Genomic DNA, 52,990 nt, shown 5'->3' on the forward strand with positions numbered 1-52,990 from the left:
TGCTCCATCGAAATGCCGTCCTGCGGCAGCGACAGGTAATCGCGGTCGGTGAGCGCGACCGGGATCACCACCAGGATCGGAACGAACAGGAAGCCGAGCAGGCACCAGGCGAGCAGGCGCGGCAGGCCGACTTCTATGATGCGCCGAAGCCTCATTGCTGCGGCCTCGCGACGAAGGCGGCGCGCAGCGCCGGGCTGCGCATGGCAGCGAAGACAATAATGCCGACCACCAGAAGCAGCATCGTCGACAGCGATGTTGCCAGATCCCAGCGCGAGGTGCTCGATATCTGAACCGAGATGTATTCGGCGATCATCAGGGTTTTGCCGGCGCCGAGCAGAGCAGGCGTGACCAGGAAGCCGAGTGAGAAGACGAAGACGAACAGAGTCGCAAGCGCGATGCCGGGCAGGCTGAGCGGCAGCCAGACGCGCCAGAAGATCGTGGCCGGGCGTGCGCCTAGCGAGCGCGCCGCCTGCATGATACGGCGGTCGATGTCCGACAAATTGGCATAGAGCAGCAGGATGGCGAACGGCATCATGTAGTGCACCATGCCGATGGTGACGCCGAAGAGATTATAGACGAGGTCGAGCGGGCTCGAGATGACGCCCATCTCCATCAAAGCGCTGTTGAGAACGCCGCGCCGGCGCAAGATGGTGATCCAGGAAAATGCCCTGACCAGCACCGATATCCAGAACGGCACCAGCACCAGGAACAGCGAGATGCGGCGCCAGCCTGCCGACATATGGATGATGGCGAAGGCGACGACGTAACTCGCCAGCACGGTCAGCACCGTCGTCATCAGAGACACTTTGAGCGTCGTCATGACGACGCGGCCCACGGCTGCGTTGGCGAACAGGCTCTGGTAGTTGGCAAGGCCGAACTTCGGCTCGGTCAGGCTCAATGCCAGAACCTGCAGGATCGGCGCTGCATAGAGGCCGATCGCCACCAGGCTGGCGGGAACGGTCAGCAGCAGAGCTGTTGTCTTGAAATTGCGCATCGGATCAAATTCGCATCGGATGAGAGGCCGCCGCCTTGCCGGCGGCAGCCCTTCCCTGTTGGCTCGTCAATCAGCTCGAGATGAAATCCAGATACTTGTTCTGGAGCTCGGTCTCGTGTTCCGCGTAATAGGCGGGGTTGAGCATGATCTGCGAGGCCGCGTTCTCCTTCGTCGTCGGGTTCACGGCGGCGTCCGCCGGCGTCATCAAGGCCAGGGTCTTGGGATTGGAAGGCCCGTTGCCCATGATCTGCAGCAGCACGAGCTGGCCTGCCGGATCGAGTGTCGAATTGATGAAATCGAACACTTTCTTGCCGGCGGGATTGCCCTTGGGAACCGACCATGCGCTGGCCGAAAGGATGTTCTGTTCCCAGATCCATTTGAACTTGTCGGGCGTCTCCTTGTTGAGCAGGTTGGCGCGGGTGTGCCAGATGTTGCCCATCACGACTTCGCCCTCGCGGAACAATTGCTGTGTCTGCGCGCCGCCTTCCCAGAAGATGATGTCGGCAAGCATCGGCTTCAGCTTCTTGAACGCCCGGTCGACATCGAGCGGATAAAGGTCGGCGGGCGCGACGCCGTCCGCCATGAGGACGAATTCGAGCTGGCCCTGGATCCATTTGCACATGGTGCGTTTGCCGGGGAATTTCGCCGTGTCGAAGAAGTCGGCCCAGCCGGTGGGTGCTGTGCCCTTGGTCGCCTCGGCGTCATAGGCGAGCACGTTCGAATAGACATAGTTCGAGACGCCGAACTCGCCGGCGAAATTCTCGGGCACCTGCGATTTGTCGACGATCGTGTAGTCGATCGGCTCGACCAGATTGCCCTTGCCCAGTGTCAGCGAGTCGATCATGCCGCCGTCGGTGGCGTCCCAGATGACCTTGCCGGACTCGACCATGGCCCTGATTGTTCCGACCGCTGGCCCGGCCCCGTCGATCACCACTTTCATGCCGCTCTTCTTGGTGAAGGGGTCGCCATAGGCCTTGGCGAAGGCGTCCGCCGCGGCACCGCCCCAGTTGCAGACGACGATTTCGGAGGCGTCGGCCTGGGCAACACCCGGCTTGAAGGCGGCCGCAAGTCCGAGGCCGCCGAGGGCAAAGAGGAAAGATCGGCGATCGATCTCACCGCGGTTGAATTTTTCCAGCGCGATCTGCGCCGCGTCTTGTGCGAAATGCGAGATTGTCATTTTTCATTCTCCCATTGTTGATGGTGACTGCATGTCTTCGCGGATTTAATCCGTCTCTGTTGTCTTTCTTGGCCATGATCTTTTCGGGATCATGGCCTAGATTCCCACTCTTGCCGGCGGTCGATTTTCCGCTGAGGCGTTTCCTGCCAGTTTCCAATGCGCCTTGCGCGGCGCGGCCACGGAGTGGCGCACGACAAGCTTCACCGCGACCGGCGCCACGTCCGGAATCTCGGCGCCGTTGATGTGGTCGATCAGCAGGCCAACCGCCCGGCGCCCGAATTCCTCGGCGGATTGGTGGATGGCCGTCAGCGGCGGATCGAGAAGATCGACATTGCGGATGTCGTCGAACCCGACCAGCGACAGCTCGGCCGGCACGGTGATGCCGAGCTTGCGGCAGCCTTGCAAAATCCCCAGCGCCAGCATGTCGGCGGAGGCGAAGATGGCGGTCGGCGGATTGTCGAGTGCGGCGAACTGCAGTATGGCACGCAGGCCTGATTGTTCGTCGTAGTCGCCGAAGAAGACGTGATCGGGATTCACCCTCAGGCCGCTATTCTTGAGACTGTCCTTGAAGGCGCCGAACCGTTCCCTGCTGCTGAGCAGCGCCGGCGGGCCGCCGACGAAGGCGATCGTCTCGTGCCCATGCGCCAGAAGATGATCGGTGGCAAGCTGGGCGCCGAGACGGTTATCGGCAAACAGTCGCGGCGCCATGGCGCCCGGAACATCCTCGTCGACCAGGACGACGTTGCTGCAGGCATTGATCTTCTCGACGAGCGCGCCATCGTCCGGATGGTTGGTCATCAGCAGGATGCCGTCCACCTGTGCGTCGTCGATGCGCGACAGGAAGGCCAGTTCCTTGGCGGCGATGTTGCGGCTGTTGAACATCACCAGGCTATAGCCGAGACGGCTCGCTTCCTCTTCCGCCGAACTCGCGATGGCGGCGAAAAATGGGTAGGAGATGTCGGAAACGATCAGGCCGATGGTTTCGCTGCGGCCTTTGCTGAGGCGTCGCGCGATGGCGTTGGGGCGATACTCCAGCTTCGCCACGGCGGCTCTGATGCGCTCGCTGGTTTCCGCGGGCAGCTTGATACGGCCGTTCAGGTGACGTGACACGGTGGTGACCGAGACGCCGGCCGCGTGCGCCACATTCCTGATCGTCGATGCAGCGGGCTTTTTCATCGGAGGCTCGGCCACATTCCTTCAACAGTGCAAACGTCTGCGGCCCTCATATCGACTTCTCCCAACAGCCGAGAGTTCAGCATAGGCAACAGGGTTTGTAAACCGCTTTACTAAACCGGTTTCGTGAATTTGCGATCTGTCTTCGGAAACATAGGGTGGTGCCGCCACTAAAATTCGCGGCAGGGCGTGGTCGTGTGCTGATCCCTAACGGAGCCGGCTAACAGTGGGATCTTCCGACGCTATCTGGCCGCCAGCCGGTAGCGCTTGACGGTGCGAAGGCCAGCGCTCATTGCCGGCCTTTCCACATCAGCACCATGAAATAAGGCCCTCCGACCAGGGCAGCCAGCAGGCCCGCCGGAATCTGCCATGGGAAAATGAGCGTCCGGCCGGCCCAGTCGGCCAAAACAAGGATCATCCCGCCAACGATCGCGGATGCGAAAAGCGGCGGCAAGGCGCGTTGGAAGCCGAGCATGCGGGCCAGGTGCGGCGCCATCAATCCGACGAAGCTCAGCGGTCCGATGACAAGCGTGGCTACTGTCGTCGGCACCGCAATAAGCACCAGGAGGATGACCCGAACGCGAAAAAGGCTAAGCCCGAGCCCGCGCGAGGCGGCTTCTCCAAGCGGCAGGATTTCCAGCCAGCGGATTGTGAGGGGCACGACGGCCAGCAGAGCAATTGCCGTCACAGCTGCGATTGTGGCATCGGCGGCGGTGGCCCGGTAGGTGGAGCCGGATAGCCAGCCGATGAGCGTATCGAGCCGAGGATCGCCGCTGGCGAGCAGCACCGCCGAGAATGCCGATGCCATCGTCGCCACGGCGACACCGGAAAGCAGCAGCCGATCATTCGCGATGGGTTGCCGGCGGCCGGTCTGCGAAATCATCGCCAGGCTGGCCAGAGCCCCGACGAGACCGGCCGCGATCATTGCCGGGCGGCTGACATCAGAAGTCGCGACGAAGAGCAGCAGGATGCCTAGCGAGGCGCCGCCGGAAACACCCAGCACCTCGGGCGCCGCCATCGGATTGCCGGTCATCCTCTGCATCAGCGTGCCGGCCACGCCCAGCATCATGCCAGCGGAAACTGCGACGGCGATGCGAGGCGCCCTGAGCGGCAGGAGGTCGGCAAGTTCGGCGGCCGAGGCCACGTGCCAGCCGGCCGCGCCTCGCCCGACAACAAGCGCGGCGCAGAGAAGAAGCGCCATCGCGAGGAGGCCGGCCAGCAGATAGACCCACCCGCTTCGCCTGCGCACGGAAGACAGCATGGCGCCGTCCCGATCCGGGCTGGTGCGCAATTTCGGCAGGAGAAGAAACAGCAGCGGCGCACCGAGGAAAGCAGTCGCCACGCCTGCCGGGATTTCGGAGGTGAACGGCACGACCTGCACCAGCCGGTCGGTCAGCCACAACAGCGCGGCGCCCGCTAGGGGCGCCCAGATCATGCGCTGGCGCAAGGTCCGTGCGCCGGCGAGCCTGACCAGCGCCGGCGCCGCAAGCGCCACGAAGCTGATGACGCCGACGGCTGCGACCACCATGCTGCTCAGCGCGACGGCGACAGTCATCCCGGCCAGCCGTGTCACCACGGGTTTCGTGCCGAGGCTTTCCGCACCCTCGTCGCTCAGGTCCAGAAGCCGTAGCGGCCGGAGCAGAACGAAGGCAGCAATGCCGGCCACCGCGAGCCATGGCGCGAAGCCGAGCACCACGGCGTCGCCGTTCTGGATCAGCGAACCGCTCTGCCAGATGAAAAGCTCCTCGGAATATTCGCGATTGGCTGCCATCAGCAGAGCGCTCGCCGAACTGCATGTCAGGCTGACCACCAGGCCGGAAATGATGATCGCGACCGGCGAGAAACTCCGGCCCTGAGCCAGCGCCAAAACCGCCAGCGTCGACAGGGCGCCGCCGGCGAGCGCCACCCATTCGCGACCTTGCTCCAGCATCCACGGCGCGTAGAGCGTGGCGATCGTCAGGGCGACGGTCGCGCCTGCATTGGTACCGATGGTCGTCGGCTCGGCGAGCGGATTGCGCAGCACCTGCTGGAGCAGCGTGCCGGTCAGGCCGAGCGCCGCGCCGGCCAGCAGGCTGATCGCCAGACGCGGCAGAAAGGCATCGCGGTAAAGCAGCTGCCGCGGATCGGCAAAGTCCGTCGCCCCGAGCGACTGCCACCACATGTCGGCGGGCAACAGGCGCAAAAGCCCGGCTGCGGTGAGATATGCCGCGAGCACCGCCGGCACGCCGACGAGGGCGACGAGCATCCAGCCGCCTGCCACGAAACGAGCACGAGGGCCGGCCGTGGACTGCATGACGGTCATGCCCGGACCAGCAAATTTGCAAAACGGGCAGCGGCGGCAAGTCCGCCAAACGGCCATACCGGCGGGATTGTCCTTACGTTGCCGGCTTTGACGCAGGGAAGATTCGCCCAGAGGCTGCTTTGGTCGATCCTGATCTTCACATGCGGCGGGATCGGATCGAGGGAAATCACGCGAGCCTCGCCGATCGCAACCAGCTCTTCGATGCCCAGCATGGAAAACCCCCAACCATCGGTCGGCGCCGTCCAGGCATTGGTGAGGCTCAGCCTGTCGAGCACGTCCTGGAACAGACCGCCCTTGCCGTAAACACGGACGTGGCGGTCGTCGAACATGCTGACCACAGCGAGCGGCTGCTTTGCCCGTCCTGCCAATTGTGCCCTGATCTGGGCGATTGCCGCCGCCGTCTCCTGGATAAGCCGCTGCGCCTCAGCCTCGCGGCCGAGCTGCGAGCCAAGCTTCAGCGTTTCAATTTCGGCCTGGCGATAAGGCGCTTCGGCACCGTCGTAGAAGGGCACGGTGTGCACTGGCGCGATCCGCTTGAACGGAGCTTCGTCGAGCCCGAAGCCATAGGCGCCGGTGATCAGGTCGGGCTTGAGTTCCAGGAGCAGCTCGAGATTGGGCTCGCCGCGCGAGCCGAGATCGATGCAGCCGGCGGGAAGAGCCGGACCCACGACCCAGTCGCGGTAACCCTTGACGTCGGCGACCGCGACTGGCCCGATGCCGAGCGAGATGACCATCTCGGCCGAGGTCCATTCGAGGCAGGCGATCCGCGGCGGCGGTGCCGCACGCGCCAGATCGCCGCGCAGACCGAGGCTCGTCGCGGCCAGGCCGGCAAGGCATCGGCGCCGCGTCAGGGGTGCCAATTGGGTCCGGGCCTGCACGCGAGGGTCACCATGTGTACTTCACCGAGCCCTTGATCCGGCGCCCCTCGCCATAAAAGCAGCCGAAGCTTTCTGCGAAGCAGGAGGCGACATAGCGCTTGTCGAACAGATTGCTGACATTGAGGTTCAGCTCGGCGCTCTGCCATTTGTAGTGGAGCGCGGCATCGACGAGCGTGACGGCCGGCACCTTGAACGTATTGGCGTCGTCGCCGTAGGTCGAGCCGACATAGCGGATGCCGGCGCCGAGCCCGAGGCCCTCCAGCCTGCCGCTGCCGACAGTGTAGTTCGCCCACAGCGAGGCCGCGTGTGTCGGCACGCCGAAAGGCGTGTTGCCCTGGTTGCTCGTTCCATCCCCGTTGATGCTGGTCGGACTGGTGATCTCGGTGTCGAGATAGGTGTAGGCCGCCCTGAGGTCGAAGCCGGAATCAAGGCTCGCAACGCCTTCCAGCTCGATGCCGCGCGAGCGGATCTCGCCGGTCTGGAAGATGTCGTCGGGTCGGCCAACGCCGTCATAGCGCACGACATTCTGCCGGGTCAGGTCGAAGGCCGAAACGGTGACGAAGGAGTTCCAGCCGACCGGCTGATATTTCAGGCCGATTTCGTACTGCTTGCCGGTTTCGGGGACGAGGGGATTGCCGTTGCTGTCGGGGCCGGACACCGGCTGGAACGATTCGGAATAGCTGACATAAGGGGCAAGGCCGTTGTCGGCGAGATAAAGCAGGCCGGCGCGGCTGGTGAAGGCGTTGTCCTTCTGGCGGGGATCGAAAGCGCCGGCCAGATTGTCGTAGACTTTCGAGTCCGCCCAGTCCTGGCGTCCGCCGAGCGTCAGCCGCCAGTTGCCCAGTTTGATCTGGTCCTGCGCATAGAGGCCGACCTGCGATTGAGTCGTGTCGGTGTCTGTATAGGGCGTCATTTCGCCGACCGGGTAGCCATAGACCGGGTCGAAAATATTGAAATCGTCGCCGATCATATCGTTGCTGGAGGCATCGTCGCGATAGGTGTAGCGCTTGTAGTCGAGGCCAATGAGCAGCGTGTGGGCGAGCGGCCCGGTATCGAAATCGGCTTGCGCTTGGTTGTCGATGGTCACGCCGCTGAGCCTGGTGCCGCCGGCATCGGCATAGCGGGAATAGTCGCCCTCATCATTCAGAAGCCCGCCTCCGAAGACGCCTTCCTCATAGTGCTTCAGATAAACATAGCGGGCATGCTGGCGAACCTGCCATGTCTCGTTGAAGCGGTGATCGAACTCGTAACCGATCGACGCCTGGTCATTGTTGTAGGTGTCGAAGTCCGGTTCGCCGACGAACATGCTGTTCGGCAGATATTTCCCGTCCTTACCCGGCCTGATCGTGCCGTATGCCGGTAGGTACTGCATCGCCCAGCCGGAGCGATCGCGCTGATAATTAGCGAGTATCGTCAGGCTGGTATCGGCATCCGGCTGCCAGGTCAGCGCCGGGGCGATGAAGATGCGGTCGTCCTTGACGAAATCTGTCTGGGTGTCGCCCATATGGGCGGCGCCGGTGAGGCGGAACAGCAGCGACTTGTCGGCGTTGACTGCGCCGCTGAAATCGAACTTTCCTTCATAGCGGTTGAAGCTCCCGGCGCCGAGCTCGACCTCGCGGAGGTTCTCCTCGGTCGGGCGTTTGCTGACGTAATTGATGATGCCGCCAGGACTTGCCTGGCCGTAAAGAACCGACGCCGGCCCGCGCAGGATTTCGTAGCGTTCGGCGCCGTAGGAATCGAGCGCGGTGAACAGCGTGAAATTGCTTTCTTTGAGCTGCAGCCCGTCCTTGTAGAAGACGCCGCTGGAGTTCGAAATGCCGCGCATCTGCAAGCCGTGGCCACGATTGTCGGTGCCGTAGAGATTGCCGCTGGCGCCTGGAGTATAACGCAGCGCGCTGTTCAGGCTGTCCACCGCCTGCGCTTCCATCTGGTCTCTGGTGACGACCGATATCGACTGCGGCGTCTCGATCAGCGGGGTGTCGGTCTTGGTGGCGGTGGAGCCCTGGGTGGCGACATAGCCGTCGACCGTTCCAAAGGCGCTTTCGACGCGTTCCTGGACATTGATCGGGTCGAGAGTGGTGGTCGCCTCCTGCGCGACGGCATGGCCGCCGCCAAGCAGCACAGGCAGCGACATCGCCGCGATCAGCAGGTTTCGGCGCGCAGGCATTTCATACCGGATTCTTCCGCGACCAGAACCACTCACCATCTCGGCCAGCCCTACTTTTTCGAATTTCGACGCAGATCCGGCGCGTCACGACATTTTGTTGACTCAAAAAGTCATCTTCATTGTTGACTAGTAAAGTCATGTTTCATAGTCAACCGGGCATCGGCGCCGAAAACCGGATTGCCGAAACCGATTTCGGAAATGCGCGCGCGAAGCCGAAGAGAGGCCAACACCGTGGCTGGAACACATGCCCAGACTGCCTTCCATGTCGATGCGGTGCGCTTTGCTGTCGGCGAGCGGACGCTGCTCGGTCCTGTCACACTCGAGCTGCAACGCTCGCGCGTCTATGGGCTGATCGGGCACAACGGCTCGGGCAAGTCGACGCTGATCAAGCTCTTGGCGCGCCAGCAGCCGGCAAGCTCGGGCGGCATCACCTTCGCGCAGCGGCCGCTGGTGCAGTGGGGCGCGCGCGAGCTCGCCCGCGCGCTCGCCTATCTGCCGCAGACGACGCCGGCGGCGACCGGTCTCACCGTGCGCGAATTGGCGACGCTCGGGCGCTATCCCTGGCATGGCGCGCTCGGCCGCTTCGGGCATGAGGACAGGCGCCATGTCGACGAGGCGCTTGTCCTGACCGACATGGCTGACTTCACCGACCGGCTGGTGGACGAATTGTCCGGCGGCGAGCGCCAGCGCGCATGGCTGGCCATGCTGGTGGCGCAAAATGCCGGCGTCATGCTGCTCGACGAGCCGATCTCGGCGCTCGACATCGCCCATCAGGTCGAGGTGCTGGGGCTGGTCAGGGCTCTTAGCCGCAAACGCGATCTGTGCGTCGTCGTGGTGCTGCACGATCCCAATATGGCGGCGCGCTACTGCGACGAACTGATCGCGCTGAAGGATGGCAGGCTGCTGACGCGCGGCACGCCGGACCAGATCATGCAGGGCGACGTGCTCAAAGGAATTTTCGGTGTCGAAATGGGTGTGTTCGCGCACCCCGTCACCGGCCAGCCCATCGGCTATGTGCAATGAGGCCACTGTGAGAATGAGGAAGAAGCCCTTGTCCAGACATGGTTTGTTCGCCGCGTTGGTCGCATCCGTCATCCTGTCGGCCGGCGGCACTGCCGCCCAGGAGCAACCGGGCACGGCCGCCCAGGAGCAACCGGGCGCGGCTCCGGCGATCGAGGCGCCCGCTCCCGCGCCGCCGGCGGAGGCCGCGCCAAACGCCGTCGTGCCGCAGGTGACGCAGCCCGGCGTGACCACGCCCACCCAGACCACACCCATCGAGACTGGTCCTTCGGCGGCGACGTCCCTGACCCTGCCGCATGATCTGTCGCCATGGGGCATGTTCATGGCAGCCGACATCGTCGTGAAAGCGGTGATGATCGGGCTGGCATTCGCGTCCTTCGTCACCTGGACGATATGGCTGGCCAAGTCGCTGGAGATCCTTGGCGGCAAGCTGCGCGCACGCCGCGCGGCACAAGCCATCGGCAATGCCGCCACGCTGAACCAGGCCGGGCGCGCGCTTGGCCACAATGGTGGTCCTGGCGCCCTGCTGGTGCGGGCGGCGGAGGAAGAGGCAGCGCTTTCGGCCGGCTCGCTCGACCATGTGTCCGGCGACGGGCTGAAGGAACGGGTCACCTCGCGACTGTCGCGCATCGAGGCGGCGGCGGCGCGGCGCATGTCGCGCGGCACCGGCGTGCTGGCGACGATCGGCTCGACCGCGCCGTTTGTCGGCCTTTTCGGCACCGTCTGGGGCATCATGAACGCCTTCATCGGCATCTCGCAGGCGCAGACCACCAATCTCGCGGTCGTTGCCCCGGGCATTGCAGAGGCCTTGCTGGCCACCGCGATGGGCCTTGTCGCGGCGATCCCGGCGGTGGTCATCTACAACGTCTTTGCGCGATCGATAGCCGGCTACAGGCAGATCCTTGCCGATGCGTCGGCGGGGGTCGAACGGCTGGTCAGCCGGGATCTCGATTTCCGCACGGTCGCGCCGGCAAAGTCGATGGCCGCGGAATGAACACGGAGCGACGCCATGGCGGCTAGAATTCGAGAGAACATCGACGGCGATCTCGAGGAAAACCACGAGATCAACGTCACGCCGTTCATCGACGTGATCCTGGTCCTGCTGATCATCTTCATGGTCGCGGCACCGCTGGCGACGGTGGACGTCAATGTCGACCTGCCCGGCTCGACCGCGACGCCGGCTCCCCGGCCGGAGACGCCGCTGTTCCTGACGCTAAAAGATGATCTCAGCCTGGCAATCGGCAACGATACCGTGCCGCGCGAAACTTTCGCCGCCACGCTCGTCGGCAGGACAAAAGGCGACAGGCAGACGCGCATCTTCCTGCGTGCCGACAAGGCGGTCGGCTATGGCGATCTGATGGAGGTGATGAACCTTTTGCGCGGCGCCGGCTATCTGAAGATCGCGCTGGTCGGCCTCGAGACGCTGCCCGGCGATGCCGCGGCGCCGCAAGACGGAACGGGCCAATAATGTCGCCGGCGGCCGCCCTGCCTATGGCCGATCAGCGCCGCTTCGGCATGCGTGAGATGGCATGGTGGGCGGGCGCGGCTGCGCTGGTTCTGGTGGCGCATGCCGCTATCGGCTATGCGATGCAGGGCTGGCGGCCGGCCGCGCCCGATGGCGGGCCGCCGCAGGCGCAGCTGATCGAATTGTCGCCGATGGCGTTCACGCCGGCCATGCCGGCCCCGATACCGGACGAGGTGACGCCCGATCAGCCGGATCCGGCCGAGGAGCCCGAGATAGCCGAAACGGAGCCTCCGCCCGAACCGCCCGTCGAGCAGGCAGAGCCGGTCGTCGAGCCGTCGGAAACCGCTCCGGCCGATGCAATCGAGCCCACCCCGCCGACCGTGGCGGAACGGGTCGACCAGCCGCCGCTCGAGGAGGTCGTGCCTGATATTGCCGAGGCCGTCACGCCGGACGTGGTCATTCCGCTGCCTCAGCCGAAACCGGTCGACAAACCCGTCGAGGCCAAGCCAAAGAAGCAGGCGAAGGTGAAGGAGCCGGCTGAGGTCAAGGCGAAGAAACCAGTCAAAGAGGCCAGACAGCGCCCGAAAAAGGAGAAAGCCGCACCGCCCCGGACAACGGCCAGTGTCGCTGCGAAGCCCGCAACCAGGGCGGCCGCACCGAAATCGGCCAAAGCGGCGGCCTCGAGACGCGGCGACTCATCCAAGTGGGACTCGCGCCTGGGTGCATGGATCAGGCGGCACACGGATTATCCGAGGGCGGCGAAAGCCCGGCGCGCGGAGGGTAGTCCGCAAGTCACCTTTACGGTCGACGGATCCGGCCGAGTCCTATCCGCCCGGCTGGCTCGTTCCTCCGGCGATGCCGACCTCGATCGTGCGGCGCTCAGCGCGCTGCAAGGTGCCAAAGTGCCGACGCCGCCGCCAGAACTCGGCTCGCGGATAAGTCGCACGGCGCCCTTCGTGTTCAACCTGCGCAACTAGGCAGCACGACCGAGGACCGGTTCTTCCGGATCCAGGTCGTCTTTGCCGGATGCGGACCATTGCAGTCCGCAAAGACGATTTTTGACTATCAATCGTCATCTCACTGTCATATGCCGGCCATATACATCCATAATTCCGGATTCTAGGATACATGGACAAGAACACCGCTCTTCTCGCATTGGCAGCGCTTGGCCAGGACACCAGGCTCGAAGTGTTTCGCCTGCTGGTCCGGGCGGGCGCAGATGGTGTTCCCGCTGGCGAGATCGCCTCGCGCCTCGGTACGGTGCAAAACACAATGTCGGCGCATCTGAAGGTTCTCGACCATGCCGGCCTCGTGCGCGCAGAGCGCGACGGCCGGACAATCCGCTACGTCGCCGACATGACCGGCTTTCGCGATCTGCTTGCCTATCTCATGGAGGATTGCTGCAACGGTGCGCCGGAGCTCTGCCAGCCGGTCATCCAGGCGGTGACCTGCAACTGTTAGAAGGACGCCATGAGTGAGCCATACAACGTTCTTTTCCTGTGCACCGGCAATTCGGCAAGGTCGATCCTCGCCGAGGCGATTCTGAACCGTGTCGGCGCCGGCAAGTTCAGGGCCTATTCGGCCGGATCGCGCCCGAAGGGAGAGGTCCATCCCTACGCGCTCCAGCTTTTGAAAACCCTCAACCACGACACGTCCTTCGCCCGTTCGAAAGACTGGCAGGAATTCGCAGCTCCCGGTGCGCCCGAGATGAATTTCGTTTTCACCGTCTGCGACAACGCGGCCAATGAATCGTGCCCGGTCTGGCCGGGGCAGCCGATGACGGCGCATTGGGGCGTGCCCGACCCGGCCGCCGTGGACGGCACGGACGCCGAAAAGCACCTGGCCTTTGCCGAAGCCTACCGCATGCTCAACAATCGGATCTCGATCTTTGTCAGCCTGCCGATGAACACGATCGACAAGCTCGCCCTGCAGAAACGGCTGGATGAAATTGGCCGCGATCTGCCGAAAGTGGGCTAACCATGGCGGCTGACCTGCCCCGTCGCATTGTCGCGGAAGCGCTCGGCACGGCAATGCTAGTCGCGACGGTCGTCGGGTCCGGCATCATGGCCGACAGGCTGACGGATGATGCGGGTCTTGCCTTGCTCGGCAATACCTTGCCGACCGGAGCGATCCTGGTGGTGCTGATCACCATACTCGGACCGATTTCCGGGGCGCATTTCAATCCGGCAGTGACGCTGGTTTTTGCGCTGAGGCGCGAAATCGACGCGACCACGGCTTTGGCCTATATCGTGGCCCAGATTGTCGGCGGCGTCGCTGGAACGTTGCTGGCGCACGCCATGTTCGAACTGCCGATTTTTCAGATCTCCCAAACCGTGCGGACCGGAAACGGACAATGGATTGCCGAATTGGTGGCCGCCTTTGGTCTGGTCTTCACCATTCTTGCGGGCCTTCGCTTCCGTTCGGAGTCCATCCCTTGGCTCGTCGGGCTCTACATCACCGCGGCCTATTGGTTCACGGCTTCGACGTCGTTTGCCAATCCAGCGGTCGCCATTGCGCGGGCGGTTTCCAACACATTCGCGGGCATCCGGCCGATGGATTTGCCGGCGTTTATCGTCGCCGAACTTCTGGGCGCGCTGCTTGCCATGGCCTTGGCAGGATGGCTGCTCACCGAGCCTAAACCAATCAGACAGATGAGAGCCGCGAAATGACTATCACCATCTATCACAACCCCGACTGCGGCACCTCGCGCAACACGCTCGCCATCATCAGGCAGTCGGGTGAAGAGCCTGAGGTGATCGAGTATCTGAAGAACCCGCCGTCGCGCGAACGGCTGGTCGAGCTGATCGCGGCGATGGGGATGACGCCGCGCGAATTGCTGCGCGAGAAGGGCACGCCGTACGCCGAGCTCAATCTCGGCGATCCCAAATGGACCGACGACGAGATCGTCGATTTCATGCTGAAGCATCCGATCCTGATCAACCGGCCGATTGTCGTCACGCCGCTCGGCACCATGCTCGCACGGCCGTCCGAAGCGGTTCTCGACATCCTGCCCAACCCGGATATCGGGCCGTTCACCAAGGAAGACGGCGAAGTCGTCATCGACGAGCAGGGCAAGCGCGTTGCCTGACCAGATACCCGAAGATTCCTTGCCGAACGTGGACGAAGACCAGTTCCGGCCGATCGACCTGCAGGCGCTGCTCGACGTGCCGCGGTCGATCCACAAGCCTCGCGTGCTGATGCTCTACGGCTCGCTGCGCGAGCGGTCCTACTCCCGGCTGGCGACGGAGGAAGCCGCTCGCATCTTGCGTCGCCTGGGCGCCGAGGTGCGCATCTACAATCCCGCTGGCCTGCCGCTGCCGGATTCGACGTCGGCCGACCACGCCAAAGTCCAGGAGCTGCGAAACCTGTCGGTCTGGTCGGAAGCGCAGGTCTGGTGCTCGCCCGAGCGGCATGGCTCGATGACGGGAGTCATGAAGGCGCAGATCGATTGGCTGCCGCTCTCGGCTGGCGGCGTCAGGACGACGCAAGGCCGCACGCTCGCGGTGATGCAGGTTTCCGGCGGCTCGCAGAGCTTCAACGCCGTCAACCAGCTTCGTATCCTCGGCCGCTGGATGCGGATGGTCACCATCCCCAACCAGTCGTCGGTGGCCAAGGCTTTCAATGAGTTCGACGAGGCTGGCCGCATGAAGCCGTCACCGTACTATAACCGGATCGTCGATGTGATGGAGGAGCTGATGAAGTTCACGCTGCTCCTGCGTAATCGATCCGCCTATCTCACGGACCGTTATTCCGAGCGCGTCGAAAGCGCTGAAGAGGTTGCCAAACGGGTCAGTCAGCGGTCGATCTGAGGTGATTGCCGCTCTTCGGCGTCGTAGCCGGATGCAGGATTATCCTGATCGGTCTCACAAGCGATCGGGGTTGGATACCGGTATACGACTAATTCGAGAATTTTCGAAATAGGGTTGACGCCACGTATTTCCGGCGCTACCTTATTTCCATGAAACTCGAACAAGCAGCAAAACAGCTCGAGGCGCTCGGCAATCCAACGCGGCTCAACCTCTATCGCACGCTGGTGAGGGCAGGCGAAACCGGACGACCCGTCGGTTATCTGCAGGAAACCCTCGGCATCGCTGCGTCAACCCTGTCGCACCATCTGCACCGGCTTATCCTGACCGGCCTGGTTACCCAGGAGCGCCAGGCAACGACCTTGATCTGCCGTGCCAATTACCCCGTCATGAACGATCTGCTCGGCTTTCTTGCCGACGAATGTTGTGCCGACGCTGCATGCGGTCCGGCGGTCGGCGAGGCGGCTGCGTAACTCTTTTTTGGCCAATATTTCTATAGTCCTAGAAGCATAGAAGGTGCGTCATGGCTCCCAATAGTAATCTCCCGGTCGCCATCATCGGCGGCGGACCTGTCGGTCTGGCCGCAGCGGCCCAACTTGTCAGCCGCGGCCTTCCGGTCAGGGTTTACGAGGCGGGTTCCGCGGTCGGCTCGAACCTTCTGGATTGGGGCCATGTGCGGGTTTTCACGCCGTGGCGCTATTGTGTCGATGCGGTCGCCCGAAAACTTCTCGAGAGCCACGGCTGGCAAATGCCGGAGCCGGAGGCATTCCCTACAGCCGATGAGATCGTCGGCCAGTATCTCGCGCCGCTCGCAAAGCTCCCCGAACTGGCGCCGTCGATCGAGACCAATGCCCGCGTTGTCGGCATTTCCCGGTGGGGCGCCGACAAGGTGTTGAGCAAGGCGCGCGAGACGCGGCCGTTCATGCTTCTGGTCGAAACGGCGCAAGGCACGCGCCGGGACAGCGCTCGTGCCGTCATCGACGCGTCCGGCACATGGCAAACGCCGAATCCGCTCGGTGCCGGCGGCTTGCCGGCCGAAGGTGAGAGGGAATTCGGAGATCGCATCGCCTACGGCATCCCGGATGTTCTCGGCCGCGACCGTCATCTCTATGCAGGCCGCACGACATTGGTGGTGGGCGCCGGCCATTCCGCCGCCAACGCCTTGCTGGAATTGGACAGGCTTGCGCAAACCGAGCCGGGCACGTCGGCACTATGGGTGACGCGCAGCACCGACCTTGTCCGTATCAATGGCGGCGGCGATGCCGACGCCCTGCCGGCGCGGGGCGAGCTTGGTTCGGATGTCCGGCATCTCGCCGAGAGCGGACGCGTGCGGCTGGTGACGGGCTTTGCCACGGTTGCCATTCGCGAGATCGACGGCCGGCTGGTTGTCGAAGGCAAGACAAAGGATGGATCGCGCACGCTCGGACCCGTCGACAGGGTCATCGCCGCGACCGGTCAGCGCCCCGACCTTGCACTGACCCGGGAGCTCCGGCTGGACCTCGACCCGTGGCTCGAAGGCGTCAAGGCGCTGGGGCCGCTCATCGACCCCAATGAACACTCCTGCGGTGATGTCCCGCCGCACGGTCATCGCGAGCTCAGCCACCCCGAGCCCGATTTCTACACGGTCGGCGTCAAAAGCTATGGCCGGGCGCCGACGTTCCTGCTGCTGACCGGCTACGAGCAGGTCCGCTCGGTCGCCGCGGCGATCGCCGGCGACATGGAAGCGGCCGATGCCGTGCAGCTGGTGTTGCCCGAGACCGGCGTTTGCACGGTGCCGGTATCGCTTTCAAGCACGTCGTCCCACGGTTGCTGCGGCGGACCAGCGCCGGCTGCTGTCGATGCCTGCTGTGTCGACGACGCCAAGGCAAAGGCGAGCGGCAAGTCTGGCTGCGGCTGCGGCAGCACGCAAGCGATCGCAGCAGTGCGCAGCGGCGATCTCGAGATTGCGGATGCCGCTCAATGAGCGACCGGAAGATCCCGGCTGCGGCACTCTGGGCGTTGGGGCTGACGCAGATCATCGGCTACGGCACGCTCTATTACAGCTTTAGCATCCTGGTGCCGTCGATCGCGCTCGAGTTCGCCTGGCCGGAACAATGGGTTTTCGGCGCCTTGTCGGCGTCGCTGCTGGTGGGTGGCCTGTTTGCCCCGACAGCCGGGCGCTGGGCCGATCGTTTCGGCGCCGGCCGGGTGATGACCTTTGGCTCGGCAGCCGCGGCGGCAGCGCTTGTCGCTTGCGCGCTAGCACCCGGTCGGGTGACCTTCGTTTTGGCGTTGATGGCCATGGAACTGGCGTCCGCGTTCGTGCTCTACAGCGCCGCTTTCGTGGCGATCGTCCAGGTCGGCGGAGCCAGGGCGCAGCGAAGCATCACCCATCTGACGCTGATCGCCGGCTTCGCCTCCACGCTGTTCTGGCCGCTGACGGCGGCACTGCACGAATACCTGACCTGGCGCGAGGTCTACCTGGTCTTTGCCGGCATCAATGTCGCCATCTGCCTGCCGATCCATGCCTGGCTGGCGCGGCTGTCGCATCGGACAGATGAAAGTGCTTCACCGATACCTGCGGCCATCGGGCCGGCAGGCGGTGCGATTGCCCCGCGCGACCGCAGCAGAGTGTTTCTGCTCATGCTTGGCGGCTTCGCGATCGAGGGCTTCGTGCTGTCCTCGATCCTCGTTCACATGGTCCCGCTGACGACGGCGCTCGGGCTTGGCTCCGCCGGGCTTGTCGTCACCACGCTTTTCGGGCCGTCCCAGGTGGCGAGCCGGCTGATCAACATGCTGTTCGGCGGCCGGCTGGCGCAGACCTGGCTCGCGGTCATCGGCGCGACCTTGCTGCCGCTCGGCCTTGTCGTGCTGCTGGCGACGACACCATCGGTGGCCGGAGCCATCGCCTTCGTCATCCTGTTTGGATTGGGCTCGGGCCTCGCCAGCATCGTCGGCGGCACGCTGCCCCTGGAACTGTTCGGGCGGGAGCGCTACGGCGCCCGGCTCGGCTGGGTGACTGCCGCGCGTCAGTTCTCGTCAGCGCTTGCACCCTTTGCCCTTGCCATGGCGATGGCGGGCATGGGCGTCCAGCCGTCGCTCTGGTTGACCGCGGCGGTCGGCATGCTCGGCATACTGGCTTTCTCGGCAATCATCCTGATCAGAAGGCAGCCTCTTGGGGCTGCGATCCCTCTTGTGAACGCCAATAGCCGCTGATCCTAACAGTCCGCCGCCCAGATCGGCGGATGCCGCGTCGGCCATTGCGTTACCTGCTCCAGCTCATGGGCAATGCGAAGCAGCCGGTGATCCTCGTTCTGGCGGGCAACGAGCTGGATTCCGATTGGCACGCCGCTGTTGGACTGAAAGAGCGGAAGACTGGCGGCGGGCTGTCCGGTGACGTTGAAGATTTCAGTGAAGGGCGCGAATCCGTAGGCCCTGTTTGCCCATTCCTCATAGTCGAAATGCGCGCCGTTGCCGTTGATCTCCCCTAGGCGGGGCGGCAATTCGGCCGTGGTCGGCGTCATGATCAGATCGAACCGATCGAATTTCCTCGCCATGGCGAAGGATGCCCGATGGGCGCAACTCTGCGCGTTGATGAAGTCGGCCGCCGAGGCTTGTTCGAAGCGCTCCAGCGCGTGGCGGCTCAGTCGCTCGATTTCATCGTTTCCCGGCATGCGGCCGATTTCCTCGGCTCGTTCCCGGATGGTCAGGCCGATCTCCGACATCCAAAGGAGGCTCCAGCCGTCGCCGCAATCGACCTCGGGTGGAAACGATGCTTCCTCCACCTCGTGCCCCAGCTCCTCGAGCAGCGCCATGGCTTCCAGAAAACGGGCCTTGATTTCGGGCGTGACATCAGTGCCATCGGCTCGCCGTCCCAAGCAGGCGATGCGCAGGCGTTCGCTCGGCGTGCGCAGCCAGTCGAAATAGGAGGGCACGGATCTGGACACGCGGTAAGGCGCCCCCAGTTCCGGGCCGGCGGTCATATCCAGCATGGCGGCGCTGTCGCGGACCGTGTGCGAAAGCACGTTCTCGGCATGGAGTCCGGCTCCGATCTCGCCGCGATAAGGGCCGAGAGGATTAAGGGCGCGGGAAGGTTTTAGGCCGAACAAGCCGCAGCAGGCCGCCGGCACGCGGATCGATCCGCCGATATCGGAGCCATGCGCTACCGGCACCATGCCGCTTGCGACGGCGGCAGCAGCCCCACCACTCGACCCGCCAGCCGTGATTGTCAGATTCCAGGGATTGAGTGTCGGCCCGCGGAAGGCCGGCTCGGTCACGAAGTCGTTGGCATATTCCGGCGTGTTCGTTTTTCCGACGAAGACCAGGCCGGCCGTCCGCCATCGCCGGACGATCTCGCTATCGGGCTTGGGCGCGGCATCCCTGAAATAGGCAGAGGAATGCGTTGTCGGCCACTCCGCCGTGTGGATGCCGGTATCCTTTATGAGGAAAGGAACGCCGGCTAAACGTGAGTTCTGGTCCAGGCTCCTTGCGCTGGAGCGAGCGCCTTCGGCATCGACCAGTGTCACTGCGTTGAGGACAGGATTGATCTTTGCGATCGCCTCGATTGCCGCCTCAACGACCTCGGCAGCGGACAGGTCGCCGGAGCGAACATGTTCGGACAGCGCAACGGCATCGAGCGCCGCATATTCCGGCAGCTTCATGGCTGGCTCATGCGCCTCGGCTCTCTGTGTGCCGGAAAATGTGCAGAGATCAACTGGGCGATCAGCGCCGGATCCTCCCAGTGCGGGTTGTGGCCGCAATCGGCGGCTTCGACGACTGCGGCTGTGGGAAAGGCTTCCACCAGCCGCTTCCGATGCATGCTGTCGAACAGGGGATCGCGCCCGCCGTTTACGATCAGCGTATCGACTTTGACGCTTCGCGCAGCCGCCGTGAGATCGGTGCGGCGCACCTGCTCCAGTATGACGCGCCAGCGTGGCGCGGGCATGGTCGACGCCTCTGCCGCCGCCATTGCGAGGAAATCCCGTGGCACATCCGCCTCGCAGGCATGCCAATAGGCATAGAACGGGTCCGTCGGCGATATCGGGTCGCGCAGCGATTGCACCCCGACGACCATCGGATGCGCATCGGGGATTTCGGGCTGCAGCGTGCCGGCGAGCAGCACCAGCCCGCCGGCCAAAGCCGGATGCCGTGAGACCGTTTTGATGGCAATCATGCTGCCCAGCGAATGTCCAACCAGAACCGGCTGCACGAGCTGCAGCCTGGCAATGAGCGCGGCAAGGTCGTCGGCGAAATCGGCCGGCCCGAGGCGGCTCGTCCCGGCCTGCGAGGCGCCGTGCCCGCGCAGGTCCGGGATGATAAGGCGGCGGCCTTCCAGATAAGGGACGAGCAGGGAAAAACTGCGGCTCGTGTCGGTAAAGCCGTGGATGAGGACAAGCGGCGGCTCGGCGCCGCCGATCTCGATATAGGCCATGGCGGTCCCGCCGATAGCGACACTTCGCTTGCGGCCGGCCCATCCGTCCTGCATTACTGAGTTCACAGGCCGAGCTTTGCCTTCACGGCATCGAGTGCCGGCTTGCCGTCGAAGGTGGTAACGCCTTGCAGCCAGGCGTCGAGCCTTGCCTCATTTTCCGAAATTGCCTTCTGGGCGGCATCGAGCGGCGCCATGCCGTCATTGATCAGGTAGCCCATGCCGGTATTCTCGAATTCGATGTCGAAGCTGAGGTTCTTCAAGAGCTGCGCTGCGTTCCGACAGGCTTCCAGATAGCCCTTGCGCACCTGGGTGCTGACGGTCGCCGCGCCAAAATTGGGCCCGTAGAATTTGTCGCCGCCGGTCAGATATTTGAAGTCGTACATCGTGTTCATCGGATGCGGCGCCCACCCCTGAAAGACGACAAAATTCTTTTCCTTTATCCGATATCCGACCTCCGACAACATGCCGGCTTCGCTCGACTCGACGACTTCCCATCCGTTCAGACCCAGGCTCGGATCGGCGATGGCGTCCATCATCAACTGGTTCGATCCAGGTTCGATGCCGTACATCTTGTTTCCGAATTTGTCGGCGAACTTCTTGAGGTCGGCCACGTCCTTGACGCCTGCTTCCCAGACATAGGTTGGAACGGCAAATGTGTATTTGGCGCCTTCGAGATTGATGAGCACAGTCTCGACCGAGCCATCCTGCTTGTACGGGCCAAAATTGGCGACCATGGCCGGGTCCCAATAGCCGAGGAAGACGTCGAGATCATTGTTCTTCAGAGCGGCATAGATGACGTCTATGCCAAGCAGGGTGCTCTGCGGCTTGTAGCCGAGGGCGTCGAACAGGACGGAGGCGACACCGGTGGTGAAGGCGAGATCGTTCCAGCCAGGCTCGGCCATGCGGACGGCTCTGCATTGTTCCGGTTCCGCGGCCTGGCTCACCTGCGGCGCAAGCGCCAGAACACACAAGGGCATGCTGAGAAAAAAGGTGCGAAGCATTCTGATATCTCCCGTTGTTGACCATTTGGTCTGATTATTGTCCCACTGGTCAATTGTTGATCTCGGTGGACTAGAATGTCAATATGCATTTGCATTGGGACCGATCATGAAACTCACCCGCCTCAGCGACATCCGCCGCAAGGAGCTGCGCCAGGCAGCATTCGCCGTGCTTCAGCGGGAAGGCATAGCCGGCGCGACGATCGAGAAGGTCGCGGCGCAGGCCGGCGCGTCGAAAGGCATTGTCCTGCATTATTTTAGGGATAAGCGAGAGCTGTTCGAACACGCGATGCGCGAGTCGAACCTGGTGCTGCGTGATGCGGTGGTGGCACGGCTGAAAGGCGCGCATACGCCTATGGAAAGGCTCGACGCCGTGATCGACGGCAATTTCGAGCCGCATTTCTTCCAGCCGTCGCTTTGTCATGCGTGGCTCTCGCTATGCGCGGAGGTGCCGCGCGATGAAAAATTGAAACGCATTCAGCGCGTGATCCACAGCCGTATGCGGTCGAATTTGCTGTCCGGCCTGCGTGGCCTTGTTGTCGAAGCTGACGCAAACGATATCGCTTTCGGCATCACCACGCTGATCGACGGGCTATGGCTGCGGCTTGGCCTGCAACCCGGCAGCGTTTCGCGCGACTATGCACTGCGCCAAGTCAAGGACTATGTCGCCGCGCGACTGGCAAGCGCTGAATTGCCGCCGGCCACGCGGCCTGCATCGGTTGGCGCCTAGAAGGCCAGCTAGCCGGCGCCTGATGGTTGCGCTCCATCCGCATTCGTCCAGCTTGTGCGCAACAGCGAGCGGTCGGCCATGCGCGCTCGACGGGCCGCGATGCGGTTGATAAGCCCTCTCCCCAAGGAGAGTCGACACATGACCGTTGCGATCGAGATGGGCCACACGACCGCAGGCGCCCCGGCGGCGCTGGATCTTGAGGAGCTGCTGGCGACCCGCCTTTTGGTGCAGGGCAATTCGGGCTCCGGCAAATCGCATCTGCTGCGCCGGCTGCTGGAGCAGAGCGCGCCCTGGGTGCAGCAGACCATCATCGACCCCGAAGGCGACTTCGTGTCGCTGGGCGACCGTTTCGGTCATCTGGTGATCGATGCCGAGGAGCATACCGAGCGCGGCCTGCAGAGCGCCGGCGAGCGCGCGCGCATCCACCGCGTCTCCACGGTGCTCAATCTCGAGGGGCTCGACGCCGAGAACCAGATGCGGCGCGCCGCCGCCTTTCTCGGCGGGCTTTTCGAGGTCGCCCGCGACCACTGGTACCCGATGCTGGTGGTGGTGGACGAGGCGCAGCTGTTCGCACCGGCCGTGGCGGGCGAGGTGTCGGACGAGGCGCGCAAACTCTCGCTCGGCGCCATGACCAATCTGATGTGCCGTGGCCGCAAACGCGGGCTTGCCGGCATCATCGCCACCCAGCGGCTGGCCAAGCTCGCCAAGAACGTCGCCGCCGAGGCTTCCAATTTTCTCATGGGCCGGACTTTTCTCGACATCGACATGGCGCGCGCCGCCGACCTTCTCGGCATGGAGCGGCGCCAGGCCGAGGCTTTTCGCGACCTGGAGCGCGGGCAATTCATGGCGATGGGCCCGGCGCTGTCGCGCCGTCCGCTGGGCTTGCGCATCGGCCCAACCGACACAAGCCCGCGCAATGGCACCCCGCGCCTGATGCCGCTGCCGGAATCGGCGTTGGAGGATGCCCGCGCCATCATCCTGGCAGCGCCGCCGCCGGAAACTGTCCGGCCGCAGCGCCGGTCGTCGCCGGACCTGCTCGATCAGCTGATGGCGGCAAAGTCGGCGGCGCTGGAAATCCGCCCCGAACCGGTGGAGCCGCCAATCAGCGCCGAGGATTTGGCGGAGCGGCGGGAGCGCGTGGACCGTGTCCTGCGCGCCGTGCTGGCGCAACCCGATGCGGGCTTCCGTGTCATCGGCGTGCTTTACCAGGAGTTCGTGGTCCGCTGCCGGATCGAGGGTCTCGCCTCGGTCGTGCCTGATCTGCCCGAGTTCCGCCGCATGCTGACGCGCGCCCGCGCCGGCCTCGGCTCCGACATGGCCGGCGATGACGCGTGGCAGGATGTCTCGGTGCGCGCCTCGCTGCTGCCCGAGGATATGCAAGGTGTGTTCATGATGATCGCCCGCGCCGCGAAGGAGGGCTGGCCCTGCCCGAGCGACGCGGCGATCGCCCGCGCCTATGGCTCCCACTCGCTGCGCCGCGCCCGGCGTCTCTTGACCTACATAGAGGAGCAGGGGCTGATCGTGTGCCAGCTTGATGGGGTTGGCCGGCGGACGGTGACGCTGGTGGAATTGGCCTGGGCGACGGCACCGGGGGATCCCGGTGCCGCGGAGGTGGAGCAGGGGAGTTTGGCGGTCTGAGGGGGTGGTCTAGCGTGCAAGGGGAATGCCACGCGTCAAGGCGATGTATGACCAAGCGGTAGGTACAGCGGCGAGTCTTTTAGAGATCAGCCCCGATCAACTGACGAAGTACAAGAAATACGGCAGGACTGTAGCGCAAATATCTGCCGAAACTACGCTGCCGCCGCCGATTACCCCTTCGGTTCATTCTGTTGACATCTCCTGCTTCTGGAGAGATGGTAAGAATACTACGCGGCGGCCCTTTTTCCGAAGATTTTATTCTGCAGCTTTATCAAAGGATTTCGGCAATGCGTTTGTCTCGATCGCGCCGACTTATGGCCGTCGCTTTGACGGCAATCGCAGCCGTTCCCTCTTATGGACATGCCGAGGACAGACTGCTGACAGAAGCGGTGCAGTTCAACGGCACGATCCTGTATCTCTCCACCGAGGTGCCTGGCCTGATCTTCGGCGCCGTGCGCAACGGCGAGACGGCCTTGGCCGGTTTCGGCAAGATTGCCGACGGGAGTGAAAAAGTGCCGGACGGCGACACAATGTTCCGCATCGCGTCCGTGAGCAAAGTGTTCTGCGGCAGCGTGCTTTCCTCGCTGGCGATCGACGGCAAGGTACAGCTCACCGACCGGCTGCAGGATCGCCTTGGCTGGGACGTCACGCTCCCTGAGAAGGATGGCCGCGCCCTCCGCCTGATCGATCTCGTCGCGCAAGCTTCCGGCCTTCCGCGGGAGGTGCCAGTGGCCGAGGCGCCCCCCTCCGACCCCTTCTCGACGAACACCAAAGAGGCGCAGATTGCCGCCCTCAAGGACAATCCGCTGCTATTCGCGCCGGGCACCGCCGTTCTCTATTCGAACTTCGGATACGACCTCCTCGGGGCGGCGCTCGCGAATGTCTCTGGAAAGCCCTATGCCGAGGTCCTGCGGGAGCGTGTCCTCGATCCACTCGGCATGAAAGACACGGTTTTCAACCCAAGACCGGCGGACGAGCCGCGCCTGATGCAGGGCCATAACTTCGGCGGCAGCCCCCTGCCCATCGTGCCGACGAGCACAGCCATGGAGTGCGCCGGTGGATTGTACTCGACCGCGGACGATCTGCTGCGCTGGATGAACTGGCATGTGGACAACAAGCCTTCCGCGGCCAACGCCGAGTTGCGGCTTTTGAACCACGCGGCTTTTTTGTACCGGGACGGGCTCGCGTCGGTGGTGGGGCTGGATGACGGCGGCCCGATGGACGCCATGGGTCTCGGATGGGTCATCATGCTCCCCAACGAGCATCGCCCGCTCATCCTCCAGAAGAGCGGCGGCCTGCAAGGGATGTTTCTCTATGTTGCGATTGCACCGACACGCGGCGTCGGCGCTTTCTTCGTCATGAACGAATTCAATGCCGCCGGCTTCATGGCTGGGGTCAAGACGACGAACGATCTCGTCGCAGAGATCGCTCCACGCTGATTTTCGCGCTGCTTCATGGCGCGGCCCCCTCCGGCTTTGGGCCGGTATAGCGGAGTATCCAGAGACCCTGGTTCTTGTCGCTGATGTAGATGAAGCCGCGACGGTCCACGACGACATCCTCGGTCTGCAGCACCAGCTTGTCCTCAGGCATTGGTCCGTAGCGCCGGGTGGGTTCCGGTGGAATGAAATAGCCGACCTCACGCGGGAGCCGTGTGTTCGAGACATCGTAAATTCTGAGCCCGGCGTTGAAATGCGCGATGTAGAACAAATCGCCCTGTTTCTCGACATCGGGATGATGTTGGTGGTGGTTGATGTTGTGCGGCCCGCGCCAGCCGCCGCGTGTGGTGAAGTCCGAATAGGGAGCGCCTTCGGGCGGCACGGGCTCCGGCAACAGCGACAGCAAGAACGGTTCGGCAGGATCGGAAATATCGACGATCGACGCGTGATGCATAGGGCCGCGTCCATAAGTGACGTTCTCCGAATTGGCGAATGCGATGCCCCGTTCGGGTATCGGCAGCACGCCGTGCACACCGAAACGGGAATGGAAGGGCGGACTGAAGCTCAGGCTGCTGATCTGCTTCGGCTGCGAGACGTCACTGATGTCGAGCACGATGATCCCAGCCGCACCGTGAGGCAGATACACAAGATCGCCGACGACGTAGGGCGGGCCATGCAGCGAGACGTCCTCGCCCGTGCTGGCGCAGAAGGCGCCGCACATGCATTGCGGCCGCAGTCGTAGCCGGTAGCGGTCCGACGCCTCCTGGGATGCTGCTACGGCTTCGGCCGAGGGGAAGCTCTCCCCGCCGGCCTCGTGCTGGCCCGGCACCCACCAGCGTCCGGCTTCGCGTGGATTGGAGCGGTCCGAGATATCGAGAATGACGTAGATGTTACCCTTGTAACCGGGCATGCCGGCGGCAAGATGAACATAACGCCCGCCGGGATAGAGGTTGCGGTGCGTGCCGTTGCCTCCGGTCCGGTAATGTCCGAGTTGTTTCGGATTGACGGGATCAGCGATGTCCCAGATCAGGACCCCTTCGCCAAAAGGCGCGTCGGGGTCACCGCCGAAATTCGCGAAAGGTTTTTCGAGGGCCGTCACCATCGTGTCGCCGGACAAATCGATCTGCAGCGTCCAGGTGTTCGTGCCCGGATAGGGCACGAACTTGACGACCTCAGGCTTCGCCGGATTGGTCACGTCGACGATGCTCCAGCCAGAGTGCCAGAAGTGTCCGGTATAAAGATACCAGCGCTCGCCGACCTGCCGGATCGCCATCTTGAAGGCAGGGCGATGATCGAGATCGGTATAGCCGATTGCTTCGACATGATGGGCGAAGGCGCCAGGGGGCGCCGGCGAGGCAGCAGGAACTGGCTGTGCAAGCGCCTCATAGACAAGACCGGACTGAGATGCGGTGGCAATCGCCGCACCAACAAGTGGAGCTTTCAACATCTGGCGGCGAGAAATCTCGGCATTCCTCAAGAGCATATCTCCCAGATTTGTGACTGCCTAAGCTTTGCGATTTTCAATATTTCTGTCCAATATTGATTGGAGAGCGATTAATTCGATTTTGGAAATTGAGAGATGGATCACAAGCTGATGCAGTCCTTCGTGGCTGTCGCCGAAGAGTTGCATTTCGGGCGCGCCGCAGCGCGCCTCCATATCTCCCAACCCCCTCTCACCAAGCAGATCCAGCACCTGGAACAGGTGATAGGCGTGCGCCTGCTGGAGCGCACCAAACGCAAGGTCGAACTGACCGAGGCCGGCCGGGTGTTTCTCGAAGAAGCGAGAGCAGTCCTTCATCAGACCGGGCAAGCCGTCGAGCTTGCCCGCAAAGCCGGTCGTGGCGAAACCGGCCATCTGTCAGTCGGATTTATCGATGCCGCCATCTATAGTGTGGTGCCAGCTGTCGTTCAGCGATTCACCGAATGTTATCCCGAGGTCGCGTTGAGCCTGACCGATCTGCGCATTCCCAATCAAATAAAACTGATAGCCGAACGGCAGCTCGACATTGGCTTTGTCCACCCTCCCGTCGTTCACAACGCCCTTCAAGCCGAAAGCATATTGGTCGAACCGCTGATCGTGGCCTTGCCGGAAACACATTGGTTAGCCTCAGAGACCGAGATCGCGCTGGCTGACTTGGCTCAGGAAGCACTGATTCAGTTCCCGCGCAGCATCAATCCGTCCCTCTATGACGAGATTGTCGGGCTGTGCCGTTCATCCGGCTTCAGCCCGAGGATCGTGCGGGAAGCAACGCCCAAGCAAACGATCATCGGACTTGTATCCGTTGGGCTTGGCGTCTCGCTGCTGCCTGCCTGTCTCGAGAATCTGCAGCGATCCGGCGTCGTCTATCGACCTATTCGGGGCCGAAACCTGTCGATCGATACGTCAGTCATCTATCGGCGCGAACAGCCTTCGCCTGTGCTAAAGGCATTCCTCGACATCGTGCGCGAGACGACAGGCATAGTTCCAGAACATTTTGCTAAGCAGGCCGGCATGTGACGTGGGGCTCATCCATGACGCTGGCAAAGCGCTTCTCAGCTTCCGTCGTTTTTTGTTGCAGAGGACTCTCTACGTCCGAAAGCGAGTTCGGTCATCACCTGCCAATATAGGCGGCTAGTTCGTCCGGCGTTCCATTTGGGAAGGCTTGTTTTAGAAAGTCCAAGCACGCCGACACCCGCGCGCTGAGCAGCCGCCGAGATGGGTAGAGCGTCCAGAGAGCGATCTCGGGGCCGTCGATATCCCCCAATTTACCAGTGTGCCGTCAGCCAAGCCGTGGCTCACCAACGAAATGGGAAGACGTCTTGCACCGACGCCAGCTCGCACCGCATCCCGGACCATGATGAGCGTTGACAAAGCGAGGACCGGCTCGATTCTAATTGTTGACCGGCCACCGGGTGTCTTCACGTGCCATGTTTGCCGATCGCCTGCGCCGCGTCCAACGGCAGGAGCGGCGCGTCCACCGGTCGTGCGAGGAAAATTCGGGCTCGCCACGACGACCAGGCGGTCGCGGAGAAACGCCCGCGCCTATGGCTCGCGCTCGCTGCGCCGCGCCCGGCGCCTGCTGACCTATATCGAGGAACAGGGCCCCCATCATCTGCCAGCTTGACGGGGTTGGCCGGCGGACGGTGACGCTGGTGGAACTGGCCTGGGCGACGGCACCGGGCGATCCGAATGCCGAGGAGGCGGAGCAGGGGCGTTTGGCTGTTGAAGGTTGATGCGGTTGGGCGAGAGCTGACGTGGCTCAACATCAGCAAAACGCCAAAAGCCGCCGGGGTGGGGGGCCGATCAGAGTCTTCGCAATCTCTGTCGCCATGACATGCTCGAAAAATGCGCGCCCTTGGCGAACAGATCCCAGCCTGTCTCCGCGACCTGTCTTTAACGCAGGTGGCTCAATCGGCATTGTGGGTTTACATCGGCAGCCAAGCCCCTAGTTTTAGAGTTTCGCGCCGCGCACCTTAGTGCGTGGATGATCGAAAACGGGACCGTGAACTCTGGCCGGTCCCTCAAAAACTCCCGAAGGATGACTGCCATGACACAGGCCAAGAATGGCGACACCGTGCGCATCAATTATACTGGACGTCTGGCCGACGGCACTCAATTCGATTCTTCCGGCAGCGAACCGCTGCAATTCAAGCTCGGTGAAGGGCAAGTGATCCCCGGCCTTGAGACCCATGTCGAGGGCATGGAGGTCGGCGCGAGAAGCACCGTCACCGTTCCCGCCGACGCCGCCTATGGCCCCCACCGCCCGGAAGCGGTCATGACCGTCGACCGCGCCAGGGTGCCGGACAACATCAACGTCGATATCGGTACTCGATTGCAGGCCAAAACGTCCGAAGGGCGCCCCATGCAGGTGACGGTCGTCGGCGTCGACGACGCCAGCGTCAAGCTCGACGGCAATCATCCGCTAGCCGGAAAGGATCTGGTGTTCGACGTTGAACTGGTCGAGATCGTTCAGGCGGCGTAGGTATCCATGCGGCCAAGGCCGTGGTGGCTATGATTTCGGGTGACGGACTTCCGCCGGAGGTTTCGGCGGTTTGTGCCACCTGCCGCCCTGCTTTCCGCACTTAGCCGCGCCGGGCATCCGGTGAATCACAGCTCCAGAGGCGTGTCTTGGAAGTATTTTCCGGGAGAGGCACCGAAGGCCGCCCGAAAAACCGCGATGAAGGCGCTGGGGCCTGAGTAGCCGAGTGCAAAAGCGATGTCGCCGACGCTTCGGCCACCGGCGAGCCACTCCACCGATTTCAGCAGTTTCGCCTGCTGTCGCCAGGCGCGGAAACTCATCCCTGTCTCAGATTGGAAGTGACGCTGGAAGCTACGTGGGGACATGGCCGCACGTGACGCAAGCTCATCGAGGGGCCAATCTGCGCCCGGCTCATTCCGCATGTCTGCGGCGATGTCCCGGAGGCGTTCGGATGCCGGCAACGGGAGAGACAGCGGTGCGACCGGACTCGTCTGGAGCTGGTCGAGAATGACTGCCACAAGTCGTTCGGCGGGGAGGCTGCCCGCGTCCGCGCGAGGTATTTCCAGAAACGCCAGGATTAGCTCGCGCAGGAGCCGCGTCGTACCGATCACGGAGACTTCCGGTGACAGGCTCGCCACCGCGTCGGGGCGGAAAAAGAGATAGCTGCGCTCCGTCTCCTGCAGGTAGGTCACCTCGTGGAGGACCCCGGACGGCACGAACACGGCGCGTTCGGGCGGGATGATGAAGTAACCCCGCTCGGTCTCCAGCCTTAGCGAACCCCGCACGATCTGGAAAAGCTGCGCCCGGTGGTGCGTATGAAAAGCGTAGGTCCGCCCGGCGGGCTCTGCTCCGCCCTGAGCGACAGCGGTATGCGGATAATCTCCGAACCCGTCTTCCGGCAAATGAACGTTGATCAGGTTGTCGCGGGCAATCATGGCGGCTCAGAGACATAATTTGTCAGACTGCCGATAACACGTCTGACGGCAATTCACTAGGGTTGGCATTAACTCAGCACAACTTGGACGAAAGTCATGACACTGGAATTCCAAATAGCCGAAATCCCGGATCGCCTTGCCCGCGGCCTTCTGACGAAGCTACCAGCTTTGAGGTTCGGAGCCTCCGTCGTTGTGGGCTGGTGGCAACGGAGCGAGACCGAACACGCACTACACCGACTATCGGATCGTGATCTGGCGGACATAGGTATTGCGCGTCGCGATATTCGCGAGTTTGCTTGGACTGGCACCGTCGCAGCCAGCGAGCGACGAAACAGATCACCGGCCGCTGCCATGGATGCGCTTGCCTGCGGGGAATCCCATGCCCCGAGCGGATGGATGGAAGCTGATCCCTTTCGCGACGGCTCACGAATTAATGCGATGCCCACGAAGCCGCGGTCAACGCGATAGCGCCGCCGGTCTTGAAACAAGCGTTACCAGAGAGGCAGACAGAATGCATGATGACGGGCTTTTCGACGAGAAGATCGCTGCGACCTACGATGATGATAAAGGCATCTCTGCGCCCGAGGTGATCGAGCCGGCCGTTGATCTCCTGGCCGAGCTCGCAGGAGGCGGGCGCGCCTTGGAATTCGCGATCGGAACCGGACGCATCGCACTTCCTCTCGCGCGGAAAGGGGTGCAGGTGGAGGGCATCGAGCTTTCGAGGCCGATGGTGTCTCGCCTTCGCGCTAAAGAAGGAGGCGCGGAGATCTCGGTAGCGATCGGCGATATGGTAACGACGAATGTCGCGAGACGGTTCTCACTCGTCTATCTGGTTTTCAATACGATAAACAACCTGACATCGCAGGACGCTCAGCTCGCCTGCTTCCGGAACGCAGCCGCGCATCTCGAACCTGGTGGACACTTCCTGATTGAGGTCGGTGTGCCACCGCTTCAGCGGCTGCCGGTCGGCGAGACGATCCTGGCGTTCGACCACGGCGAAACGCATTGGGGCGTCGACGAGTACGACGTGGTGAACCAGAATTTCTCGTCCCATCACATCTGGCTCCGTGACGGAAGCTATGAGCGATGCTCAGTACCGTTTCGCTATGCCTGGCCAGCTGAATTCGATCTTATGGCGCGACTGGCTGGTTTAAGGCTCAAAGAGCGTTGGGGCGGCTGGAAAAAGGAGCTGTTCACGCAGGTCAGCGATAAACATGTCTCCGTCTGGCAGAAGGTTGAAGGTTAGGACGCGTGGAGCGAAGCGTCATCACCCTCGTCCGCAACGCGCCGATGGGAAGCCGGCCGCTTTCAACGCCATGCCGCTGCTTCCGGTCACACGCAGCAGGCAACGAGAGCATCTCCTGCATCTTGGCTTTATCGTTGGCGTGTCCGCTTTCAGGATATGTTGAAGCCAGCCCAAACGACCGACATTAGGCGCAAAGCTGTCATGCACGGCTCCGTTTGCGAGAGTCTGCTTCGGTCAAAAGCAGCCCCGGCTCCAGCGGTTCCCCTACCGATCCTCAATAATCCGCAAATACGCCGCCGTCACAAACAGCACGATCAATCCAAACAATATCCGCCGCGCGCCCTCCGGCATCTGGAGAATAGTCAGCAGCGTCGTCAGCACGGTGAGGATCAGCGCCCCGATGATGGTGCCGGTGTAGCCGCCGCGGCCGCCGAAGATAGAGGTTCCGCCGATCACGGCGGCTGCCACCGAAGGCAGCACCAGCGGCTCGGCCAGCGACAGCGACGGCGCCTTTATCAGGCCGATATAGAGCAGCCCGGTGATGCCGGCGAGCACGCTCGAGATGACGTAGAGCGCTGTGATCACCTGCCAATAGCGGACGCCGGACAGGCGTGCCGCCCCTTCATTGTCGCCGACCGCGTAAAGCAGGCGGCCAAAGCCGGTGCGGTTCAAGGTGAAGACGATGAGGACGGCGATGGGCACGAACAGCAGCAGCGCGTTGGGCACGCCATAGGTCAGGCCAGTGCCCAGCCAGGCCAGGAAGGGCGGAATCTTGGCGCCCGAAGCGATGACGGTTCGCTGGTAGACCTGCAGGCAGCCGGTGCCGATCAGGCTGGTGCCGAGCGTCATGATCAGCGGGTGCACGCGAAAGACGCCGACGCCGATGCCGTTGACCAGGCCGATGAGCACCGCCGGCACCAAGGCGATGAGGATCGCCACCGCAGGGTCATGATTGACGACCTGCGTCGCCATGATGAAGGCGCTCATCGTCGCCACGGTTCCGACCGACAGGTCGATGCCGCCGGTCAGCATGGTCATGGTCTGGCAGCCGGCAAGAATTGCCAGCGGGATGGCGAACTTGACCGTGTTGGCGAGCCAGCGCTCGTTGACGATGCCGGGGCGCAGGACCTGCAGGATCACCACCAGCATGACCAGCAGGATGATCAGCGGGATCAGCGGCCGGTCGGCCATGAAACGCTTCAGGCGGCGGCCGAAGGGGACGGGTTGGATCGCTGATATGCTCATGAGATTGCTCGCGATTGGGGTGGCGCGATGCCGGGAGAGAATGGTGCTCTACGGCGCCCCCCTCTGTCCTGCCGGACATCTCCCCCTCTTGGGGGGAGATTGGCAGCTTCACACTCGGCGCCCTTCTTGCACCTTCGGAGATTGGCGAAAACCGTAGCGACGGCCAATCTCCCCCCAAGAGGGGGAGATGTCCGGCAGGACAGAGGGGGGCGCGAAGGATCGCTACGCTCATGCCGATCTGCCAGCGTCACGGCATTGCTCATCATTGCCGCCCCCTCATCGTAATAAATGCGCCGAACATCACCACGGCGACCATGATCGCGCCTTCGATGATTGCCGTGACGTTGGGATCGATGGCCAGAAGCGTCAGGTCGGTGCGCACCAGGCGCAGCACGAAGACCGCGACGATCGGGCCGAGCAGTCCGCCCTTGCCGCCGCCAAGTGCGACGCCGCCGAGCACCACCGCAGCCACGCTGGCAAGAAGATAAGGGCCGGGAATGGGGGCGCCGATGCCAGTGCTCATGGTCAGCGCCAGCCCGCCCATGGCGCCGAAAAGCCCCGACAGGGCGTAGGCGATGATCTTGGTGCGCGCGACGGGCACGCCGCTGCGAAATGCCGCCAGCTCGCTGCTGCCGATGGCGTAGATCGAGAGGCCGAGCTTCGAGCGCTTGAGCGGTATCCAGATGATGCAAAGGCAGACGACAAGCAGGACCAGCGCCTTCGGTATCCAGGCAGAGATCCCGGGCAGCCCCGGAATCGGGACGGTGCCGATGATGGTCGCCCTCAGCCATTCGGCCACCGCGCCGCCGGGCGCACCGAGGACGAGCAGGGCCGCGCCCTGCAGAACGAAGAGGGTGGCCAGCGTGACGACGATATCGGGCACGCGGGTGACGACGATCAGCATGCCGTTGACGGCGCCGAGCACCAGGCCCATGGCCAGCACGAACGGCACGACGAAAAGCGCGTATTCCTCGCTGGCGCCGTCCATCATCGAGGCGGCGGTGACGCTGGTCAGCGCCATCATGGCGCCGACGGAAAGATCGATGCCGCCGGCGATGACGACAATCGTCTGGGCGGCCACGGCAAAGGCGTAAGGCAGCACCGCGCGCACCAGCGAGCCGAAATCGCCGCTGCCATAGCCCGGCTGGATCAGCCTGGTGATCACCAACAGGACCACGAACAGGACGAGCAGGCCGGCGACCCAGCCCTGACGGCGGACGAGGCGGGTCAAGGTTTCGCCACCGGGCTTGAATGGATATCGGCAAGAATGCCGACATCCTCCTTGGCGCCGCGGGGCAAGCCGTAAGCGGCGCGCATCAGCGCCGGCTCGTCGGCGAGCTCGACGGGGAAGACATCGACGACGCGCCCCCCAAAGATGACGATGACGCGATCGCAGACACGCTGCACCTCCTCGAGCTCGGATGTATAGAACAGCACCGACTTGCCCTGGTCGGCGAGTTCGCGCAGCAGCTTGTAGATCTCCTGCTTGGTGCCGACATCGATGCCGCGCGTCGGGTCGAAGCAGAGGACGGTCTGTGCTTCTGCGGCGATCCAGCGGGCGATCGTCACCTTCTGCTGGTTGCCGCCGGACAGGCGCTGCACCTCGCGCTGGGCGCGCGTGTCGATCTGCAGACGCTCGATCGCACTGACGACCCTGGAGCCTTCCTGCCGCATGTTGATCGGCCCCCAATTGCGCAAGGCGGCGCTGAACGGGAGCGCGATGTTTTCGCGCACCGAGCGCTGCATGGTCAGAGCTTCGGTGCGGTCGCCGGGCACATAGGCGATGCCGGCGCGAATCGCATCCGCCGGATGCGCGAACCTGACCGGCTGCCCGTCCACCTCGATGGTGCCGCCGGACGGGCGGATGGAGCCGGCGAGGGCGGCGAAGAGCTCGTCCTGGCCTTGGCCCTCAAGCGCGACGACGCCCGCGACCTCGCCATTCGCCAGATCGAACGAGACGTCGTTGAGCTTGGTGCCGACACGAAGGTTCGCCACGCCGAGGCGCGGACGGCTATCCCCAGGCGAAGCGGCCTGGCTGGCCTGGCGCGACGTCACCCGCGTCTTTTCGATCCTGGCGCCGAGCATCATCTCGACGATGCGCTCCTCGACACCCGGCTCGATGTCGACGACGCCGACGGTCTCGCCGTCGCGAAGCACCGTGGCGCGGTCGCAAAGTGCCGATATCTCGACAAAACGGTGGGAAATGAAGATCACCGAACGACCGCTGTCGCCCTGGCGGCGAACGACTTCAAGCACCTTTTCGGCAAGGTTTGCCGGAAGTGCTGCGGTCATCTCGTCGAGCAGCAAAACGTCGGGCTCGACGGCAAGAGCGCGCGCCAGATCGAGCACGCGCAGTACGGCCAGCGGGATGTCGCGCGCGATGTCGCGTATGTCGAGGTCGGGAATGCCCAGCTCGCGCACCCAGGCGCGGAATGGCTCGACCGGCGTGCCGGTCAAGCGAAGGTTGGAGGCGACATCGAGATCCGGGATGAGCGATGGTTCCTGATAGACGGGAAGCAGGCCGGCGCGGCGCGCATCGGCGGGCGAGCGCACGTCGCGGGCTTCGCCGCGGATCAGGATATGCCCGGCATCGGCGCGGATGGCGCCGGTCAGGATTTTTACGAGCGTCGATTTGCCGGCGCCGTTGGCGCCCATCAGCGCGTGAACCTCACCCGGCAGCACCGACAGCGACGCATTGCGCAACGCCACCACGGCGCCGTAGGTCTTCACGACGCCGGTGGCGTCCAGGAGGGGATTGGTGGTCAAAATCGCGTTGCTCTCGTTCCAAGCTTTCCAAATGTTATGGAGCCATGATCGGTTGGCCGTCTACGGTTGACGATGCCGGCCGAAACAGCGACCCTCCCTTCTCCCCTTGTGGGAGAAGGTGGCCTCGCGAAGCGAGGTCGGATGAGGGGTGTTCCAGGGAACACCAACGCCTCATTCCTTCCAGCACCCCTCATCCGTCTCGGCGCTGCGCGCCGATCCACCTTCTCCCACAAGGGGAGAAGGCAGAAGCGCGGCTCGTCAAGCCTGCGATTACTCGCCCGGGCCCTTGCAGGCGATGATCTGGTCCTTGGTGTAGGTGGTCCAGTCCGGGATGGAGATCGAGACCGGCCATTCCGGGCTCAGCGACGGATCGGCCGCGCCCTTCAGCTTGGCCTTGCCCTCTTCGGTGGCGTTCTCCCATAGCTGCGGCTCGACCAGCACGGTCTGCTCCGCCGGCTTCTTGCCGTTCAGGATCTGGAGAGCCAGCGTCACGCCGGCGCCGCCGATCGAGCCGGGATTGGTCACCGCCGCCCCGACAAGGCCTTCGACCGAGTTCAACTGGCCGACGAAGCCGGCATTGTCGGCGCCGACCACTGGCACCAGCGGCGTCTGCGACTCGACCAGCGCATCGACGATCACATTGTCGATGCCCGAGGTCCAGATGCCGTTGAACGGCGATCCGGTGGCGATGAAGTCGAGGATTTGCTGCTTGCCCTGATCCTGCTGCCAGCCGGTGAAGACCTCGTGCACGACCTTCACATCGGGGAATTCGGCAAGCGCCTTCTTGAAGCCCTTGTCGCGGTCGCTGTCGGCCGAGGCGCCGGCGGCGCCGCGCATGTAGACGACGTCGCCCTTGCCGCCCATCTGCTGGAACAGCCATTTGGCGCCGAGATAGGCGTATTGTTCCTGGTTGTTGGAGATGATGTAGGCCGACGGCTCGGTGACCGCCTGGTCGACGGCGACGACGACGATGCCGGCCTTGGTGGCTTCCTCCAGGGCTGACTTGATGCCGGCTGGATCGGCCGGGTTGACGACGATGGCGTTGACCTTGGCGCTGATCAGGTTGCGGATGTCCTCGAGCTGACCGGCAGCGTCGGTGTTGCGGTGGGCGATGTTCAGCTTGGTCACCTCGCCGGAGGCGAGCGCCTGGGCCTTCATCGCGCAGATCATCTCCTCGCGCCAGCCATTGCCCTGCACGGTGTTGGAAATGCCGATCGTGTATTTGGCTTCAGCGGACGAGACGCCCACCGAAGCCATGAAGGCCGCGCCGGCAAGCAGCGGGACTATGGTCAAAAGTTTTTTCATTTCAGTCTTCCTCCACAATGTTTTCAGTTTCAGGGCCTGATCCTGTCGACCTGAGACAGGATCAAAGCCAAGCTGTTTGCGCCGTCACTTCACGAAGGGGCGCAGCACGTCGCGGGCGAGTAGAAAACCCCGCTTGACGTTGTCGTCGCTCCCCTCAAACCGCCGGTCCTCGTGCTCGATGATAACAGGCCCGTCATACCCTGCGCGATAGAGACCGGAGAAGATCACATTCCAGTCGACATCGCCGAGCCCCGGCATGCGCGGCACCTGCCAGCCTATGCCGGCCGAGAGGATGCCGCGCTCGTAAAGTCCATCAGGATCGATCATCAGGTCCTTGGCATGGACATGCAGCATGTACGGACCGAATTCTCTGATGAAACGGGCCTGGTCGATCATCTGCCAGACCAGATGCGACGGGTCGAAGTTCATGCCGACATCGCCGCCCCAGGCTTCAAGGATGCGGCGCCAGATATAGGGCGAATAGGCGATGTTGTGCCCGCCCGGCCACTCGTCATAGCTGAAGATCATCGGGCAGTTTTCAAAGGCGAGCTTCACGCTATGGTCTCGCGCATGGGCTGTTATGGCGGGCCAGACCTTGAGCGCCTCTTGCCAGTTGGCGTCGATGGTTTTCGAAGCGTCGCCGCCGCAGAAGGTGTTGACGACAGGCACGCCCATATGGCTCGCCAGCACGATCACCTTCTTCAGATGGTCGATGATCGCCGCGCGATGCGCCGCATCAGGGTGCAGCGGATTGGGGTAATAGCCGAGGCCCGACACAGTCAGGTTCTTCTCCGCCAACGAGGCGACGATTTCCTTGGCCTGCGAGGCCGATGTCGAGGCGGCATCGATATGGCTGGTGCCGGCATAGCGCCGGGCGCCGCCGGAGGATTTCGGCCAGCAGGCGATCTCCAGCGCCTCGAAGCCGGCAGAACTTGCCCAGTCGGAAACCTCGCCAAGCGAGGTGTCCGCAAACGGTGCGGTGAGCAGTCCGAGCTTCATATTGCCTCCCTTCCCCTTACTATGCCGATTGTGCGGGCCGCTTCAACCGGGCAACCTCGGGTTGTTCCAAACTTCGCCTGACGACTGCCATCGGGTTGTCTGAGAGCAGGCCGTCGAGGGCTGATGTGATAGCCCTGCGGAAATCGCCATTTGCGGCAAGCTCCGGATCGAAGATCGTGTCGATGGCGAGGATCGCGGCTGCCAAAGCCCTCGTGTCGGCGCCGACCGCGTCGGCAATGCCGGCGATTCTGTCGGCATAAGGATCGGACACCGGCCGGTGCCTGCCGAACCGTGCCGAGGAGCGGATCAGATAGGCCATCCAGCCTGCGACCGGGACCGACAAGAGCGCGATGCTTTCGCCGCGCCGCAACCGGTCGCGGATCGGGTTGAGAAGCCGCTGCACGATCTTTTGCGAGCCGTCGGTGGCGATCTGGTGGTTGCGATGGCGGATCGCTGTATTGCGCAGACGAGCGAGGCTTTGCTCGACATAGGCTTCCGGCGAGACGCCGGGCATCGGCATCAAGGTCGGCAGCGTCTCGTCGATCAGCATGCGCCGGACGAAGGCGGCGAGCAGCGGGTCGGCGATGGCATCCGACGTGTGCTCCAGGCCCGCCAGCACTCCGAGATAGGCAAGCGTGGTCTGGGCGCCGTTGAGCACCCGCATCTTGAGGTGCTCGAAGGGGGTGACGTCGCCGACGAACGTCGCGCCAACCCGGTCCCATCGCGGCACGCGGCCGGCGAATTTCTGCTCGATCACCCATTGCCGGAACGGCTCGCCGACGACGACGGCGGCATCGCGGTAGCCGAAATGCTGCTCCACGGTCTCGATATCGGCCTCAGAGGTCGCTGGCGCGATGCGGTCGACCATGGCCGAGGGAAAGGCGACGTTGGCCGCGATCCAGTCCGACAGGCCATTGCCGCGCCGGCTGGCCAAAGCCTGCACGACGTTCTCCAGGATGATGCCGTTGGTCGGGATGTTGTCGCAGGAGAGCAGCGTCACCGGACGGCTGTGCGAGGCCATGCGCAATTCAAGCGCCCGCGCGAGAATGCCCGGCACGCTTCGCGGTTCCAGTGGATTGGCGAGATCGTGGACGACGTCCGGGTGGGTCACATCCAGCGCGCCGCTGGACGGGATATGGCAATAGCCTTTCTCCGTCACAGTCATCGTGACCATCTCGATGCCGGCGGAAGCCAGCACGTCGATCGCGGGTGCCGCACTCTCCTGGCTGTCGACAACCCTGACGATGCTGCCGATGATTCGCGCCTCGACTTGGCTGTCTTCGCGGATCAGGCGCGTGTAGAGGCCGCCCTGCCAGCCCAGCGTTTCCGACAAGTATGGTGCGCGGATGTTGATGCCGACCACGCCCCAGCGATCGAAACGGCGCGAAAGAAGATCGTCGGTGTACTCCGCCTGGTGGCAGCGGTGGAAGGCGCCGACACCGATATGAGCCATCCCCGGGACAAGTGCGGCCCGATCATAGGATGGTTTTCGGACGGAGGAAGAAAGCCGGCTAATGAGTTCTGGGCCGAGCGTTTCGGGGGGCGTTGAAGTGCTCACCGGTTCGCCCCGACGACCCATTGCTCCTGGTCGATCAGGGCGCCGGTCATCGGCCCGGAGGCGTCGGAGAGCAGGAACACGGCGAGGTTCGCCACTTCGCCGGCCGCCAGCAGCCTCCCGAAAGGCTGCGACGCATTGGCGGCGTCGAGCCAGCCTGGGCCGTGGCCCAGCGTCTCGGCCTGCATGATGCGTTCGGCCGGCGTGTCGGTCCAGCCGACATTGATGCCGTTGACGCGGATGCGGTCGAAGCGGTGCGCATTGGCGGCATTGCGGGTCAGCGTGGCGAGCGCGCCCTTGGTGGCGGAATAGACGGCCAGTTCGGGCGAGCCGCAATGCGCGTTGATCGACAGGATGTTGACGATCGCGCCGCCTTGACCTTGCTTGCGCATCTGCGTGATGGCCGCCTGCATCAGGAAGAAGGGCGCCCGCGCGTTGACGGCGAACAGCGCCGCCCAGTCGTCGAGGCCGGCATCGAGAAACGAGGCGCGGTTGGTCAGGCCGGCGGCGTTGACCAGCGCGTCGATGCGCCCGAAACGGGAAATGCAAGCCTTCACCAGTTGCGCCGGCGCCTCGGGGTCCACCAGATCGGCTGCGACGAAAGCGGTCGGCGTGCCTATCTCTGAAAGCGCTGCGGCGACTTCGGCGCCACGCACCGGCTCGCGGCCCGTGACCAGCAGGCCGCCGGCACCAGCGCGCGCCAGCGCCTCGGCGATCGCCCGGCCGATGCCTTGCGTCGCGCCGGTGACCAGCACCACCTTGTCGTCTAGCCGAAGCTCCATTCCTCCTCCCGGAATAAAGTTTCCATTTTTCTAGATATGGAACCTCAATTCCCGATAGTCAATCGCATCCGTCTCAGGCCGTGCGGCGCGCGACGACACCGTGGACAAGGGCCATGCCGACGGCGAGCGAAGCGGCAAGCGAGCGGAAGCCGGCAAAGTCGGACTCAACCACTTCCAGCCATGTGTCCGACAGCTTGACCAGGGGAGAAAACGTGCTGTCGGTGATGGTGACGATCCGCGCCTTTCGCTCATGGGCGACAGCGACGAGGTCTGGCGTGATCGAGTTGTAGGGGCTGAAGGATACCGCCAGCACGACGTCGCGCTTGCCGATGCAGCCGACCTGGTCAAGCGCGGTGGAACCGACATTGTCGACCAGCACGTTGCGCACGCCCTGTTGCGACAGAGTGAGCGAGAGATAGGTGGTGACGGGAAAGGCGCGTTTGCTGCCGATCACATAGATCAAGTCGGCTGCCGCCAGCAGGTCGACCATGCGCTCGAAGCTGGCAATGTCGAAGTTATTGTCGATGCGGCCGAGCGAAGCCTGCGAGGCGCCGACCATGCCGTTGAGAAAATGCAGATTGGCGTTGGGCTCGGTGGCCGCCCGTTCCTGTCCGTCGCGCCCCCGTCCTTCGGGCCAGGAGCCTTTGACATGGTCCTTAAAGAGACCCTGGAAATCGGAAAATCCGGCATAGCCGAAGATCTGGGCAAAACGAACAAGCGTCGAGGGCTGCACACCGGCCTGCTCGGCGACCTGCGCGATCGTGCCGAGCGCGACGTCGCTCGGATGCTGCCACAGGAAAATGGCAACCTGGCGCAGGCGTTTTGGAAAATGGACGGTGCCGGACGACAATACCGCGCGCAGTTCCTCATAGGTCTGCGGCTTGGTGTAGCCGAGCGCGGCAAGCGAGCGGCCGCGCTTGCGGGTCGCCGCCTCGTCGGCAATAGACCGTCCGGATGCTTTGCCCGCCTCACTCATGATTTGGAGGCTAGCGCGGTACGATCGTATTACAATATGGAAATTGGAAATCTTGTCGAAAGTGCTGGGGCTCGATCCGGTGATTTGGCTGACTGGAGGGCTCTCTGGTGGCCGGGCGCACCCCAAAATGCCTGTTGGTGTTATTTCACTGCGGTGACCCTGCCCGCCGCATCGAGGCGACAGCCGACCCGCGCCCGCCGAACTTCGATGCCGCCTTGTCTTGTGTAGTCTATTCGCACCTCGATCGGCGCCGTGAGTGCGCTCCGACGTTGACGCAAGGCGCCTGCGCTTACCGCGTGGACACCGACGGCGCCAAGCGGCGTCGCAGCGGATATGATCGCCGCGCGGCAGGCTCGCACGACCGCAGCTGGCGTACCGGGTTTCGCTTTCAGTGGTCTCAAAGATCCAAAGGGATACCCCTTCGTGGAGTCACCCTCACCGGCTTTGGAAGGCCTGAGAGCGGGTGGCAGGGCGATCGATTGCTTGCCGGTCTTGGCAGAGGCAGTGGCTGCCGTGACTGCGGCCGGACTACCGGGAGCGGTACTCGTTCCGTTTTCGGCGGACGGATCGTCGCCCACGCCGACACCCGTCGAAGGGCTAACGCCTGCGTCGAGTGATCCTGCGCCGACCGAAGCTCCAACGTTTGCTCCACCCACACCGTCGACGCTCGTGCCCACCCCCACAGATGCGCCTTGCGAGCTGGCGCTCACTCCGGCACCGACCCCGAGGCCGCCGGCCTTACCGCCTAAACCTGCGTCAAGAGCCGAGGCAGGCCCGATTGCGATCCCGATCGTCAACACGGCTGCGACGTACTTTTTCATTGTGATACTCCCCTGCGGCATACATTTCGCTCACTAGTCTTCACTGGCATAGGTCGAGCTTCACAGTGGTCGCGTCGGGAGCAATGCGGCGGGAAGAGCGATGGTTGCCGGCAGAACAGGATGTGGTGACTTTTTTGCCTTCACTTTCCGTTTTTTCGGCAAGCCCGGTTTATGGGCTGGTTGGGCGCCCGAACGCGATAGCGTACTTGCAAGTGGGGTACGTGATTTCGGCGCGCGCTCCAAAGCCGCAGTGCGACGCTTATCCTTGACGATGTCGATCGCCTCACGCGCGGCACTGAGGCTGCGGCCTAGACCGATAGCCCTTTCACGCTCTTTCTCCAGCGCCGCACTCAACTCTGCCGAGATCTGTTTTGAAGCGTCGCGTTCCTTGCGAACAATGTCGAGGTCGCGCGCAGCTAAATCTGCTCGTTCGCGTTCCAGTTCGAGTGCTTCTCCAGCTTGCATTAGAGCGGTCTCGACCACCGATCGGTCCTTTATGGCGTTGCTCTTCTCGACCGCGGCCAGGTTTGCGCCTGTCTTAAGAGCGTCGATAGTTTGGCGAGCCGTGGTGAGTTCTTGTTCCAAGAGTTCAACCTTGTGCCTCTCCTCATCAAGCGCTTGCTTCGCAGCAACCTGAGAGGCTTCCATAGAGGGGTGCGGTCCGGCGGCCTTCTCGCGGTCCCAGAGAATGGCTTCGGCCCTAAAGTCTTCGATAACGCGCTGCGCCGTCTCCAGCGCTTCGTCTATTTGCTGCTGTTCTTTTAGGGCTTGTGCTTGCTTAGCCGCCGTGTTTGCCAGTGCGTGTGCCTGGGCGCTTGCGTCACGTGCCTCGCGCTGCATAATTTCTAGCTCCGCTCGTGCTGCGGCCAATTCGCGGCGTAAAGCCATTTCATGCTCGCCGGGCGGCGTCTGCACACCCTCCTTGAGTTGCGCGGCGCTGGCAACGCTGACTCCCGCGGCGGCGATGACGGCAACCGCGACGGAACGAAATGTGGACGAAATCTTCACGATGGGAGACTCCTCAAGATCGCCGCCTACCTAGCGCGACGGACACATGTCGAAGTCCGGCTGATAGCCACCTTCGCGGTAAAGGTTCTCTGCGACGTAGCTGCCTTTCGCCCTTTCCAGCACACCGGGTCCAAGATGGATTCCTCGGGCATCTGTAAAGACCTACTGCTGCCATCCGCGGTGCTCCTTATTTTACCCCCCGGACAGGATGATCCCGTAGACGCCTGCGAATGTCGCCCTTCATTGTGATGAAGCGACGCGCCGCGCGCGGCCAGGTGCCCGGTGTCGTCGACGACGCCCTGGCGTGAAGTTCGTCGCGGCGGCCGTTGCCTCGAATTCCGCAAGTAGGGGCCTGGACGCCTGCTTTGTTCCCATGTGTGCCGAGCATGCAGGTCCCAGAACGGTCAATAAATACAGCCGCATCTACGGCCACACGGGATGCGGCCGATTTCACCGGTGAAGGGGTTCTGTGCAGTGGCCGGCACTTGGCATCGGTCAGCGCGCGGATCGATCCAGGGGTGCAAAATAGTTGCCGTGAAAGCCAAAGGGGATGTGATGCGGGACGGAGGCCCGGGCGCGTTTGGCGAGCGTCGCGGCGTCGAGCACAAGCAGGAATGACGTGCCGGCGCCGACATCGAGCACGACGGACAACAGGACGCCGTCGTCTTCCTCGGCGCCGGTCGGCCGCGCCACATAAACAGGCTCGCCAGCATAGCAGCCCGGTTCGGCCCAGGTCGTCACGGTCGCCGGCGCGGTGGCTGAAAGCTCGACCTTGGCTATAGTGTCGAGGAAGCTGTCCGGTTCACTTTGGCCGGCTCCCCATACGCAGCGATACGATCTGCCGGCGCGGCGGGAATAGTCGATGCGCGGCAACTCGATGCGTGTGCCGCAGAGCGATTCCGGCTCGATCTCGACAGCCGCAGAAGGGCTACCGTCGAGCGGAATGCGGTACCGCGTCAAGGTCGAGGTCGGGTTGACCTGCGCTCCGGAGCGCAGCCGGTCGAGGCGCAGCTCGTCGATGATTCTCGCATCGGGATAGGCGAGGAGGTCCACCAGCAGCGCGCCGTCCGCCTCGAAGGCATTGACGTGGTGAAAGCAGAAGCACGACGCCGCCCTGGCACGGGCGGCGACAGCGCCGGTCGACTTATCGATCACTGTGAATACGGTGCCGAACTCCGGTTGCCAGCGATAGTTTGTGATGAAGGGTCTGCCTGAGAAGACGAGCTTGAGCGGGTTCACCCGAAGCGGAAACTCCGTCAGCACCAAATAGCGTTCCGACATGCCGAAGGAATGCATGTAGCTCGGCCGATCGACGGGCAATTCGGCCAGGACACGCTGCATGCCGCTTTCGTCGACGAACAGGCGATACGTGCTGCGGCGCCCCATCTCGATGACGTACGAGTAGCCGCGCTCGCCGTCGCTGTGCGGATGCGCAGTCGAGATCTGCCCCTTGATCGCCCGACTGAATTGGAGCCGGCCGTGCGTTTTGAGCGTGTGCGGATCGAAGCGGATCGGCATCGGCGTCTCGGTCAGCGCGACGATCTCGCCGGCCAGCACGGAGACATTGACATTCGCATTGTCGGTCAGCTTTGGGTTGAAGATCGCCATCACGCGGCCGAAAAGTGTGCGGCACGGATCCGTCATGAATTCGCCGCGCGCGATGCGACCCTTCTCCATCGCCTCGCAATAGGATTGCGAGCGGATGAAGCGGTTGGAATAGCGGACCGCGCCATCGCTGAAGTCGAAGGCGTGGAGCATGGCGAGACCGTCGAACCAATGCGTATAGGCTTGCCGGCCCACCTCGAATTTCGCAGGCCCGGTTCGGAGAAGCCGGCCGGTGAGCCACGCCGGCAATTCGCCTTCCACCTGCAACGGCAGTTGATCGACCTCCTGTTCGAGTGTGGTGAAGCCCAGTGCGTAACGGCCCTTCGCTTCAGGCATTCCAGCCTCCTTCACTTCGCCTGGTGCCTCCGCCCTCCCTGCCGTTTAACGCGTCAGCGTCGCCGATGTTTCGCATCCGAGCCGTAGAGCCGGACCAACTTCCTGCCAAGTTCCTGACGCAGCGGGATCAATCAGCCTCGCCAGCAGGTCGCCGATCTTGTTTGTGATCCAGACAGAACCGGGTATGGCACGATCCTGGGCGTCATAGGCCGTCGGCGCGGCGGTGAACCTTCGTCATCCGCCCGTATGCAACTGCCGCCGTGCCGGACAAGGGATGACCGGCTGAGCGAACCACAGCCCCAGCCAACGGAAAAACCGTTCGCTGGCAGCGAAATCAGATATTTGGGATATCCCGCTGGTGGAGCTGAGGAGGATCGAACTCCTGACCTCGTCATTGCGAACGACGCGCTCTCCCAGCTGAGCTACAGCCCCGTCCAGCGGATGGGCGCATTTATCGGGCGTGGCGGTTTCCTGTCAAGACGGCGTTTTGCCCAAAAAAGCCGCGCGGCGAGCCATCGACGTGGCCTGCCGCGGACAGCGGCTCTTGCCGCTTTCGCCCGTAATGGCTACATGTCGGCAACAATCGGAGACCGGCATGATAGCCCTCATTCAGACCATTGTCCTGGCGCTTGACATTTATTGGTGGATCATCATCGCTTCGGCGATTTTCTCGTGGCTCTACGCCTTCAACGTCGTCAACTCGCGCAACCAGTTCGTCGATAGCGTCAGCAACATGCTCTTCCGGCTGACCGAGCCGGCGCTGCGGCCGATCCGCCGCTTCTTGCCCGACCTCGGCGGGATCGACATTTCGCCGATCATCCTGCTTCTGATCCTGTTCTTCCTCCGGCAGTTCCTGCTCACCACGGTGGCGCCGCTGGTCGTCTGACGGCCATGCGATGACTGGGCCGTTTCGCCCACGTAACGACGGCGTCGACCTATTCGTCCGGCTGACGCCGAAAGCGGCGATGGACAAGCTCGAAGGCATCGAGATTTCGGCAGACGGGCGAAGCCATCTGAAGGCTCGCGTCCGCGCCGTGCCGGAAAACGGCGCCGCCAATCAAACGCTCGAACGGCTGGTCGCCAAGGCGCTGGGAGTGCCGCGATCGGCCGTTTCGGTCGTCGCCGGCGGCACGGCCCGGCTGAAGACGCTGCGCATCCTTGGCGATCCGGCTACGCTGGCGAAAGCCATCGAGGCGCTCAGCAGCGCTTGAGGCATCTCATTCCTTCGCGCGCCCCGTCCCGCCGGACATCTCCCCTCCGAGGGGCAGGCAGTCGCATTTGGATTCTTGCGAAGATGGACCCCCACCCTAACCCTCCCCACAAGGGGGAGGGAACGCTGCCGCGCGCCTCCACTTTGGTGCCGAAAGTCAGGCAATTTGTCGAGGTCAGCGCTAGCGGAAGTCTCCTTCCCCCTTGTGGGAAGGGGTTAGGGGTGGGGGTGCATCGTAGAGCGAAAGCCGTGGCTTTCCACCTGCCATAGCCCTGCCCACAAGGGGTGAGATTGGCAGCTTCGTTGTTCAGACCAGCCCGCGCTTGACCATCATCGCTTCGGGCGACGGCATCTTGCCGCGGAAGGCGGTGTAGAGTTCTTCCGCGTCCTTCGAGCCGCCGGCGGCATAGACGTTCTTTCTGAGCCGCTCGGCCAGCGCCGGATTGAACGGGTCGCCTGTTTCCTCGAAGGCGGCGAAGGCGTCGGCGTCGAGCACCTCCGACCACATGTAGGAATAGTAGCCGGCCGAATAGCCGTCACCGGAAAATATGTGCCCGAATTGCGGGGTGCGATGGCGCATGGCGATGGTGTCGGGCATATCTAGCTTCTCGAGCGTTTCGGCTTCGAAACGAAGCGGCTGGTTCGGCGCATCCGGCCGCGCATGGTAGGCCATGTCGACCAGCGCCGACGCGGTGAATTCGACCGTTGCGAAGCCGGCGCCAAACGTGCGCGCCGCCAGCATCTTGTCGACCAGCGCCTTCGGCATCGGCTTGCCGGTCTTCACATGCAGCGCATGCTTTTCCAGCACCGCCGGCACGGTCAGCCAGTGCTCGTAGAGCTGCGAGGGCAGCTCGACGAAATCGCGGCTGACCGAGGTGCCCGCGACCGACGGCCAGGTGACGTCCGTCAGCATGCCATGCAGGGCATGACCGAATTCGTGGAACAGGGTCTTTGCCTCGTCGACCGACAACAGCGCGGCCTCGCCTTCCGGCGGCTTGGCGAAATTCATGATGTTGTAGATGACGGGCTTGGAGCCATGGCCAAGCTTGTAGCCGGATTTCAGCGCGCTCATCCAGGCGCCCGAGCGTTTCGAGGGCCGCGCGAAATAATCGGCCAGGAACAGACCGCGCTCGCTGCCATCTGCATTCCTGACGACGAAAACACGCGCGTCCGGATGCCAGGTGGCGATGCCTTTCTTCTCCTCGAAGGTGATGCCGAACAATCGTGTCGCTACGTCGAAACAGGCATCGATGACGCGGTCGAGCTGCAGATAGGGCTTCAGCTCGGCCTCGTCGAAGGCGAACTTCTCGGCGCGCAGCTTCTCCTGATAGAAGCGCCAGTCCCAGGCAGCGAATTTTTCGTTGCTGCCGGCCTCGGCCGCCAGCCGCTGCAACTCGGTCTGGTCGCTTGCGGCCTTTTCCAAGGCTTTTTCCCAGACCGGGTCGAGCAGCGTGTGCACGGCCTCCGGCGTCTTTGCCATGGTGTCGTCGAGCTTCAGCGCGGCGAAGGAGGCGTAGCCGAGCAGCTTCGCCTTTTCGGCGCGCAGGCGCAGCATATCGCGCACTACCGTTGTGTTGTCGGTGGCGCCGCCATTCTGGCCGCGCATGGTAAAGGCGCGGAAGGCGATCTCGCGCAAGTCGCGGCGCTCGGAGAAGGTCGAGAACGGCTCGTAGATCGAGCGCGACAAGGTGACGGCATAGCGGCCCTTCTGGCCGCGCATCTCGGCGGCCTCCGCCATCGCGCTTTTCAGGAATTCGGGCAGGCCGGCAAGGTCGGCCTCGTCGAGGAACAGCGCCCAGTCGCGCTCGTCGGCAAGCAGGTTTTGGCCGAACGTCGTGCCGAGCGACGACAGTTCCTCGTTGATCGACGCCAGCCGCTTCTTGCCCTCGGCGTCGAGTTTGGCGCCGGAGCGGACAAAGCCTTTCCAGGTCTTTTCCAACACCCGCAGCGTTTCGGCATCGAGCTTCAGGGTTTCCCGGCGCTGGTAGAGATCGTCGATACGGGCGAACAGCCTCTCATTCATGGAGATCGCCGAGAAATGCCGCGACATCTTTGGCGAGATCTCGCGCTCCAGCGCCTGGATCGCCTCGTTGGTGTGAGCGCCGGCCCGGCACCAGAAGATCGACGAAACATGGTCGAGCGCCTCGCCGCCAAGCTCCAGTGCGGCGAGTGTATTCTCGACGGTCGGTGTCTCGGCATTGCCTGATATTGCCTCGATCTCGGTCTCATGCGCCTTCAATGCCGCATCGAAAACCCCGGAAAAATCGCCGTCGCCGATGCGGGTGAAATCGGGCAGGCCGAGCGGCCCTTGCCAGGTGGTCAGCGGATGGGCGGCGAGGTCGACGGCTTTTGTGGACGGCATGGACAGTCTTTCGCTGAGAGAGGGGGCTTTCGCTGAGTGGGAGAGCTTTCGCTGAGTGGCTGTAGAGGCAGGGCGGGATCATCACCGATGTAAGGCGCTGGCTTGCCGCACGCAATATCGCAGCTGCTACCCTCTCAGTAGCCGTCGCAGTTTTCCGCGATCGCCGCCTGCGAACTGGCGGTGATTTGGTTGTCGGTGATGGCGAAGGTTTCCTGCATCAGCATGTCGTTTTTGGGAAAATCATAGCAGGCGATCACCGTGGTGACGCCGCCTTCGGTCTTCTCGATCCGATGCCGGATCTCGGCTCCGGCGACAGCGCCTTTCCATTCGTCGATCGAGGCGATGAACTCCTGCTTGGTCTGGACGACGCCGAGGTCGTCGAGTTTAATCCGGACGTCATCGGCAAGCAGGTCCGACAATTCCGTGCGATCGGCGACCAGCAGCGCCGCATACCAGCGGCCGATGAGCGCGCCGTCGTCGGCGCGGGCGGATACGATTGAAAACAGCAGCGCCGCTGCGGCCAAAGCGATCGAACGGCATACCATGCAATCCTCCTATGTCATCTCCGGCCTCTCGAAGTCACCGGTCTCCTTGTTCATCACCCAGAGCTCGCCGGTCGAGATGTCGAACCAGGCGCCGTGCAGCGACAGCCGTCCCTTGCCTTCCAGGATCGAGACGCAGGGAAAGGTCCTGAGATTGGCGATCGAATAGCGGATCGAAATGCGCTCCAGCGCGGTCTGGCGCTCCGTCGCCGTCATGAAGGTGCTGGAGGACACGGTCTCGGCCGCCGGCGCAATCAGGCTCATCCATTTGCCGATGAAGTCGCCGGGCGACAAGGGCGCGGCCGTGCTGTCGAGTGCCGCGCGGATGCCGCCGCAGCGGCCATGGCCCATCACCACGATGTTCTTCACCTTGAGGCTCTGCACGGCAAACTCGAGCGCCGCCGAGGTCGAGTGGAACTGGTCGTCGGGCGCATAGGGCGGCACCAGATTGCCGACATTGCGCAGCACGAAGAGCTCGCCGGGGCCAGCGTCGAAGATCGCCTCGGGAGCCGCGCGGGAGTCGCAGCAAGCGACGATCATCGTTTCGGGGGACTGGCCCTCGCGAGCGAGCGAGCGATAGCGCCCGCTTTCGGCGAGATAGCGGCCGCTCATGAAATTGCGATAGCCGGTGAGCAGATGATCAGGGAGATGAGGCATGGGCGGCGTCTGGAGCCTTTCCGGGTTAGGCGGCAGCTCTTTTTAAGTCAGGAAGGCTCTAGCGGCAAAAGCCGGTCGCGAGCAATGCCGAATCGCAGAGGACGTGGTTGCCATGCTGGAAGGCCCCCTCATCCGGCCTCCGCTTCGCTACGGCCACCTTCTCCCCCAGGGGAGAAGAGGTCGCAAGCGCCGGTGCCAGCCTCTTCTCCCCGGCGGGGAGAAGGTGGCCCGAAAGGGCCGGACGAGGGGCCTTCGCCCAATGCGATTGTCTTGCCGATAGATGAGGCGAGGAAATTCATGCCCAGATCGCCACAGGGATGCCAAAACGGTCGGCGAGCGGCGGATCCGGAAACGGCCTTGCCTCGCCGCCGGCGATGCGGCCGGCGATCAGCATCATCACTGCGGCGTCGAGAAAGTCGTCGGCAGCAGCGCCTCGCGGCGGCGTCCGGTCGAGAAAGTCCCTGAGATAACCGTGCCGGCAAAGCAGCGCCTTGCGTTCCGCCATGCCGGCCGGGTTGATGGCGCCCTTGATCTTCTTCGGCAAACACATCGCCTGATCGCCATTCAACCGGCAGAAGGCGACTTCCGGATGCGATTCGAAGACGCGGCTGCGCAGTTCGGGACGCGCGATCAGCACGGCATCGATCTCGCGGATCTTGGTAAAGATGCCGAAGGCCTGGATCGAGACGCCGCGCGGCGGATCGGAGGTCGCCTTCGCCACTTCGCTCGCCTGGCGATGCGCGGCATACCAGGCCTCGATCGTGGTGAAGCCATCCGTATGCGCGTAAAGCGCGGCACGCGAAGGAATGGCGAAGACGCTGGACTGCCTGTTACCAAGCAGCGGCCGCACCAGCGCCTCCGGCCCGCGACCGCCCTTTTGCGAAAGTTCCGGCAGGCCGATCGGCATGTCGACGGCGACCGTCGCATCGACCGGCAATGCGTCGAGCAGTGCTGCGAAGCTGGGGAAAACGGCTACCGAGGGCGCAGCACCCGGGTTACGAGGTGTCGAACCGGGGTCGCGGCGAACGGCGATCCAGCCGGCCTTGCAGCCGTCGACACCGACAAGGACGCGGCTGCCGTCCGAAGTCACGCTCTTTTGTCCCGCCCCGGATGCAGGAGATGGCGAAGCTGCACCATCGCCATCGGGTGCGACAGGCTCTGAGCGTCGGTTTCGAGCTGCAATTCGTCGCCGCCGCGCTTGGCGGTGCGCGCCAGGATCTCGTAGACCGCCGCCGTGGTCGACTGCAGTGCCTTGACCGCTGGCTGGCCGGACAGGATGCGCGCCAGGTAGACGGCCGCCGTCAGGTCGCCGAGCCCATTGGGCGGCTTGTCGATGAGGCGATGCTCGGCCAGCAGCGCCTGGTTGCCGTTGAGCAGCAGATTGCCGGTGCCGCCGGCCATCATCGCCGGCGCCGAAGTGACCAGCATGGCCGGTGGCCCGGCATGAAGGGCGGCCGCCATCACCGCTTTCAGGTCGGGCAGCGGCGCTCCCGCCATCCATTCCAGCTCGTAGCGGTTGGGCGTGGCGATGTCGGCGATCGGCATCAGCCGGTCGCGCATGGCGATGGCGGTCGCCTCCGGCACATAGAGCCCGCCCGAATCGCCCATCACCGGATCGCAGATATAGATGGCATCCGGCGTCTTCGCCTTGACCGCGCCGACCAGCGAGGCGACGGCATCGGCTTGGCCGCCTTCGCCGAGATAGCCGGACAGCACCGCGCCGACCTCGCCAAGCCACGGCGCGCGCTCGAGATCGGCCATCAGCGCCTTGAATTGATCGAGTGGCGGCACGATGCGCGTCGCCCGTCCATGGCCCGGATGCCAAGGCAGGATGACGGTCGGCACCGCCCACACCGGAAAGCCCAGCGTCTCCAGCGCAAAGACCGCGGCGCGGTTGCCGACCGAGCCGCGCGCGACATGGCTGGAAATGACGATGACCGCGCGCGGCGCGTCGTGTTCTTCGGTGCTCACGGGGTTCCTAACTTTGGCTGACGAAAAGCACGAGCCAGATCAACAGGCCAATGGCGATAATGAGCCCTAGCGCCCGGCCAATGCGCGTGCCCCAGTATTCGATCGGGTCCGACTGGTCGGCATCCACTGCTGCGACGTGATCGCGCGCGCCCTTCGCGGTCCGCGCAATGAACGAGGTGCCGCCCGGGTCGGTCTCACGTGCCACGCGCTCGATGATGCGGCGCGATTCGTCGTCGCTGTCCTGGCGTCCCGCCATGGCGATGTCCTGTTTTCGCGGCGACTTTAACCCGTTCGCCCGGCCAATCACAGGGCCTTGCAGCGAATGATAAAGAACCAGTAACGCTTCCGGGCGGAGGTCATGTTCTTGCGCGCGGATTGTGGTAATGCTTCGCCTGTCAGTCTTATTGAGGGATCTTACCATGCTTGCCCAGCGTCTTTCCTCCCCTTTCGTCTTCCGCAACCTGCCAGCCTTGCTGATGATGGCGATCGTGCTGCCGCTGCTTGCCGGCTGTGGCTACAACACCATCCCGACGGCGGAGGAAAACGCCAAGGCCGCATGGAGCCAGGTGCTGAACCAGTACCAGCGCCGCGCCGATCTCATTCCCAATCTGGTCGAAACGGTCAAGGGCTATGCCGCGCACGAGAAGGATACGCTCGATGCCGTGGTCGAGGCGCGCGCCAAGGCGACGCAAGTGACGGTGACGCCGGAAACGCTGAGCAATCCGGAGGCCGTCAAGAATTTTCAGGACAGCCAGGCCGGCCTGACCAGCGCGCTGTCGCGGTTGCTGGCAGTGGTGGAGAATTATCCCGACCTCAAGGCCAACCAGAATTTTCTGGCGCTGCAGGCGCAGCTCGAAGGCACCGAGAACCGCATCGCGGTCGCCCGCCGCGACTATATCCAGGCGGTGCAGGAGTACAATCTGACGCTGAAGACCTTCCCGTCGGTGATTTGGGCGACCCTATGGTTCCGCGGCAATCAGCCGTTCGCCAACTTCACCATCGAGGAAGACAAGATGCAGACGCCGAAGGTCGATTTCGGCACGACGCAGGGCGGGTGACGAACAGCTGGTGAGCGTGGTCCCTATTGGCCTTGCACTCCGTAGCACCTCCCTTTGTCCTGCCGGACATCTCCCCCTCAAGGGGGGAGATTTGCAGCTTCGACCCCGCCGCCAATCTTGCAACGTTGGAGATTGGCGAAGGCAGGAATGACATCCAATCTCCCCCCTTGAGGGGGAGATGTCCGGCAGGACAGAGGGGGGCGCGACGGAGTGGCAACCTCTCGCTTCTAGGCGTCACTCTAGTTCTGCTTTGCCTTAGCCTCTTCCTCCCCCTCACCGCGCTCGCCGCCGAATTGCCTATTCTGACCGGTCGGGTCGTCGACAATGCCGGCATCATCGATGCCGCGACCAAGGCGGCGCTGACCCGGAAGCTTGCAGATTTCGAGGCCAAGGGCTCTGACCAGATCGTTGTCGCGACAATCAATAGTCTCGACGGCGAGGAGATCGAGCCCTACGCC

51 protein-coding genes, 1 tRNA gene and 2 pseudogenes (1 of these 54 only partly in view) are annotated in these 52,990 nt (G+C 63.5%); 24 read left to right on the plus strand and 30 right to left on the minus strand.

The features are described from left to right. From CIT25_RS13620 to CIT25_RS13650, 7 genes are all read right to left on the minus strand, one after another. Window positions 1-155 carry the start of an ABC transporter permease gene (locus tag CIT25_RS13620; protein WP_095484992.1) on the minus strand. Its footprint begins 649 nt before the window's first position, so the window shows 155 of its 804 coding nt (coding positions 1-155); it begins with the start codon at window positions 153-155; its stop codon lies off the left edge, out of view. Then, window positions 152-994, minus strand: a complete 843-nt coding sequence (locus tag CIT25_RS13625) for an ABC transporter permease (RefSeq protein WP_095484993.1) — start codon at window positions 992-994, stop codon at window positions 152-154. The genes CIT25_RS13620 and CIT25_RS13625 overlap by 4 nt, the downstream gene beginning before the upstream one ends. Window positions 995-1,064: 70 nt before the next feature. Next, window positions 1,065-2,171 carry an ABC transporter substrate-binding protein gene (locus CIT25_RS13630; protein ID WP_095484994.1) on the minus strand — a complete coding sequence of 369 codons (1,107 nt, stop codon included), beginning with the start codon at window positions 2,169-2,171 and terminating at the stop codon, window positions 1,065-1,067. Window positions 2,172-2,267: 96 nt separating this feature from the next. Continuing rightward, complete coding sequence (locus CIT25_RS13635; RefSeq protein ID WP_095484995.1) at window positions 2,268-3,347, minus strand: LacI family DNA-binding transcriptional regulator; 1,080 nt, start codon at window positions 3,345-3,347, stop codon at window positions 2,268-2,270. 286 nt (window positions 3,348-3,633) lie between these two features. Then, a complete protein-coding gene (fhuB, locus tag CIT25_RS13640; protein WP_167391052.1) occupies window positions 3,634-5,589 on the minus strand; it encodes a Fe(3+)-hydroxamate ABC transporter permease FhuB in 1,956 nt (651 codons plus the stop codon). A 53-nt stretch (window positions 5,590-5,642) separates the two neighbouring features. After that, the gene (locus CIT25_RS13645) at window positions 5,643-6,524 is read right to left on the minus strand and encodes an ABC transporter substrate-binding protein (protein ID WP_245329836.1); all 882 of its coding nucleotides are present in this window, start codon (window positions 6,522-6,524) and stop codon (window positions 5,643-5,645) included. 7 nt (window positions 6,525-6,531) lie between these two features. Further along, window positions 6,532-8,691: a TonB-dependent siderophore receptor gene (locus CIT25_RS13650; RefSeq protein WP_245329837.1), complete on the minus strand. Its 2,160-nt coding sequence runs from the start codon at window positions 8,689-8,691 to the stop codon at window positions 6,532-6,534. Window positions 8,692-8,922: 231 nt separating this feature from the next. On the opposite strand from CIT25_RS13650, the gene CIT25_RS13655 reads away from it, so the two are divergent. The 12 genes from CIT25_RS13655 to arsK all read left to right on the plus strand — a co-directional run bounded on the left by CIT25_RS13655 (window position 8,923) and on the right by arsK (window position 18,177). Next, a complete protein-coding gene (locus CIT25_RS13655) occupies window positions 8,923-9,714 on the plus strand; it encodes an ATP-binding cassette domain-containing protein (RefSeq protein WP_164547083.1) in 792 nt (263 codons plus the stop codon). A 28-nt stretch (window positions 9,715-9,742) separates the two neighbouring features. Then, window positions 9,743-10,705 (plus strand): tonB-system energizer ExbB, encoded by a 963-nt coding sequence (gene exbB / locus CIT25_RS13660; protein ID WP_095485132.1) that lies wholly within the window; start codon window positions 9,743-9,745, stop codon window positions 10,703-10,705. A 15-nt stretch (window positions 10,706-10,720) separates the two neighbouring features. Then, window positions 10,721-11,179, plus strand: coding sequence for a TonB system transport protein ExbD (gene exbD, locus CIT25_RS13665; RefSeq protein WP_095484999.1), 459 nt, complete (start codon window positions 10,721-10,723; stop codon window positions 11,177-11,179). Then, window positions 11,179-12,153 carry an energy transducer TonB gene (locus tag CIT25_RS13670; protein WP_095485000.1) on the plus strand — a complete coding sequence of 325 codons (975 nt, stop codon included), beginning with the start codon at window positions 11,179-11,181 and terminating at the stop codon, window positions 12,151-12,153. Before exbD ends, CIT25_RS13670 begins: the two co-directional genes overlap by 1 nt. A gap of 151 nt (window positions 12,154-12,304) precedes the next feature. Beyond that, a complete protein-coding gene (locus CIT25_RS13675) occupies window positions 12,305-12,637 on the plus strand; it encodes an ArsR/SmtB family transcription factor (protein ID WP_095485001.1) in 333 nt (110 codons plus the stop codon). 9 nt (window positions 12,638-12,646) lie between these two features. Beyond that, window positions 12,647-13,153, plus strand: coding sequence for an arsenate reductase ArsC (locus tag CIT25_RS13680; RefSeq protein ID WP_095485002.1), 507 nt, complete (start codon window positions 12,647-12,649; stop codon window positions 13,151-13,153). A gap of 2 nt (window positions 13,154-13,155) precedes the next feature. Beyond that, window positions 13,156-13,845 carry an aquaporin gene (locus CIT25_RS13685; protein ID WP_095485003.1) on the plus strand — a complete coding sequence of 230 codons (690 nt, stop codon included), beginning with the start codon at window positions 13,156-13,158 and terminating at the stop codon, window positions 13,843-13,845. After that, complete coding sequence (arsC, locus tag CIT25_RS13690) at window positions 13,842-14,264, plus strand: arsenate reductase (glutaredoxin) (RefSeq protein ID WP_095485004.1); 423 nt, start codon at window positions 13,842-13,844, stop codon at window positions 14,262-14,264. The genes CIT25_RS13685 and arsC overlap by 4 nt, the downstream gene beginning before the upstream one ends. Before the next feature lie 19 nt (window positions 14,265-14,283). Continuing rightward, window positions 14,284-14,985 carry an arsenical resistance protein ArsH gene (gene arsH / locus CIT25_RS13695; RefSeq protein WP_425351743.1) on the plus strand — a complete coding sequence of 234 codons (702 nt, stop codon included), beginning with the start codon at window positions 14,284-14,286 and terminating at the stop codon, window positions 14,983-14,985. Between the two features lie 149 nt (window positions 14,986-15,134). Continuing rightward, complete coding sequence (locus CIT25_RS13700) at window positions 15,135-15,455, plus strand: ArsR/SmtB family transcription factor (RefSeq protein WP_095485005.1); 321 nt, start codon at window positions 15,135-15,137, stop codon at window positions 15,453-15,455. Window positions 15,456-15,505: 50 nt separating this feature from the next. Continuing rightward, window positions 15,506-16,945, plus strand: a complete 1,440-nt coding sequence (locus CIT25_RS13705) for an NAD(P)-binding domain-containing protein (RefSeq protein ID WP_095485006.1) — start codon at window positions 15,506-15,508, stop codon at window positions 16,943-16,945. Then, complete coding sequence (gene arsK / locus CIT25_RS13710; protein WP_095485007.1) at window positions 16,942-18,177, plus strand: arsenite efflux MFS transporter ArsK; 1,236 nt, start codon at window positions 16,942-16,944, stop codon at window positions 18,175-18,177. The genes CIT25_RS13705 and arsK overlap by 4 nt, the downstream gene beginning before the upstream one ends. A 2-nt stretch (window positions 18,178-18,179) precedes the next feature. Here arsK and CIT25_RS13715 read toward each other — a convergent pair whose 3' ends face one another. The 3 genes from CIT25_RS13715 to choX are packed head-to-tail and all read right to left on the minus strand — an operon-like array spanning window position 18,180 to window position 21,369. Beyond that, window positions 18,180-19,622: an amidase gene (locus CIT25_RS13715; RefSeq protein WP_095485008.1), complete on the minus strand. Its 1,443-nt coding sequence runs from the start codon at window positions 19,620-19,622 to the stop codon at window positions 18,180-18,182. Further along, window positions 19,619-20,446 carry an alpha/beta fold hydrolase gene (locus CIT25_RS13720; protein WP_095485009.1) on the minus strand — a complete coding sequence of 276 codons (828 nt, stop codon included), beginning with the start codon at window positions 20,444-20,446 and terminating at the stop codon, window positions 19,619-19,621. The genes CIT25_RS13715 and CIT25_RS13720 overlap by 4 nt, the downstream gene beginning before the upstream one ends. A gap of 8 nt (window positions 20,447-20,454) precedes the next feature. Further along, window positions 20,455-21,369, minus strand: coding sequence for a choline ABC transporter substrate-binding protein (choX, locus tag CIT25_RS13725; protein ID WP_425351744.1), 915 nt, complete (start codon window positions 21,367-21,369; stop codon window positions 20,455-20,457). Window positions 21,370-21,499: 130 nt separating this feature from the next. Here choX and betI point away from each other — a divergent pair, with 130 nt between their 5' ends. The 3 genes from betI (at window position 21,500) to ampH (ending at window position 25,197) form a co-directional block, all read left to right on the plus strand. After that, window positions 21,500-22,120: a choline-binding transcriptional repressor BetI gene (gene betI / locus CIT25_RS13730; RefSeq protein WP_095485011.1), complete on the plus strand. Its 621-nt coding sequence runs from the start codon at window positions 21,500-21,502 to the stop codon at window positions 22,118-22,120. A 138-nt stretch (window positions 22,121-22,258) separates the two neighbouring features. Beyond that, window positions 22,259-23,758, plus strand: coding sequence for a helicase HerA domain-containing protein (locus CIT25_RS13735; RefSeq protein WP_095485012.1), 1,500 nt, complete (start codon window positions 22,259-22,261; stop codon window positions 23,756-23,758). 215 nt (window positions 23,759-23,973) lie between these two features. Continuing rightward, entirely contained in the window at window positions 23,974-25,197 is a 1,224-nt protein-coding gene (ampH, locus tag CIT25_RS13740; protein WP_245329838.1) for a D-alanyl-D-alanine-carboxypeptidase/endopeptidase AmpH, read from the plus strand. 13 nt (window positions 25,198-25,210) lie between these two features. Here ampH and CIT25_RS13745 read toward each other — a convergent pair whose 3' ends face one another. After that, window positions 25,211-26,671, minus strand: a complete 1,461-nt coding sequence (locus tag CIT25_RS13745) for an LVIVD repeat-containing protein (RefSeq protein WP_206072940.1) — start codon at window positions 26,669-26,671, stop codon at window positions 25,211-25,213. 102 nt (window positions 26,672-26,773) lie between these two features. On the opposite strand from CIT25_RS13745, the gene CIT25_RS13750 reads away from it, so the two are divergent. Then, window positions 26,774-27,691, plus strand: coding sequence for a LysR family transcriptional regulator (locus tag CIT25_RS13750; protein WP_095485014.1), 918 nt, complete (start codon window positions 26,774-26,776; stop codon window positions 27,689-27,691). Between the two features lie 94 nt (window positions 27,692-27,785). Here the strand turns inward: CIT25_RS13750 and CIT25_RS13755 are convergent. Next, window positions 27,786-28,213, minus strand: a pseudogene (locus CIT25_RS13755) (LysR substrate-binding domain-containing protein); the annotation flags it as partial. Between CIT25_RS13755 and CIT25_RS37475 the strand changes: the two are divergent. Together CIT25_RS37475 and CIT25_RS13765 are read left to right on the plus strand one after the other, a co-directional pair. Further along, window positions 28,209-28,407: pseudogene (locus CIT25_RS37475) on the plus strand (ATP-binding protein); the annotation flags it as partial. The pseudogenes CIT25_RS13755 and CIT25_RS37475 sit on opposite strands and share 5 nt — an antisense overlap. A gap of 314 nt (window positions 28,408-28,721) precedes the next feature. Further along, window positions 28,722-29,156, plus strand: coding sequence for an FKBP-type peptidyl-prolyl cis-trans isomerase (locus CIT25_RS13765; RefSeq protein ID WP_095485135.1), 435 nt, complete (start codon window positions 28,722-28,724; stop codon window positions 29,154-29,156). A gap of 125 nt (window positions 29,157-29,281) precedes the next feature. On the opposite strand, the gene CIT25_RS13770 is transcribed toward CIT25_RS13765, so the two are convergent. Then, window positions 29,282-30,088, minus strand: a complete 807-nt coding sequence (locus CIT25_RS13770) for an AraC family transcriptional regulator (RefSeq protein WP_095485015.1) — start codon at window positions 30,086-30,088, stop codon at window positions 29,282-29,284. A 96-nt stretch (window positions 30,089-30,184) separates the two neighbouring features. Here CIT25_RS13770 and CIT25_RS13775 point away from each other — a divergent pair, with 96 nt between their 5' ends. Further along, complete coding sequence (locus tag CIT25_RS13775) at window positions 30,185-30,556, plus strand: DUF1127 domain-containing protein (protein WP_095485016.1); 372 nt, start codon at window positions 30,185-30,187, stop codon at window positions 30,554-30,556. 43 nt (window positions 30,557-30,599) lie between these two features. Then, complete coding sequence (locus CIT25_RS13780; protein WP_095485017.1) at window positions 30,600-31,334, plus strand: class I SAM-dependent DNA methyltransferase; 735 nt, start codon at window positions 30,600-30,602, stop codon at window positions 31,332-31,334. A gap of 264 nt (window positions 31,335-31,598) precedes the next feature. Here the strand turns inward: CIT25_RS13780 and CIT25_RS13785 are convergent, their stop codons facing one another. The 11 genes from CIT25_RS13785 to CIT25_RS13845 all read right to left on the minus strand — a co-directional run bounded on the left by CIT25_RS13785 (window position 31,599) and on the right by CIT25_RS13845 (window position 45,164). Next, complete coding sequence (locus tag CIT25_RS13785) at window positions 31,599-32,579, minus strand: ABC transporter permease (protein ID WP_095485018.1); 981 nt, start codon at window positions 32,577-32,579, stop codon at window positions 31,599-31,601. A 262-nt stretch (window positions 32,580-32,841) separates the two neighbouring features. Continuing rightward, complete coding sequence (locus tag CIT25_RS13795; protein ID WP_095485019.1) at window positions 32,842-33,810, minus strand: ABC transporter permease; 969 nt, start codon at window positions 33,808-33,810, stop codon at window positions 32,842-32,844. After that, the gene (locus CIT25_RS13800; protein ID WP_095485020.1) at window positions 33,807-35,345 is read right to left on the minus strand and encodes a sugar ABC transporter ATP-binding protein; all 1,539 of its coding nucleotides are present in this window, start codon (window positions 35,343-35,345) and stop codon (window positions 33,807-33,809) included. Before CIT25_RS13800 ends, CIT25_RS13795 begins: the two co-directional genes overlap by 4 nt. Window positions 35,346-35,615: 270 nt before the next feature. Next, complete coding sequence (locus tag CIT25_RS13805; RefSeq protein ID WP_095485021.1) at window positions 35,616-36,650, minus strand: ABC transporter substrate-binding protein; 1,035 nt, start codon at window positions 36,648-36,650, stop codon at window positions 35,616-35,618. An 84-nt stretch (window positions 36,651-36,734) separates the two neighbouring features. After that, window positions 36,735-37,649, minus strand: a complete 915-nt coding sequence (locus tag CIT25_RS13810) for a sugar phosphate isomerase/epimerase family protein (protein WP_095485022.1) — start codon at window positions 37,647-37,649, stop codon at window positions 36,735-36,737. A gap of 19 nt (window positions 37,650-37,668) precedes the next feature. Further along, the gene (locus tag CIT25_RS13815; RefSeq protein WP_095485023.1) at window positions 37,669-39,228 is read right to left on the minus strand and encodes a mannitol dehydrogenase family protein; all 1,560 of its coding nucleotides are present in this window, start codon (window positions 39,226-39,228) and stop codon (window positions 37,669-37,671) included. Next, window positions 39,204-39,986 carry an SDR family oxidoreductase gene (locus CIT25_RS13820; RefSeq protein WP_095485024.1) on the minus strand — a complete coding sequence of 261 codons (783 nt, stop codon included), beginning with the start codon at window positions 39,984-39,986 and terminating at the stop codon, window positions 39,204-39,206. Before CIT25_RS13820 ends, CIT25_RS13815 begins: the two co-directional genes overlap by 25 nt. A 73-nt stretch (window positions 39,987-40,059) precedes the next feature. Beyond that, entirely contained in the window at window positions 40,060-40,962 is a 903-nt protein-coding gene (locus CIT25_RS13825; protein ID WP_095485025.1) for a MurR/RpiR family transcriptional regulator, read from the minus strand. Window positions 40,963-41,843: 881 nt separating this feature from the next. Then, a complete protein-coding gene (locus CIT25_RS13835; RefSeq protein ID WP_095485026.1) occupies window positions 41,844-42,791 on the minus strand; it encodes a coiled-coil domain-containing protein in 948 nt (315 codons plus the stop codon). Between the two features lie 495 nt (window positions 42,792-43,286). Further along, window positions 43,287-44,732, minus strand: coding sequence for a carotenoid oxygenase family protein (locus CIT25_RS13840; RefSeq protein ID WP_095485027.1), 1,446 nt, complete (start codon window positions 44,730-44,732; stop codon window positions 43,287-43,289). Between the two features lie 356 nt (window positions 44,733-45,088). After that, a tRNA-Ala gene (locus tag CIT25_RS13845) sits at window positions 45,089-45,164 on the minus strand. Between the two features lie 163 nt (window positions 45,165-45,327). On the opposite strand from CIT25_RS13845, the gene CIT25_RS13850 reads away from it, so the two are divergent. Then, window positions 45,328-45,618 (plus strand): YggT family protein, encoded by a 291-nt coding sequence (locus CIT25_RS13850; protein WP_023800489.1) that lies wholly within the window; start codon window positions 45,328-45,330, stop codon window positions 45,616-45,618. A 10-nt stretch (window positions 45,619-45,628) separates the two neighbouring features. Further along, window positions 45,629-45,943, plus strand: coding sequence for a DUF167 family protein (locus tag CIT25_RS13855; RefSeq protein WP_095485028.1), 315 nt, complete (start codon window positions 45,629-45,631; stop codon window positions 45,941-45,943). Window positions 45,944-46,249: 306 nt separating this feature from the next. Here CIT25_RS13855 and CIT25_RS13865 read toward each other — a convergent pair whose 3' ends face one another. From CIT25_RS13865 to CIT25_RS13890, 6 genes are all read right to left on the minus strand, one after another. Continuing rightward, entirely contained in the window at window positions 46,250-48,304 is a 2,055-nt protein-coding gene (locus CIT25_RS13865; RefSeq protein WP_095485030.1) for a M3 family metallopeptidase, read from the minus strand. A gap of 134 nt (window positions 48,305-48,438) precedes the next feature. Further along, on the minus strand, window positions 48,439-48,849 hold the full coding sequence (locus tag CIT25_RS13870; RefSeq protein WP_095485031.1) for a hypothetical protein: 411 nt from the start codon (window positions 48,847-48,849) through the stop codon (window positions 48,439-48,441). Window positions 48,850-48,858: 9 nt separating this feature from the next. After that, a complete protein-coding gene (locus CIT25_RS13875) occupies window positions 48,859-49,503 on the minus strand; it encodes a carbonic anhydrase (protein ID WP_095485032.1) in 645 nt (214 codons plus the stop codon). 295 nt (window positions 49,504-49,798) lie between these two features. Beyond that, entirely contained in the window at window positions 49,799-50,593 is a 795-nt protein-coding gene (locus tag CIT25_RS13880) for a DUF429 domain-containing protein (RefSeq protein ID WP_095485033.1), read from the minus strand. Next, window positions 50,590-51,474 carry a pyridoxal kinase PdxY gene (pdxY, locus tag CIT25_RS13885; protein ID WP_095485034.1) on the minus strand — a complete coding sequence of 295 codons (885 nt, stop codon included), beginning with the start codon at window positions 51,472-51,474 and terminating at the stop codon, window positions 50,590-50,592. Before pdxY ends, CIT25_RS13880 begins: the two co-directional genes overlap by 4 nt. 7 nt (window positions 51,475-51,481) lie before the next feature. Further along, window positions 51,482-51,730, minus strand: coding sequence for a hypothetical protein (locus CIT25_RS13890; protein WP_095485035.1), 249 nt, complete (start codon window positions 51,728-51,730; stop codon window positions 51,482-51,484). 163 nt (window positions 51,731-51,893) lie between these two features. Here CIT25_RS13890 and CIT25_RS13895 point away from each other — a divergent pair, with 163 nt between their 5' ends. After that, window positions 51,894-52,532: a LemA family protein gene (locus CIT25_RS13895; protein ID WP_095485036.1), complete on the plus strand. Its 639-nt coding sequence runs from the start codon at window positions 51,894-51,896 to the stop codon at window positions 52,530-52,532. 245 nt (window positions 52,533-52,777) lie between these two features. After that, window positions 52,778-52,990 (plus strand): TPM domain-containing protein (locus CIT25_RS13905; RefSeq protein WP_245329845.1); only part of this gene is annotated, 213 nt, incomplete at its 3' end.

The sequence above is a fragment of the Mesorhizobium mediterraneum genome (assembly GCF_002284565.1).
Lineage (GTDB): Bacteria > Pseudomonadota > Alphaproteobacteria > Rhizobiales > Rhizobiaceae > Mesorhizobium > Mesorhizobium mediterraneum.

Excerpts from the sequence above, each read along its gene's own strand:
- CIT25_RS13625 (WP_095484993.1), bottom strand. The coding sequence starts at position 994 with ATGCGCAATTTCAAGACAACAGCTCTGCTGCTGACCGTTCCCGCCAGC.
- CIT25_RS13630 (WP_095484994.1), bottom strand. The coding sequence starts at position 2,171 with ATGACAATCTCGCATTTCGCACAAGACGCGGCGCAGATCGCGCTGGAA.
- CIT25_RS13635 (WP_095484995.1), bottom strand. The coding sequence starts at position 3,347 with ATGAAAAAGCCCGCTGCATCGACGATCAGGAATGTGGCGCACGCGGCC.
- fhuB (WP_167391052.1), bottom strand. The coding sequence starts at position 5,589 with ATGCTCGTCGCCCTCGTCGGCGTGCCGGCGGTGCTCGCGGCATATCTC.
- CIT25_RS13650 (WP_245329837.1), bottom strand. The coding sequence starts at position 8,691 with ATGCCTGCGCGCCGAAACCTGCTGATCGCGGCGATGTCGCTGCCTGTG.
- exbD (WP_095484999.1), top strand. The coding sequence starts at position 10,721 with ATGGCGGCTAGAATTCGAGAGAACATCGACGGCGATCTCGAGGAAAAC.
- CIT25_RS13670 (WP_095485000.1), top strand. The coding sequence starts at position 11,179 with ATGTCGCCGGCGGCCGCCCTGCCTATGGCCGATCAGCGCCGCTTCGGC.
- CIT25_RS13675 (WP_095485001.1), top strand. The coding sequence starts at position 12,305 with ATGGACAAGAACACCGCTCTTCTCGCATTGGCAGCGCTTGGCCAGGAC.
- CIT25_RS13680 (WP_095485002.1), top strand. The coding sequence starts at position 12,647 with ATGAGTGAGCCATACAACGTTCTTTTCCTGTGCACCGGCAATTCGGCA.
- CIT25_RS13685 (WP_095485003.1), top strand. The coding sequence starts at position 13,156 with ATGGCGGCTGACCTGCCCCGTCGCATTGTCGCGGAAGCGCTCGGCACG.
- arsC (WP_095485004.1), top strand. The coding sequence starts at position 13,842 with ATGACTATCACCATCTATCACAACCCCGACTGCGGCACCTCGCGCAAC.
- CIT25_RS13700 (WP_095485005.1), top strand. The coding sequence starts at position 15,135 with ATGAAACTCGAACAAGCAGCAAAACAGCTCGAGGCGCTCGGCAATCCA.
- CIT25_RS13705 (WP_095485006.1), top strand. The coding sequence starts at position 15,506 with ATGGCTCCCAATAGTAATCTCCCGGTCGCCATCATCGGCGGCGGACCT.
- arsK (WP_095485007.1), top strand. The coding sequence starts at position 16,942 with ATGAGCGACCGGAAGATCCCGGCTGCGGCACTCTGGGCGTTGGGGCTG.
- CIT25_RS13715 (WP_095485008.1), bottom strand. The coding sequence starts at position 19,622 with ATGAAGCTGCCGGAATATGCGGCGCTCGATGCCGTTGCGCTGTCCGAA.
- CIT25_RS13720 (WP_095485009.1), bottom strand. The coding sequence starts at position 20,446 with ATGCAGGACGGATGGGCCGGCCGCAAGCGAAGTGTCGCTATCGGCGGG.
- choX (WP_425351744.1), bottom strand. The coding sequence starts at position 21,369 with ATGCCCTTGTGTGTTCTGGCGCTTGCGCCGCAGGTGAGCCAGGCCGCG.
- betI (WP_095485011.1), top strand. The coding sequence starts at position 21,500 with ATGAAACTCACCCGCCTCAGCGACATCCGCCGCAAGGAGCTGCGCCAG.
- CIT25_RS13735 (WP_095485012.1), top strand. The coding sequence starts at position 22,259 with ATGACCGTTGCGATCGAGATGGGCCACACGACCGCAGGCGCCCCGGCG.
- ampH (WP_245329838.1), top strand. The coding sequence starts at position 23,974 with ATGGTAAGAATACTACGCGGCGGCCCTTTTTCCGAAGATTTTATTCTG.
- CIT25_RS13750 (WP_095485014.1), top strand. The coding sequence starts at position 26,774 with ATGGATCACAAGCTGATGCAGTCCTTCGTGGCTGTCGCCGAAGAGTTG.
- CIT25_RS13765 (WP_095485135.1), top strand. The coding sequence starts at position 28,722 with ATGACACAGGCCAAGAATGGCGACACCGTGCGCATCAATTATACTGGA.
- CIT25_RS13770 (WP_095485015.1), bottom strand. The coding sequence starts at position 30,088 with ATGATTGCCCGCGACAACCTGATCAACGTTCATTTGCCGGAAGACGGG.
- CIT25_RS13775 (WP_095485016.1), top strand. The coding sequence starts at position 30,185 with ATGACACTGGAATTCCAAATAGCCGAAATCCCGGATCGCCTTGCCCGC.
- CIT25_RS13780 (WP_095485017.1), top strand. The coding sequence starts at position 30,600 with ATGCATGATGACGGGCTTTTCGACGAGAAGATCGCTGCGACCTACGAT.
- CIT25_RS13785 (WP_095485018.1), bottom strand. The coding sequence starts at position 32,579 with ATGAGCATATCAGCGATCCAACCCGTCCCCTTCGGCCGCCGCCTGAAG.
- CIT25_RS13805 (WP_095485021.1), bottom strand. The coding sequence starts at position 36,650 with ATGAAAAAACTTTTGACCATAGTCCCGCTGCTTGCCGGCGCGGCCTTC.
- CIT25_RS13810 (WP_095485022.1), bottom strand. The coding sequence starts at position 37,649 with ATGAAGCTCGGACTGCTCACCGCACCGTTTGCGGACACCTCGCTTGGC.
- CIT25_RS13815 (WP_095485023.1), bottom strand. The coding sequence starts at position 39,228 with ATGGGTCGTCGGGGCGAACCGGTGAGCACTTCAACGCCCCCCGAAACG.
- CIT25_RS13820 (WP_095485024.1), bottom strand. The coding sequence starts at position 39,986 with ATGGAGCTTCGGCTAGACGACAAGGTGGTGCTGGTCACCGGCGCGACG.
- CIT25_RS13825 (WP_095485025.1), bottom strand. The coding sequence starts at position 40,962 with ATGAGTGAGGCGGGCAAAGCATCCGGACGGTCTATTGCCGACGAGGCG.
- CIT25_RS13840 (WP_095485027.1), bottom strand. The coding sequence starts at position 44,732 with ATGCCTGAAGCGAAGGGCCGTTACGCACTGGGCTTCACCACACTCGAA.
- CIT25_RS13850 (WP_023800489.1), top strand. The coding sequence starts at position 45,328 with ATGATAGCCCTCATTCAGACCATTGTCCTGGCGCTTGACATTTATTGG.
- CIT25_RS13855 (WP_095485028.1), top strand. The coding sequence starts at position 45,629 with ATGACTGGGCCGTTTCGCCCACGTAACGACGGCGTCGACCTATTCGTC.
- CIT25_RS13865 (WP_095485030.1), bottom strand. The coding sequence starts at position 48,304 with ATGCCGTCCACAAAAGCCGTCGACCTCGCCGCCCATCCGCTGACCACC.
- CIT25_RS13870 (WP_095485031.1), bottom strand. The coding sequence starts at position 48,849 with ATGGTATGCCGTTCGATCGCTTTGGCCGCAGCGGCGCTGCTGTTTTCA.
- CIT25_RS13875 (WP_095485032.1), bottom strand. The coding sequence starts at position 49,503 with ATGCCTCATCTCCCTGATCATCTGCTCACCGGCTATCGCAATTTCATG.
- CIT25_RS13890 (WP_095485035.1), bottom strand. The coding sequence starts at position 51,730 with ATGGCGGGACGCCAGGACAGCGACGACGAATCGCGCCGCATCATCGAG.
- CIT25_RS13895 (WP_095485036.1), top strand. The coding sequence starts at position 51,894 with ATGCTTGCCCAGCGTCTTTCCTCCCCTTTCGTCTTCCGCAACCTGCCA.